Here is a 57,671-nt window from a genome sequence, read left to right on the forward strand (position 1 = left end):
AATAGAGAAAGGTGAAATTGAGCGTAATCAATTTCACCTTTCTCGTTATTTGAAGCTAGTTATGTCCCAGCCTCTTTTTGTACTTTGTTTTTAACATAAATACAACTCTTGTAATCAAATAGCAAAGAAACTGAAAAGGTTGATTGTTACAATGAAAAGAAACGATTTTTTGTTAAAGCACAATGTTGATTTTGACTACATGTTGATTGCAGTGGAAGGCACGAAGACTCCTGCGGTCGCCCGCGGAAAGCGAAGTGCCTGGAACGAAAATCAACAGCCATGTTTATAGAACCTAAATAAATAAATCAATATGGGGGAAGAGGAATGACGACGATGGAGACTCATGTGAAAGATGCGTTAGAAGAATGGAAAAAAGAAATAAATAGCCGCTTACAGGAAATTGATGAGGAATACGAGAAAACGAAAAATGAGCTTCAGCTATATTCATATAAATTCAGCATTACGAAGCAGGTTGTACAGTCAACTGTCAATGAGGATATCATCCGCAGTATTCGTGAAATGTATCATAAGCCATTTGAACAAAGATTTAACCAGCTAAAGGAGGTTATTAAGGATTTAGAGGAAAGAAAAAAGGTATTTCAAATGTTTGTTGATAAAATTGATAAAGTAATCGAAAAGGATAACTGAAATAAGGTGTCAGGCACCACAAAAGGACAAATGTGACACATTTGTCCTTTTGTGGTGCCTGACACCGTTGTCTACCATAAAGCAGGCTTTACAACCATAAACCAAAGCATGATCATAAGCAGGGTAATATACATCCAAAGAGTACGGGTCAGCTGGTTGACTAATAGTCCTTTATCAGCCTGATCCTCGTTGAATTTTCGTAGCTTTGGCGTGAAGGCCCTGGCCAGAAAAAACAATGATGAAAACATAATCACAAGCGTCAGGATAATCCAGGGTGTTTTCCACGTCCAGGGTCCTAACCAAATCAATAGGATACCTGAAATAATCAGAACATGTCCGGCATGCTTTGTCAGTCTAACTACCATCTGGAACGTATGTAAATAGGCTGCTAATTCTGCATCCTTTGCCTGACGAAGCTTTGCTAATACCGGGATGAGAATAAAGAATGGACCAATTGAAACAATCGTACTGCTAACATGAAGATAGATTAAAGTGCGATATAGTACGTCCACGTTTCAAACACATTATTCATTAACGGGTCTGAATTCATGTACCCATACCCGCATTTGCGGAAGCCATGGCATTCCCGGATGAAACGATAAGATCGATTCTTTATATTCTTCAACGGTTTCAAAGCCCTCTTGAAGGGCATGTTCATCTGTTAATTCACCTAGTGCCTGTGAATAAACCTTTTCCACTACAAACTTTTTACCCTTTAACTCCATGATTTCTCCAACATCAGCATATCTACCATTTCTGCGAGTTGCTGTTTTCTTTCCTTCAAGAACCTTCTGTACATCTGCCTCAACTGTTACAAGACGTTCAATCGAACATGTCTTTGGCGGTAATGCATTATTTTCTTCGTGATTCATTTTCTTCATCCTTTCATTATATGGTTTTATATAATTTACCACATTTCTTGCCAGACTACTAATAACTACCATTGAAAAATGATACACTTTAAAGGAATGTAATGGAACCTAACTTGGAGTGTGAAGGATGAAAACAGTTTTGGTCATTGGCGGGGGCATTACCGGCCTATCAGCTTTGTTTGAATTACAAAAGTGGAAAAAGGAGCATCAATCAGATGTGCGTCTTGTTCTAGCAGAAGCTTCGGACGAGCTTGGAGGGAAGATTCGTACAATTAAAAACGGCGAATTTATTATGGAATCCGGTGCAGATTCAATAGTAGCTAGAAAAGCGAAGACCATGTCCTTTATTCAAGACCTCGGCTTGGAGAGTGAAGTAGTCTATAATGATACAGGACGCTCCTTTATTTTTACTGATGGAGAATTAAAGCCTATTCCGGAAGAATCTGTATTTGGAATTCCAGCCAGTATTGAGTCGTTAGCCAAAACCACGCTTGTTTCAGCAGAAGGAAAAGTGGAGGCATTAAAGGATTTCTATACGAAAAATGAGACCTTTACGAAAAATGATTCAGTCGGAGCATTTCTTGAGTATTGCTTTGGCAAGGAGCTGGTTGAAAAACAAATTGCTCCCGTGCTGTCGGGGGTATATTCAGGGAATCTAAGCGACTTAACCATTGCCTCAACATTACCGTATCTATTGGATTATAAGGTGGAATATGGCAGCATCATCAAAGGCTTTGCAGCGAATAAAGAAAAATTTCAAAGCGGAGAAAGGAAATTTCTTTCCTTTAAAAATGGATTAAGTTCCCTTATTGATGCATATGCACATAGGCTTGAGGATGTTGAGATTTTAAAAAATACCAAAGCGGTCAGCATTGAAAAAGTAAATGGTCGTTACCTTGTTTCTTTTTCAAATCATGATGGATTAGAAGTGGACCATGTGATGCTATGTGTTCCGCATTCAGAGGCGGAAAAATTACTGGAGGACCATGAGCTGAAGCAGGAGTTCAATCGATTAAAAAATAGCTCGATGATCAGTGTCTATGTTGGTTTTGATATTCCTGATCATGTACTTCCATTAGAAGGAACAGGTTTTATCACAGCAGATAGTGATTCTATTTCCTGTAATGCCTGCACATGGACCAGCCGGAAATGGAAGCATACTTCGAAGACCGGGAACCTCTTGGTAAGAGTCTTTTATAAGAGCAGTAATCCTAAGTATTCACAATTACTGCAAATGACAGAGTCTGAGCTGCTTCAATTTGCATTGTCCGACCTGCAAAAAAGTCTGGGCATACAGGCTGAACCGGTTGTAAGTGTAATAACTGATTGGACAGGTACGATGCCGAATTATTCCATCTCGCATCCGAAAACAGTGAAAGAGATTGAAGATAAATTAGCTATAAGCTACCCAGGCATTTACATTGCCGGCTGCTCTTACTATGGCGTTGGAATTCCTGATTGTATAGAAAATGGACAAAGAACAGCAGATAAAATCATTTCAACATTATAATAAAAAACAGGACAGCCGGTGAGCTGTCCTGTTTTTTTATTGTTTCTCTATAGTTATGAAGGTATTGATAAGTGCACAGGGGAGTAGTCACGATAAATACATAATTCTAAAAATATGAAACATTTCATTAGTAAAAATATATTGACGAAACGAAAAATCATCGTTATGATAAGAATGTAGAAAGAAATTACGAACGGCATTCGATAATGCCGAACAAACTAAGGAGGCAGTCGTGACAGAACGTTTAATACAATCAGTTGAAAGAGCTGCGGATATCCTTGAGTTGTTTTTGGTTTCTAAACCAGAATTAAGTGTGAAAGAAATCAGCGAACAACTAGGCTTGTCTAAAAGCACTGTTCACGGGCTGATCAAAACCTTAGAGCATAGAGGATACCTTCAGCAAAATTCAGAGGATTTAAAGTATAGGCTTGGCTTGAAGCTTTTTGAACTAGGGTTTTTTATCGGAAACCATCTGGATATTGTGAAAATTGCACAGCCAATCATTAAAGAAACGGTTGAGAAATTGAAAGAAACCGTTCACCTTGTTATCAGACAGCAGGATGAATTAATTTATGTTGAGAAAGTAGAAGGCCCGCACCAGTTAAGAATTTCCTCCCATGTGGGAAAAACAGCACCTATTCATTGTACGGGGGTTGGAAAGGCGATTCTTGCTTATCAAGATGAAAAAGAAGTGGACCGAATACTATCTACAGGTAAATTGGAATCGTTTACGGAATTTACTGTAACCGATATCAATGAGATTAAAAAGCAATTGGACTTCACAAGAGAACATGGTTATTCCATGGATGATGAAGAAATTGAACTAGGTCTTAAATGTATTGCTGCCCCCATTTTTGATCACAACGGAAATGCAATCGCTTCAATTAGCTGTGCTTCACCAAAAATGAGGCTCACAGAAGACCGGCTTCCAGTGGTAATAGAGGGGATTAAAAACGCTGCATTCGAGATTTCAAGATGTCTTGGCTACAAAGATGTTTCTCATTTAAAATGATGAGAACAGATTAATAAATAAATATGACTTTTAAACATAGGAGGAGAATTATTTTGGCAAAATTAAAAGCAGCTATCATTGGCTCAGGTAATATTGGTACGGACCTTATGGTCAAATTAGGAAGATCAGAATACTTAGAATTAACAGCAGTAATCGGTATTGATCCGCAATCAGACGGTTTACGCCGTGCAAGAGAAGCAGGTTATGCAGGTGTTGACACTGGAATCGACGGTTTCTTTGAACAAGGTTTAGAAGCAGACATTATGTTTGACGCAACAAGTGCAAAAGCACATATTTACAACGATAAATTATGTCAAGAACGCGGCATTAAAATGCTTGACTTAACACCTGCTGCAATTGGACCTTACGTATCACCAGCAGTAAACGTTGACGAACATTTAGATAAAAGCAATATCAATATGATTACTTGCGGCGGACAAGCTACTATTCCAATGGTTGCTGCTATTAACCGCGTATCTAACGTTGTATACGGCGAAATCGTTGCTACTATTTCAAGTAAATCTGCAGGCCCTGGTACACGTGCGAATATCGATGAATTTACTGAAACAACTTCAAAAGCAATCGAAGTAGTTGGCGGAGCTGACAAAGGAAAAGCGATTATCATCTTAAACCCTGCTGAACCTCCAATCATGATGCGTAATACTGTATACGCACTTGTTGAAGAAGGCACAATGAACGAAGAAGGTATCCGTGAATCAATTAAACAAATGGAAAAAACTGTTCAATCTTACGTTCCTGGTTACCACTTACGTGCGGAACCAATTTTTGAAGGCAATAAAGTAACTGTTCTTCTCGAAGTTAAAGGTGCTGGAGACTACTTACCGGAATATTCTGGTAACTTGGATATCATGACATCTGCAGCTGTTCGTATTGCTGAAGAGTTTGCGAAAAAAGAATTAAAGGAAACAGTTTGAGCTGAAGAAAGGGGAAAATAATAACATGACAATCGAAAGAGATATTCAAATCACAGAAGTTGCATTACGTGACGGAAGCCATGCTGTTCGACACCAATATACAGTAGAACAAGTACAAGATGTAACAAAAGGATTAGCTGACGCTGGGGTACCATATATCGAAGTAACACATGGTGACGGTTTAGCGGGTTCTTCTTTACAATACGGTCTATCTAAAGTAGACGATATAAAGTTAATCGAAGCAGCAGTAGATGTTGCTGGTGATTCAAAAATTGCTGTTCTTTTACTGCCTGGTATCGGAACAATTGAAGATCTGAAAGAAGCAGCTAGCGTAGGTGCAAAAATGGTTCGTGTTGCTACACACGTAACTGAAGCAGACGTTGCTCCACAACATATCGCAATGGGTAAAGAATTAGGAATGGAAGCAGTTGGATTCCTTATGATGGCACATATGGCTCCTATTGAGAAATTAGTTGAGCAGGCTAAATTAATGGAAAGCTATGGAGCAGATATTGTCTATATGACTGACTCTGCAGGTTATTTACTTCCTGAGCAAGTAACTGAGCGTATCAGTGCACTAAGACAAGAACTTCAATGTGAAATTGGTTTCCACGGCCACAACAACCTTTCTATGGCAATGGCAAACTCTGTTGCAGCTATTAAAGCTGGGGCAACTCGTATCGACGGTAGTGTTCGCTGCTTTGGTGCAGGTGCTGGTAATACACAAACAGAAGCACTTGTAGCTGTTTGTGAGCGTATGGGAATTAAAACTGGTATTGATTTATACAAAATTGAAGATGTTGCGGAAGAAATCGTTGCACCTCTTCTTCCAGTAACACCAACTATTACAAGAGAAGCAATCACACTTGGCTATGCAGGTGTATACTCAACATTCGCATACCATGCACAACGTGCAGGTAAACAATTTGGAATCGACGCTCGTGATATCCTAATCGAATTAGCAAAACGCCAAGTAGTCGGTGGACAAGAAGATATGATCATTGACGTTGCTGCAGAAATGGCTAGAGCTAAAGCAGTAGCTTCTAAATAATTACATTACTAACAAAAGGAGATTCTTCTATATTAATAGAGGGATCTCCTTTTTTGATTTGGATTTATTTTGTTTTCAATCCTAAGTTACGATATACTCTTTATATGAGAGAAAATGGTATCCTAAAATACCTAACATAGAAAGGAGATAATAATCATCAAAACGATTATCAACATAGTCTTCATACTAGCAGGATTTTTATCTCTTGGATTAGGAATTATTGGAATCATTTTACCTATCGTGCCGACAACGCCGTTATTACTTCTAGCGGCCTTTTGTTTTGTAAAGGGGTCCAAGAAATTTGACCGCTGGTTTAAAGGAACGGAAATTTATAAGAAATATTTAGCTGATTTTGTTAGAGACAAATCCATGACACGAAAGCAAAAATGGAGTATTCTGCTGTTTGCTGATGCCATGATTCTGATTGCTTTTTTCCTTACTGACAAAATCATCGTAAAAGTCATCCTGCTGCTTGTTATCGCTTATAAATATTATTATTTTATTACTAAAATTAAAACAGTCGATTAGTTAAAACACTATCATTAAACGAGGGAACAGGGCCGCCAAGGTAAAACTTGGCGGTCTTTTTGTTTTAAAAGATGAAATCAGACGTTTAGTATGAATCATACACAAAAAATAAACGTAAATGTATGAAATACAACACAATTGACCGTATATTCAGAATATATAGCAAATTATAATGAATCTATAAATACCACTAAAGCTTACTAACATAAAATGAAGGAGTGTTGGAAATGGGTATTATGCGAATTGGCAGAGCTGAATTAAGAGTGTTAGATCTTGAAGAATCTGTAAACTACTATACAAATATTATTGGGTTAGAAGAAGTTGGAAGAAGCGCAGGGAGAGTCTATCTGAAGGCTTGGGACGAATATGATCATCATAGCTTAGTACTTCAAGAGGCAGATTCACCAGGACTTGATCACTTTGCTTTTAAAGTTCGAAATGAATCAGACCTTGAGTATTATGAAAGAAAAATTGAACAGTTTGGTTGTACGTTAAAGCGAGTTTCAAGGGGCACTCGACTTGCAGAAGGTGAAGCGATTCGTTTTACACTACCAACTGGTCATCAAATGGAGCTATATCACGAAATTGAGCACGTAGGCAAGAAAACAAGTACCTTAAACCCGCATCCATGGCCGGATGAAATGAAAGGGATCGCTCCACATCGTTTTGACCACGTTTTATTAATTGGTGAAGATGTCAAAACGGTTACGAGATTCTTTACAGAGACACTTGAAATGTTCCAAAGCGAAAAAATCATGACATTGGACGGGGAAGATATGGTAGGCAGCTTCATGCATGCGCAAAATGGAAAAGCGCATGATATTGCGTTTATTAAAGGCCCAGACAATAAATTACACCATGCAGCCTTTAAGGTTGAAACTTGGTTTGATGTCTTGCAAGCCGCAGACCGACTTGCCAGATATGATGTGCCAATTGAAGTAACACCTACACGTCATGCGATGACAAGAGCAGAAACAGTCTATTTCTTTGACCCATCTGGAAACCGGAACGAAGCATATTCAGGCGGATATATCACTTATCCAGATTCACCAACCATTACCTGGACAGAGGATAAAATTGCTCATGGAATTTTCTATCATAGAAGAGAAATGATTGATTCATTCGTTAATGCACTTACTTAATAGAAAAGAGGTTAGGATATGCCAATCATTGAAGTCAAGTTATTTGGTGAACTTACACCAAGTCATAAAGAACAGCTGATTAAAGAAACATCTAATACCGTTTCATCCGTTTTAAATCTGCCATTAAGTACTGTGCGTGTGCTGCTTCACGAGCTGCCAACCGAAAACTGGGGAATTGAAGGAGAATCGGTAAAAAAGAGACTGGAAAAGGCAGAAAAATAGAAGAATCTTTTCTTCGTTAAAACTTGTAAGCGGTGTCAGGCTTGAATGGACAGTCTGGATTGAACACTCGCTACTAAATAATAAGGAGGAACAAGCAATATGTCCACTGATAACGTTTTGTTAAAAGGAAAAATGGATAGAGAAACATTACTGGCAAATGCCGAGGCGATTGGTAAAATGGCTGAGGCAGAAGCAATGGAAGCCGACAAAAATGGACATCTTTCTGATAAAGTATCCCAAGCTATGAAGGAAGCAGAGTTCCATAAATTGATGAAACCTAAGAAATACGGCGGTCATTCAGTCAATTTAACCTTGTATACGGAAATGATTCGTACGGTAGCCCGCCATAGTATGGCAGCAGCTTGGCTTGCTTATTTCTATTCTGCCCATGAAGTTTGGCCAGCGTATCTTCCTCCAAAAGGAAGGGATGTGGTTCTTGGAGGAGACACGCTGCTTGCTGATGTTGTGGCTCCTGTCGGTAAGGTAGAAAAGGATGGAGAGGGCTTCCGCCTATACGGACAATGGAATTTCTGCAGTGGTGTTCTTTCAAGTGACTGGGTTGGTCTTGGAGCAATGGCAGAACTAACTGAAGGAGAAGGACCTGAATATTGTTTATTTGTACTTCCAACGTCTGAAGTTGAAATCGTCCGTAACTGGGACACGATTGGTATGCGTGGGACAGGCAGTAACGGTGTTCTTGTTGAAGGGATTTATGTTCCACCGCATATGATCGTACCTGCTAAAAATCTATTTGCAACAGGAGTTCCTGTTGGAGAGGATTATGACAAGAACGATCCTGTCTATCGGATGCCGTTTATGCCACTGTTCTTACTGGGATTCCCAGCGGTTTCAATCGGCGGTATTGAAAGACTCATTTCAATATTCCAGGAGCGTACCGAAAAGCGTGTTCGTGTCTTTAAAGGCGGATCGAATGAAAGTAAATCCGGGGGCAGCCAGCGTCTTCTTGCTGAACTAAAAATAGAATTGGCAGCATGCTTGGGGCTTTTAGATCGCTATGTTCAAATTCTTGATAAGTGGCAGGAAGAAGGAAAAAATGTTGTTTCAGATGAGGAGCGCGAAGAGGTATTCGCCATAAGAGGACATATTGCAGCTAAAACAAGAGATATGGCTGTCAAAATCTTGACCACACTCGGAGGAACCGCTATTTATAAAGGAGATCCTGCTGAACTATTTACAAGGGATATTTTAGCAGTAAGCTCACATCCAAATAGTTTATGGGAAGATTCAATGGCTGCCTATGGCAGAACATTATTTGGATTACCGGGTGATCCAGTCTGGTAATCGTGTAATGAATTTACCTTTTTCTTTCATGGTTATAGCTGGTTCCGGATTGAAGATCTGTTCATGATCTTCAATCCGGAAATATAAAAGTCTACGTACATGGAACATGAACAAACCTATTAATTAAAACAAAGAAGGGAGGAGAGGGCATTTGGAAATTGAGTATGTAGGGCATTCCGAAGATGTTTCTTTCCTGAACCCTGAACCTTGTATTATGGCATTAGGTTTTTTCGATGGCGTCCATCTTGGTCATCGGAAGGTCATCGCTGAAGCGAAGGAAATTGCTAAAAAGAAAAACCTTAAGCTGGCAGTCATGACCTTTTTTCCACATCCGAGAGAAGTGTTTAGCTGTGAAAACACAAAGGTAAATTACTTAATGCCAATCGATGTCAAGGTTGAAACCTTTGGTGACCTTGGTGTTGACAAGGTATACGTGATTGAATTTACGAAGGGTTTTGCTGCCCTTTCGCCAAAGGCTTTTGTTCGCAACTATTTGATTGAACTTGGAGCACTTCACGTTGTAGCTGGATTTGACTTTACATACGGCTATAAAGGGTTGGGTAATATGCAAACCCTTCATCGTGATAGCGATTACTCTCTTCAAGTAACAACGGTTGCAAAGCTGGGGGAGGACGGCAGAAAGGTTAGCTCAACAGTCATTAGAGAAATGATTGCAGCAGGAGAGGTCTTAAAGGTGTCTAGTTACTTAGGAGATATCTATGAAACCAGGGGTGAGATTCTTCCCTTTTCTTTTGTAATGAAACAGGGTGCACTCCATGCTGAGGTCAAGAACACCCCCTACTACACACTGCCCAAAACCGGATTATACGAAATAGCAGCACAAATGGGAGAACGCACCTATTATGGTACAGCTTATGTACGTCTTACTAGTGCAGAAACCTCTATCTTTGAAATCCAGCTAGAATTGCCGCTTAAAAAATGGAAGGATTTGATGATAAAACTCAAATGGCTTAATCGGGTATCAGATACGAAACGAATCAAACCTGCAGCACGTACATCATATATGTTCTGATTTTTCAAAAATAAAAAGGAATTTTTACATTTTTATAGAATAATAATTATTATCTATCATCGGCATCTCTGTTGATAATAATGGTAAAAATTCCCTTGATTCATTATATAACAATACTTTACAAAAAGATTTGTTAATAAAGAAGGGGAGAAGAAGAATGTTAAACATTAAAGTAATCGATCAAAATGGTCCTATCATTACTTGTGGCGAGAATGAAACTCTACTGGATGCTGCGAACAGACATGGAGTCAAAATCCCATATGGCTGCAAGGGTGGAGGCTGTGGAATGTGCAAAGTTAAAATAGAAGAAGGAGAATACTTTAGCAAGAAAATGTCTATGGCAGCATTGCCTGAAAGTGAAAGAGAGTTACATTACACACTGGCATGTAAAACATATCCGAGAAGTAATGTTTCGATGTTGACAGATCTATCAAAGGTTACAAATTTTCAATAGGTGGTGAATACATGGTAGCTAGTGGACTTCATTTAGAGCAGCTGTATAACGTTCCGGGTAAAAGCATCAAAAATGTTTCACTAGATCGCATGTTAACAATTCCTGCATCAGCACTTGGCACACTTCGCAAGGAACTGACAGAAACCATTGGTATAGAACGGGCGAAAGGGTTCTTGCTACGATACGGGTGGCATTGTGGAATAAGTGACGCGGAAAAAATCAAGAAAATGGATTGGGATAATCAAAAGGAGCTCTTGCGTGCAGGCCCTAAACTACATATACTCCATGGCTATTTGGAAGAAACCCAAGAAGTCACCGTTGAGGTGGATTTTTCAGCACAGACAATCAATCATGAGGCAATTTGGAAAAGTTCATATGAGGCTGAAGAATATCTCAAAGTGTTTGGAAAAAGTGACCATCCCGTTTGTCATACACTTGTTGGGTATGCAAGCGGATATTTAACAACCATTCTTGGTAAAAAGGTTATTGCTAAAGAAGTTGAATGTATGGCAATGGGTCATAAACACTGCCACGCTGTTTGTCATACCATTGAGGAATGGGATGGGGAATTAGATGAAGAGCTTAAATATTATGAATCGAATAGTATCATAGATGAATTGGACAACACATTCAAAAAATTAAAGGCTGAACGGGATAATCTTAGTAAGTTTTATGAGGCCCATCATATTTTAACGAAGGAAGTACTTCGGGAAAGTAATTTAAGTTCCATTGCAAAAGCGCTTTATAAGATTAGTGAGTTACCGGTTTTTATTGTAAATGAAGAAATGAATCCGCTTGCATACGCAGGTGCTGCAGAGCAGGATAGGATCTGTTTTACAGACAACTTGAAAAAGATGCAGAGCTCTTTACGTGGTGTAGGCGAAATTCATAAATCAACTAATTTAGAATTGTCCCATGACATGCACACACTCATTACCCCTATCTATTTGAATAAAAAAATAGTAGGTTATTGTTGTTTTCTTTATCGTGATCAAGTGCCGCAAGAGGTTGATCAATTATTTTTGGAACAGGGATCCATGGCATGTTCACTTTATTTAATGAATGAACGAACACGTATTATGACAGAGCAGCGAATCCAAGGCAACCTATTAGATGATCTGTTAGCCAATAGAATCTCTGAAGAGGAAATAAGGAAAAAAGCTTTTTATATTGAATTCCAATTAGAAGGCCCCTACTTTATGATTGGGCTTTCCAAACCTAAAGAAAGCTTAGAGGGTACGGATGACTATGGTGCTTTGCATGAGCTGACAAGTGATATTTCTCTATTCCTTAATGATCGAAAAATCAATGCGTTACTTGGGGAAAAACGGGGGCATATCGTCATTTTACTGACGGAAGGACTGCAGTTAACTAGTACAAAAAACAAGGAAGCTTTTTGTCAATCTCTTATTAATTTTTGCGCCAGGAAATACCCCGATTATCAATTAAAAGCAGGCATTAGCTCTAGTACTGAACGAATTGAAGAAGCAGCTCAGCTATTCGATGAAGGCCTATCCGCTTTAAAGGCTGCAAACGAAAGAAGAAAAGTTGTATTTTATGACTCTCTAGGCATTGAAGGAGTCATGTATCACATGAAAAATGTAAAGCCAATTGAAAAGTTTATCAAAAAAAAATTGGGGAATTTAATAAAAGAAGATAGATTAAAAGACATGGAATTAACGAGAACGTTATATTGTTATCTTAGTAATGGAAGTAACCTTTATAAAACAGCCAGAACGATGAGCCTTTCTATCAGCGGGTTACGATATCGATTACGGAAAATAAATGAAATTCTAGAAACAGACATTAATAATCCAAAGGTCGGATACCAAATCTTTCTAGCTCTTCAATTTTTCATTTATTGGGGAGGGATTGATTTAGAGGTCGATGTGGATTTGAATATAGATGGATATTAATAGACTAGTAATGACGGAGGTAATGGTTATGCAAAGTCCATATGAATACAGTGTTCACTTACCATCAAATTTGGAGGCAGGTAAAAAGTATCCTGTTATTTTCGGGTTACATGGAATCGGTTATAACGAAGAGGACATGGTCTCATTAGTTAACGATTTAAAGGAAGAGTTTATTTTAATTGGGATACGTGGAAATCTTACATATGAACAAGGATATGCCTATTATTATTTAAAAAGCTATGGTAATCCCGAACGTGAGTTATTCGATTCCAGCATCGAAAATCTGAAAGATCTGATTGAAAGTTCATATAAACAGTATCCGATTGATGAGGAACGGAAATATTTGATTGGTTTTAGCCAAGGTGCGATCCTAAGTATGAGTCTTGCCTTAATTCTAGGGGACTCCATTAAGGGTATTGTTGCTATGAATGGGTATATTCCAGAATTTGTGAAGGAGGAATTCCCTCTTAAATCCATTCAGCAGACTGCATTTTTCGTCATGCAGGGCGAAAAGGATGAGATATTCCCGATCAAAATTGGATTAGAAAATTATGAGTATCTTCAGCAGCATGCAGGTTCTGTCAAATATACCATCTATCCTTCTGGACATGTAGTGACAGAAGAAATGAAAAATGATCTCGTTTCCTGGATTGCAAAGGATGCTGTTGAAGCGAAGGTTGGGAAATAATATACGCTTAGTATAACAATGAAAAATTGCGTTCCGATAAAAGGGACGCCTTTTTTATGGAAGTATTTGATTCTTAACTGTAAAATAGCCCTATAATAGACTAGACATTGAATTAGTAGGAGTGACGATGAAAGTGTATTTAACACTAAAAGAGGCAGCGGAGTATTTGTCCTTATCTGAGCCTGTAGTTGAAAAGCTTATTCAGCAAAGACGAATTCGTGCGATTCATGACGGGGAACAATATTTAATCAGCAAGGAGCAATTCTCAACACATTTTAAACAGCTTGAAAGGTATAAAGAGCTCGTAGAAGAGTATTTAAGTGAGCCGATTCCGGAGGACAGGGATATAAAGGATGAGGATTAATAGAAAAAGGCTTAGACATTATGCTGTCTAAGCCTTTTTTGTCCGCAAATAGCTTACCTTTTCGTTTTTCTCCCATGGTCTGCTATTCCAACGCTTCAATGCAAGAAGACCTCTTATCCATTCGTCCATTCCTTGTGCTATCCAAATGCCGAGTAAGCCTAATCCAGCATGAATACCCAGTATATAGCTAAACACAACGGCAATTCCCCACATGAAAATAATGCCTGTGATCAGTGGGAAACGGGCATCACCCGTTGATTTTAAAGAGTTCATCAATACGATGTTCATCGCTCTTCCGGGTTCAATAAAAACAATCGCCCATAGAACAGGCAAGCCAATGGTTAAGATATTCATATCATCTGTAAATACACGTAAAACAGGGGAACCAATAAAGGCAAATATTAATGATACGCCGAGCGAGGCCGCCATCGCAATTTTTAATGTTCGAATTCCACGCCGGAAGGCAAGCTCATATTTTTTACCGCCGATGTATCGTGCAACTAAAAGCTGTGTACCCATGGCAATGGCCATCGTAAATAAAAAACAAAGCATGGAAATATTAACAATATACACACGGGCCGCAAGAGAAGAAGCACCAAGAGAAACAACGAACCCTGTTATGATTAATTGTGAAAACTGATAGGATACACTTTCACCAGCCGATGGGAGGCCAATCGAAAGAAGTCCTCTAAAATCCTCTTGATTGATCTTAATAATGTCTTGTATTTGTATCGAGAATGAAAGTCTTCGAACGATCAAATAAAGCAGCATGATAACGGAAATGGCACGTGCAGTAACAATCGCCCATGAAACACCCGTGACACCTGTTATTGGTAAACCGAATGCTCCTGAAAGGGCAATGATATTACCTCCAATGCTTATGAGGTTCATCAGTACTGTGACAAACATGGATTCTTTTGTGAAGCCGTAGCTCCTGAGGACGGCACTGAGTGCAAGTGAGAGGGATTCGAAAAACAGTGATAGCCCGCAAATCTTGATGAAAATAAGTCCAAACTCAAATATCTTTCCTTCAACATGAAAGAGTTGTAGTAAATGTTCTCCAAAAAAGAAGACGATGAGAGCGACAATAACACCAAACCAAAAGTTCATGCCAAAGGCAGAGCGTGCCATCTTTCTCGCTTCCTGAAGCTTTCCTGCTCCTAATTTTTGGCCTATTAATATCGTTGCACCAACGGATGTTACGTTGAAAACTAAAATAAATATATTTAGCACCTGGTTAGCGACACCAACTCCTGCAGCGGCAGAGTCAGAATAATGGCTAAGCATAAAGGTTGCGATAATCCCCATACTCATGTGCAAGGCAATTTCAATAAAGAGAGGCCATGTTATTTGAAAGAGTGTCTGTTCTTGATAGTTGTCCTGTTGTTCATTCAAATGATGTAATCGCTCCTTTATTTTTCTATAACAATACCAATTTATTTTAATGTTATTTTATAAAAAGTAAAGGGAAGAGTTTATCGTGGCATGGAAAAGGCTGTTCCTCAACAAAAAAAGCTTAGATGAGTGGTCATCTAAGCGTTATATAACAAATGATTAAACATATGGACAGACGTTTAACTTACAAGCATCAACAAGCATGGCATTTGCTTCATCCATCTTGCCTTTGTCAAGCTCTTCTAAAGCAATGGCAATATTTATAAAGGCATTATATTGAAGATTGACTCCGTCTAGACAGCTGTTATGAATCTTTTGTAAAGCAGGTGATTGTACCTCGATGTAGTTTAATTTTGTTAGAAATTCATAATATACAGGTATGACGTCATATATCAACGTATTGTAGAGTTCTTGGTCCGTTGTATAATTGTCCCCTGTAACGTGTTCAAAGGCAGCAATTGCCTTATTCTCCAAATGGGAAATGCCCGCAAGCTTATCATGTAAATAAAAGTTGATTTCCTTTAGGACAGGGTCCCGATAACAACTGGACAAAATCGAGGTTAAAAATAAACCCGGAGTCAATAAAAATCTCTTCAATCAAGTTCCACCCCCATGAGTTCAATGTATGAAGATTGAAAAATAAATATACATTGATTACTAGAGGTTTGATTTTTAAAAAAGCCTTGTTTTCCCAACAAAAAGACCTGATTCTCAAGGAATCAGGCCTCTGTAAATTATAATTTAAACGAACTCTTCAGAGACACAATCATATTAAAGACTGATTTTTCCGGTGTGGAATGCTTAGGATCTACATTGAAGTAGCCATGACGGAAAAACTGGAATTTGTCCTGCGGCTTAACGTCCTTCATATTGGGCTCGATAAAGCCGTTGATAATTTGCAGTGAATTCTTGTTTACATGGTCAAGGAATGTGGTTTCTTCTCCTGATTCGGCTGCTTCGTTCAATTCATCATCAAGAATTAATGGCTCATATAAACGGAATTCAGCTGGAATCGCTTGAGTCGCCTCAACCCAATGAAGGGTTCCCTTTACCTTTCGGCCGGTAAATCCGGTTCCGCTCTTTGTTTCAGGATCATACGTACAACGAAGTTCAATGACATTTCCTTGTTCATCCTTTATTACTTCTTCACATTTAATGAAGTACGCGTGCTTTAAACGGACCTCATTACCAGGGAAGAGACGGAAATATTTCTTCGGCGGATTCTCCATGAAATCATCCTGTTCAATATAAATTTCACGGGAGAATGGAATTTGTCTAACACCCATTTCTGGATTTTCCGGATTGATTTCCGCTTCCAGCATTTCAACCTGTCCTTCAGGATAGTTGGTTATAACGACCTTTAATGGACGCAGGATCCCCATTGTACGAGGTGCCTTTAGCTTTAAATCTTCTCTAACAAAATGCTCAAGCATGGCTGAATCGGCCGTACCGGCATTTTTCGAAACACCGGTTTCTTTTACAAACTCACGAATCGCTTCAGGAGTGTAGCCTCTTCTACGCAGCCCTGAGACTGTCGGCATACGAGGATCGTCCCAGCCATCTACAAACCCTTCTTCTACCAGCTGCTTTAGCTTGCGTTTACTCATTACCGTATTCGTAATATTTAAGCGACCGAATTCATATTGCTGTGGCTTGCTTTCCATTTCACATTCTTCCACAACCCAATTATAAAGCGGACGGTGGTCCTCAAATTCAGTTGTACAAATGGAATGGGTTACACCCTCAATGGCATCCTCAAGCGGGTGAGCAAAATCATACATAGGATAAATGCACCATTTATCACCTGTGTTATGGTGTGTAGCATGTGCCACGCGATAAAGAACAGGATCACGCATATTTAAGTTTGGTGAGGTCATATCAATTTTTGCTCTTAGAACCTTTGTACCATTTTCAAATTCGCCATTTTTCATTCGATCAAATAGGTCAAGATTTTCCTCAATTGAACGATCGCGATAGGGACTTTCCTTTCCCGGCTCAGTTAATGTTCCACGGTACTCGCGAATTTGCTCTGCTGTTAAATCATCAACATAGGCTTTGCCTTTTTTTATTAGCAGTACAGCACGCTCATACATTTCATCAAAATAGTTTGAAGCGTAGAAAAGTCCGTCCCATTCAAATCCAAGCCATGATACGTCTTCTTTAATCGAATCTACAAATTCTTGGTCTTCCTTCGCAGGATTGGTGTCATCGAATCGTAAATTTGTTTTGCCATTAAATTCATCAGCAAGTCCAAAGTTAATTACGATTGATTTAGCATGTCCAATATGTAGATAGCCGTTTGGCTCAGGAGGGAAACGAGTAATAATTTCCTTGTGTTTTCCTGACTCAATATCTTCCTTTATAATACTCTTAATAAAATTAGATGAGTTATTTTCCAACCTAAATCAGCCTTTCCTAGGTTTATATTTACACCATTATAGCAAATAAAAAAGCAACCCTTAAACGAATTTGCGATATTTTCTTATTATAACCATATTTTTTCGACAACAACCGATTGTTTGCTTTAATGCAGTACCGCGGCGGGGGACTGTCCCCCAGCATGGTACTGTGTTAAAATGTTACAAAGATTTAAGCTAAAAGTCATTATTTTTACAGGCTGATGTTTGGTAGAATACAAGGATAGGGTATTGTTGTGGTAGACAGAGTAATATTTACATATAGATAGTGAGTGAATTTTACTTGGGGGGCGAGAAGTAGTGACAACAGAAAAACAATTAATTGATAAAATGTATTATGAAACCTTTCTGAATGGAAATCCGAAGCTGGCTCCAATCCAAGTTCTCGGAGAAGCATATATGGAAGAGCTGACAAAGGATATACCTGATTTATCAGCTGTCCGTTTTGCTCAGGGAGAAGTGTATTTTCATAGCAAGGATTACGAAGCAGCGATTTTTAAATGGGAAAATATTCAAAATGAATGGGAACCGTGGGCCAAGAAAAATATGGCCGATGCCTATTTCCAGCTGGGGCACCTGCCTACTGCTGAAGAAATCTACAAAGCCATTGAAACAGAAGATATGACTTTGATGACGGAAGTGGCACTGCAATTATTTTCCTTATATATAAAACAGAAAAAGACGGAATCAGCCAGTCAGGTGATTAAGGAAACCGTCGCCCGAAATCCGGATTATGAACATGTAACAGCGCTGGCACGTTCCTTTTTTGAGGAACACCAGGATTGGTCAAGTGCAATTGAGCTTGCCTGGGATGAAGCCCAAAGGCTTGAATCCGTTGAGTGGTATGATGCTCTAATCGGATATGCAACAAAAGGCGTAACGCAAATAAAGGAGCCAGCTTTCTTTGAAGAAGGGTTGTTTGTCTTAGCAAAGGTTGATAGTGAACGCTTTGAAAGGCTTGCGGCGGCACTTTGGAACAACTTTAAGAAGAGTGATGCACACTTGGCCTGGGTGATGGTTATGGACCGGGTAATTGTAAGAATCACTCCTGAAAACATTGGTACCTGGAACACTCTTTCAAGCCTATATGAAGAGTCCTATTTAAGCTTAATCAATGGGACACATCTAATTAGTGAGGTTGGGGCAACCATTCCAAGCCTGTTAACGAATTGGATGAAGATTTGTGTCTCAAGCCATGCATTGGCTGCAGCGGCAGCTGTTATTTCCTGGAATGAAATGTTCCCACGAACGTTAGACGCCTCAACGATCTATGAGGCTGAAAATAGATTGCTAGAATTGGAAAAACAAAATAATGGTTATGAGGAAGCAGTAAGGCTTTCAAATGAGGTCCTGCATTGGGCAACAAAGCATGACCTACATGTCACGAAATCATTGACATGGATTATGAGCTCCATCAAAAATCTTGAGTCGTATAAGCTTTTAGTAGTTGGATCGGATGAAAGCGGAAAGTCCTCTGCCATCAATGCGATGGTCGGATATCCAATCCTTCCTGAAGACAACAAAGCACTAGTGTTGCTTGATTACGATGAACAATCTGGGATTAGAGAAATTGCTGATTCTGAAATTATTGAGGTGGAACGAATTGAAGAGCAGCCTTCCTTCCGGTATCAGCGTTCCTATCATGCAAAGCTGGAGAGTCCATTTCTGCAGAAGCATCGTATTTCACTTATGGATACACCTAGTATCAATGACAGCAATGAGGTACTATCCTGTTTACATGCAGCAGACGGCGTCTTATTTGTATTGAATGCGAACAATCCTTTTACTGAAAAAGAACAGCAGGTACTTCAGCAAATTAGAGAGAAAATGCCGAATATCGATATTCATTTCCTCTTAAATAAAATGGATGCAGTCTATGATGAACGTGATCAGACAATTGTCGAAGCGAAGACAAAGGTAAAGAGCACCCTGTCAAATGCCGGTGTATTTGCGTTTTCTCCTCATTACGAAGAGAATAGCCAGGGAAGTGATTTTGGAAAATTCTTTGCCACTCATTATAAACAGAAGAATCTTATTGTCGGACGCACAACAAATCTGCTTTATTTTATAAGAAGATTAATTGTATATCTATTAAATAAACGCATCGAAAAAGAGAATTCTCTTGTTGATTCTATTAAATGGAATGAAGAAATGGTTTCTAAATTAAACGGAGCCATCCATCAAATTGGTGATAAAGAAGCCGAAAAGGTACGGGTGCTAGCGAGGGGCTATCAGTCCATTAAGGATAAAATGAAAATGGAATTGCTGGAAAGGATTCCACAAATATTAAGAGGCTGCTCAGAATATATCCAAGAAGACAGCGATTTTGGGCATCTGCACCTTGAACTAAATGAAGAAATGAATAAACGAGTAGAAAACTATTTAGTTGAAACAGCCTTGCCTGATTACTACAACCATATTCAAACCTGGATCCAAGACTGCACTGCTGAATTTAATGATGTACAATTTTCAATTAATGAGATGTGCGACAGCTTTAATGCTTTATATGATGAGGACAAACTGCAGCTTGATTGTGACTTCAAGGTCCTTGATGACTGGCGCCGTGATGCGGACCGTTTGACGACAGCGATTAATTGGGAAAAAATGAATATCTTACTGCGCTTTACACCATCCCAATTTTTATTGAAAAGTGCAGGGAAATTGCTTGGAAGTATTTCGCAAAACAAATCGATGCTGTATAACAAATATAAGCAATTTGTAGAAACAGAGGATTATCAGGAAGCAGCTTCCCAGATTGCCAACAGATTCTTGCAGCCTTTCGAACTGTTTGAAAAGTCGATTGAACGTGATATTAGGATCTTCTTCAGAAATCCATTGGCCGTCCTAAATCAAACCGTTGAGGAGTCACGATTGGAGATTTCCAGCAATAAGGATGAATTATCTAAAATGCGCGAAAATCCTGAATGGTACCAGGATCCGCTTACTTTCTTTGAGTTAAAACTTCGTCAAAACGAATGGCTCGATCAAAAGGAAAGTAAAATACCGGTATAATGAAAAACAGAGGGTTTAGGATTTTAGGCGTTACAGCTTGAAATCCTAGACCCTTCTTTTAAAAAGGAGTGGGGACGAATGGGAACGGCTATGCAAAACAGAGTTATACATACAAGGAAAATGCTGCGTCAGCACATGATTGAAACTATTTTAAATGAATTTGATGAACAGTGTATGGGGCTTACTCGTGAGCAGCGTAAGGAAAAATATAAAAAAATGCTGGAAAGTCCTTTTCGCTTTTTTCGCGGAAGCGCCTACTTATTTTACTATGACATGTCAAATATCCCGTTCTCGTTTCATACACCGAAGGATAAGTCAGCATGGATTCAAGGCGATTTACATATGGAGAATTTTGGAGTATTTCAAAATGAACAAGGTGAGATTGTCTATGATGTAAATGATTTTGATGAGGGATACATCGGCTCCTATTTATACGATGTTTTGCGGATGGCTACCAGCATTGCCTTATTTTGCGACGCACAATCCTTAAATGAAGAGGAACAAAAGGAAAGAATTGTTCATTACCTAGAGGCTTATTATAAGCAATTAAAACGCTTTAAGAAGAAAAAGGATGACCCACACACACTAACTTTTACTAAAGAAAATACAACAGGTCCTGTGAATAAGGTTCTAAAAAAGCTTGTTAAAAGACAGACGAATCATTTATTAAGGGATATCACTTATATTAATGAAGAAAACAGGCGGGTATTTGCCTGGTCAAATGAAATTCAGTCTGTAACTGAAGAAGAACGACAAACACTTATGGGTTTATGGGATACCTATATTCATTCGATAGACCCTGAGGATAAACGGGAACGCTCTCATTATTCGATTAAGGATATGGCTCGTAAGCATGGGTCAGGTACAGCCTCCATTGGGCTTGAGCGTTACTATATTCTAGTTGAGGGCGGAAAAGAGGCCCTTGGACAGGATGATTTAGTATTAGAGGTAAAAGAGGTCCGCACGCCGGTGCCTGCTTATTTCCTGCCTTACAGGGAGTTATTCTGGCAAAAATACCAGCATCAGGGCCATCGTGTCATTACTACACAAAAAGCCATGCATCATTTAGAGGACCCTTATTTAGGGTATTTAACAATTGATGATCGTCATTTCTTCGTTCGGGAACGGTCTCCCTATAAAAAGAAAGTTAAGGCAAAATGGATGCAGACTACAGCAGACATTGATTCAACGTTAAATATAATGGGAAGAGTTACGGCGAAAATTCATGCCCGTGCAGATGTGGACGTACACGATGAACTTTTTTCACATCATAGTGAAGAGGAGATATTATCGGCCATAGGAGAGCAATTTGAATCATTCTGTTCTCAAATTGTCTTTTCCTCTATTACGTATAAAGAACAGGTGAAACGAGATTATGAGCTATTCTGTGAATGGGTGCAGAAGGAATTTCTTGAAACGGAGGAGCCGATCGTTCAATCATGATAGACGACTGACGTCTAAATCAACAGGCAGGAAATTATTTGGAAAAGAGTCTCAAAAACTTGAGATTCTTTTTGCTTTACACGAATAAACATTACTATGACTCATTCTTTTACTATCGAGTTCGTCGGGAGGGTTTTTCGTGAGTATTGGCTATATTAATGGCAAATACATTCCGTTGAATGAAAGGGCCATTCCTCTTGAGGAAAGGGGATACCAATTTGGGGACGGAATTTATGAGGTTATTCGTGTATACAATGGTAAGCCCTTCATGCTAAATGAGCACTTGGAAAGGCTAATAAAAAGCGGTAATGGTATTAAACTAAAGATACAACAGAGCATCGAGGAATTTAGAAGCCTGGTGAATGAAGCAATCGCTAAATCAGGGCTTGCGGATTGCTGTGTTTATTTGCAAATTACACGGGGAATATCCGCAAGAAATCATCTTTTTCCCGATGTTCCTATCTCCATTTCTATGACGGTTAAACCTGTTGTTCCGTTACAAAAGTCAATCAGAGAAAAGGGAGCAGCTGCGATTATTCACGAAGATGAACGCTGGGCCAATTGTTATATTAAATCGTTAAATTTACTGCCAAATGTTTTGGCCAGACAAACTGCATTCGAGAAGGGCTGCTTCGAGGCTATTCTGGTAAGAGGCGCCATGGTAACAGAAGGAACAAGTTCTAATGTTTTTATTGTGAAGCAGGGAAAGGTATATACTACCCCATTATCAAGAAATATCCTCGCTGGAATAACAAGAATGGCTGTTAAGAAGTCATGTAAAGAGGTGAGCGTTGAGATCATCGAGCAAGCCTTTTCAAAGGAAGAGCTCTTCCAGGCAGATGAGGTATTTATCACAAATACAACTTCAGAAATAGTACCTATTGTGAAAGTGGATGGACAGATAATCGGGAACGGACTACCTGGTGAGTACACATTGAAACTTTATCATAAACTGCAGCAGTTTGTTGCAGACTTAAAGGAGTAGCTATGCATATTATTGATCTTCATTGTGATGCGCTAATGAAGCTAAGGGATGCAAGAGGAACGTTATCTTTTGCTGATGGCGCTGATTTAAATACAAATAAAGAAAGGTTAAGAAAGGGAAATGTCAAGGTACAATGCTTTGCTATTTTTATCGAGCCTGATATCCCTTCAGACCAGCAATTTCAAGCCGCACTTGAACAGATTGACTATTTTTACCGTGAAGTGTTGGCGAAGAATCCGGAAATGAAGCAGATTACGAAATGGTCTGATTTTGACCAACTAATGGAGGATGAGATCGGAGCCATGCTTACTCTGGAAGGGGTTGAGGCTATTGGTAATGACATCACGAAGCTTCAGATCCTTTATCAGCTTGGTGTACGCTCGATAGGCTTAACGTGGAACCATGCGAATCTTGCAGCTGATGGTGCATTAGAACCCCGAGGAGGAGGGTTGACTGCATTCGGGAAAGAGATTGTCAGATGGAATAATGATCATCGTATATTAACAGATGTATCACATCTTTGTGAACGCTCTTTTTGGGATGTAATTGAGCTTGCCAACTATCCGATTGCAAGTCATTCTAATTCCCGCAAGCTTTGTAATCATCCTCGAAATTTAACAGATGAGCAGGCAAGGGCCATGTTTAAAAGCGGAGGTATGATCCATGTTGTCTATTATCCCGATTTTATTAAAGAAGAGGGAGCACCGGCATCAATTGATGATTTGATTGCTCACATTGATCATTTTTGCTCTCTTGGAGGAAAAATGCAAATCGGACTAGGATCTGATTTTGATGGGATTTCTACTTTTGTTCAGGATTTAGAAAATGCTTCAATGCATCCAAATCTAATTAATAAGCTTCTTCGCTATTTTAAAGAAGAGGATGTCAAAGGGTTTGCATTCCAAAACTTTCTTAATAACCGGCCGCAGGATATGTAGCTTTTTGGAGAATAATGAAAGGGCTTTTATAGGGTTTTTTCTTTTAATTAAGAAAAAAATGTCGATTGTCTATAATAGGAGTACAAATGTCCTTTCCGGGAAGAAAAAACTATTGCAATTTTTTAGAAAAGGGAGGATAATAATGAAATATAAATTTGACTGAAAATTAGGATATAGGAGATGACGAAATGAAGGTAGTAAAATTTGGCGGAAGCTCTTTAGCATCAGGAACACAGGTTGAAAAAGTATTTAATATCGTTTTGTCTGATCCTCAAAGAAAAATTGTTGTCGTATCAGCACCCGGTAAACGGTATAGTGATGATATAAAAGTGACAGATCAATTAATTTCCTTAGGTGAGGCATGTTTAGCAGGTAAAGCGGTTGAAGAGGAATTAAAGGCCGTTCTAAAAAGATATTCTCTTATCGCAGAGGAATTGCAGATTTCTTCGGCGATTATTGATGAAATTGAACAAAACCTCTTGTCCATTATGAATCAGGATAAAAGTAAGCCTGAATTGTTTATTGAGGCCATGAAAGCAAGCGGAGAAGACAATAATGCAAAGCTTGTTGCAGCTTATTTTCAATCAAAAAATGTAGAAGCACATTATGTCAGCCCAAAAGAGGCTGGACTTTATGTGACAAATGAACCTGGAAATGCCCAGGTACTGCCGGAATCCTATGATAACTTGTACCGGTTACGTGAGCGTTCAGGTATTTTAATTGTTCCCGGATTCTTTGGCTACAGCAAAGAGGGGGATGTATTAACGTTCTCACGCAGCGGCTCTGATATTACAGGTTCAATCTTAGCAAATGGTGTGAAGGCTGATTTGTATGAAAACTTTACTGACGTTGATGCTGTTTACACTGTTAATCCTTCAATTGTCAATAATCCGAAAGAAATTCGCGAATTAACCTATCGTGAAATGCGTGAACTTTCCTATGCAGGATTTTCTGTATTCCATGATGAGGCCTTAATTCCTGCTTTCCGTGCAGGTATTCCTGTACAGGTAAAGAACACAAATAATCCTTCTGCACCTGGGACTAAAATTGTGAATAAACGTGCAAATACGAATGGTCCTGTGATTGGAATTGCAAGCGACGATGGTTTTTGCTCCATTTACGTTGGAAAGTATTTAATGAATAGAGAAATTGGGTTCGGACGCAAGCTTTTGCAAATTCTTGAGGAATTCAACTTAAGCTATGAGCATGTTCCATCTGGAATTGATGATATTACTGTCATTCTTCGCGAGGATCAAATGGATGAAGCGACAGAAAGGGAAGTAATTAAGCGAATCCAAATCGAGCTTCATGCAGATGAAGTAGAGATTGAGCACCATCTTGCCTTAATTATGGTTGTAGGAGAAGGAATGCGTCATAATGTCGGAACAACATCTAGAGCAGCAAAGGCACTAGCCGATGCAGGAATCAATATTGATATGATTAACCAAGGATCATCAGAGGTTAGTATGATGTTTGGAGTAAAGGCTCACGATGAGAAAAGAGCCGTGCAAGCATTATACAACGAATTTTTTGCATCAGTATTAGCATAATTAAATCTGGTGTCAGGCACCCCAAAAAGACAAAAGACTGTATTTGTCCATCTGTGGTGCCTGACACCTTTTTTGTAATAAAAAGGCCGGTGAGATGCTTCATACATCTCGCCGGCCTTTGGTGGTTGTGGTCATTTATTAGTGTTTAATATTATTTATTACACGCCTTTGTATGCTTTGCGATAGATTTCAGCCAGCTCAGTTACAAGAGGCATCTTAGGGTTGGCAGTTGTACACTGGTCTTCGAATGCGCGGTCAGATAATAGATCTAATCTGCTTTCGAATTCCTTCTTGTCAATTCCCTGTGATTCAATGCTCATAGGAACATTCATGCTCTTAGCTAGGTTAATGATAGCTTGAACTAGGCTTTCGACACCTTCTTCTGTCGTGCGAGCAGGAAGTCCTAGAATTCTAGCAATCTCAGCATAGCGCTGATCTGCAATAAAGTGCTCATATTTAGGGAATGCAGCAAGTTTCGTTGGTCTTGTTGCATTGAAACGAATAACATGTGGCATAAGAATCGCATTGGCACGTCCGTGTGGAACATGGAACTCAGCTCCAAGCTTATGAGCTAAAGAGTGGTTAATTCCAAGGAATGCGTTTGTAAACGCCATACCTGCGATTGCTGATGCATTATGCATTTTTTCACGGGCTTCTTCATCACTTGGATTTGCATATGCTTTTGGCAGATATTCGAACACTAACTGAATGGCTTTGATTGCAAGACCATCAGTGTAATCATTTGCCATAATGGATACATATGCTTCAATCGCATGTGTTAAAACGTCCATACCTGTATCTGCTGTAACTCCTTTAGGCAGAGTCATAACAAACTGTGGATCAATGATCGCTACATCTGGTGTTAACTCATAGTCTGCTAATGGATACTTCATATTATTAGCTTTATCGGTAATAACAGCAAATGATGTCATTTCTGAACCAGTACCGGAAGTAGTTGGAATGGCAACCATCTTAGCCTTTTTACCAAGGGATGGGTACTTAACAATACGCTTTCTGATATCCAAGAATTTTTGCTTTAAGCCAAAGAAGTCAACATCATCATGCTCATAGAACAGCCACATACCTTTAGCAGCGTCCATTGCAGAGCCTCCGCCCAATGCGATAATTACATCCGGCTCGAAGTTTCTCATCATTTGAGTACCCTTCATTACTGTATCAAGAGAAGGATCTGGTTCAACTTCAGAGAAGATTTGATAGTGAACATTATTTGGATGCTGATCTAAATAATGAGTCACCCTATCTACATATCCAAACTTAACCATCGCTGGGTCAGTTACAATGGCAACCTTTTTAATGCCTTCCATAACAGCTAAATATTGGACTGAGTTTTTATAGAAATAGATCTTTGGCGGAATCTTGAACCATTGCATATTTTTGTTTCTCCTTGCCATGCGCTTGACGTTAATTAAGTGTGTAGTCGTTACGTTAGCTGAAACAGAGTTGCCTCCAAAGGATCCGCATCCAAGTGTTAATGATGGTACCAATGAATTATAAAGGTCACCGATTGCACCCTGTGAAGATGGAGAGTTAAGAACTAGACGACCTGCCTTCATTCTTCTGCCGAACTCATCTTTAACCTCTTGACTATTAGAATGAAGCACTGCAGTATGGCCAAGTCCGCCGAATTCGAGCATTTCTTCAGCGCGTTTTAAGCCTTCTTCAGTAGAGTTTACCTTGATGCATGCCAATACAGGACTTAATTTTTCACGTGAAAGCGGATGGTCAGCACCAACACCTGTTAATTCTGCAATCAGTATCTTTGTGCCTTCAGCTACTTTCACACCAGCCATTTTGGCAATATCAACGGCGGATTGTCCAACAATAAATGGATTTACTGCACATGTATTTTCGTTAATAACCAATTTCTCAACCTTAGCTTTTTCTTCAGCATTTAAGAAATGACAGTTATGAGAAATTAATTCTTGCTTTACAGCATCATAGATTTCTTTATCAACAATAATTCCTTGTTCAGACGCACAGATCATTCCATTGTCAAAAGTCTTGGAAAGAACGACGTCATTTACAGCGCGTTTAATATTGGCTGTTTTCTCAATATAGGCAGGAACGTTACCTGGTCCTACTCCAAGTGCCGGCTTTCCGGAACTATAAGCAGATTTAACCATTCCGCCTCCTCCTGTTGCAAGAATTAAAGAAACCCCAGGGTGATGCATTAACTGTGTTGTTGCTTCTAAAGATGGGTTTTCAATCCATTGAATACAGTTTTCTGGTGCTCCAGCCTTAACAGCTGCATCTCTTAAAATTCTCGCAGCTTCGCTAGAGCATTTTTGTGCAGATGGGTGGAAGGCAAAAATAATTGGGTTACGTGCTTTAATAGAGATTAATGATTTAAACATGGTTGTAGAAGTTGGGTTTGTTACAGGTGTCATAGCGCAAATAACACCAACCGGCTCAGCGATTTCTACCACGCCAGCAAGTTCATCCTCATTGATAACTCCTACAGTCTTGTAATTTTTAATTGTATTCCATATGTACTCTGTACCAAAAATATTTTTAATAATCTTATCTTCATAAACACCACGCTTCGTTTCTTCAACTGCTAGTTTAGCTAATGGCATATGCTGGTCAATACCTGCAAGGGCCATTTCATGAACGATGTTATCAACTTGTTCTTGGTTGAAATTCTTAAATTGTTTTAAAGCTTCTTGGGCGTTTGATACTAGAGTGTCAATCATTTTAGTGACAGCCATTTCTTTAGTTAACTCTTTTTCTTTGATAGCCATGACAAAACCCCCTGATTAATAGATGCTTTTATGAAGATTATAAATATTTGGTACAGTTTTCATTATAAATGAAAGGGCTTACATTGTGTTTGTCTAATTATAGAATAATATTGTATAGAAAGTAATATATGTCACAGTTTCAATAATTTTACAAATTCCCATAGAAAAAAGAGACTGATGATTTTATCAGTCTCATACTCTATCTATTTACTTAACTCGCTCTAAAAGAAGGTTTAACTGCTTTTATCTGTCTGCGGACAGCGGCTAATAAAATGAATCCACATATCAGCAGTAAAACACTTGTTGTGATAAAAACAGAACCAAAACCAAAGTATCCTGAAATAATACCACCAATTGAAGGACCAATCATATTTCCAAGGAATTGGAGGCTTGTGTTATATCCTAATACTTCACCCTGCATGGCAATAGGTGCTTCTCGGCGTATATAGGCAACCCTTAACGGAATCAACCCGCCCATCGCAGCTCCAAGCACGAACCGAATAACAAGAAGATGCCAATACTCTGTAATAAAGGCCCCAGGAAGATAAATGATTCCTGTTACAAACAAGAGGATAACGAGCAGTTTAATATGTCCAAAACTATCTCCAAGGCTTCCCCATTTTCGTGCCATCAGTAAATTTCCCAGGCCTGTTAAGGAAAAGGCTAAACCAGAGAAAAAGGCTAAATTTGCAGCACCGTGTAATTCACTGACAAACAAGGATAGAATGGGCTGGATGCTAAAATTAGCAACCTGGATAAGCGTTGATAAAAGCAAAACAGTAATCATAACAGGGTTATGGATAATATGACTTAAGACCTCTTTGCTGGAATAGCTCTTCTTTTCATTGGCCTTTGCTTTTAATCTAAATTCCTTCGTTGTTAATACTAGAATGACTGAAATAACGATGCTGAAGGAGGTTGTTTGGAAGGTAGCAGCAAAGCCGACAGAATCCGCGAGCAAACCACCTAGAAGCGGCCCCATCAAACTCCCGGTAATATTTCCAGTTTGTAAGGTTCCGAGTACCCTCCCTGCTTTTTCCTTAGATGTCTGTGTTGAAATATAGGCCTGTGACATCGGAATAAAGCCGGTAAAAATGCCTGTGAAAAATCGAAGGATAAACAACTCAAAAACAGATGAAACAAATCCCATTAGAAAGAGTGATGTGGCTAATCCGAGACCAGAGAAAATAAGGATTTTCTTTCGTCCGTAATGATCTCCGACTTTTCCCCAAATAGGTGCAAAAATAAATGCCGTTACAAACGTAACAGCAAAGGTCCATCCTGCCCAATGCTGTACATATGTTGAAGAGTAATCCCCAAAGGTTTCAATTAATAGTGAAATAAAGGGGAGAACCATTGTCATACTTGCACCGACAAAAAAGTTTGCAAACCACATAATCCGTAGATTACGACGAGCTTGCTTTTGTTCTAGCATTCTATAAACACTTCTTTCCTCGAATATTTCGTGAAACTAAATATATATTTAATATCATAGTCCATTTACTAGAAAAAATGAAGGAATTAACCTTACCAGTTGAAATCCTCTAAGGTTAATGGTTGGGTGAAATGGATCATTTTAGTAGGATGAAATATTTTAATAATATTCAGAAAACATGTATGATTTAATTAACTACATTCCTTTCATTCAAAGGATGCAAGGCAGTAAAAGCTTATCAACTGGAGGAGGCTTCACATGGCAAGTGTTTTTTCATTTTTAAAACCCTATCGATTTCCAGCATTATTTGCTCTAGTCCTAATGCTAATTGAGTTAGCTGTCGAACTCATACAGCCGTACCTAATGGCAAAGGTAATAGATGAAGGGATCTTAAAGGAGCAGCTTTCCACAGTATTGCTTTGGGGTGGCGTAATGACAGGTATTTCTCTTCTATCGTTTCTGTCAGGCGTGACAAACTCCTTCTATGCGGCGCATGTAAGCCAAAGCTACGGCAATGATATCAGAAGAGTACTATATGAAAAGATACAGCGCTTCTCATTTGCCAATTTAAATCAATATCCTACTGCTTCTCTCATCACACGGCTGACAAATGATGTCACACAGCTTCAAAATACGATCTTTATGGGATTACGAATCATGATGAGGGCGCCATTACTCATTATTGGTGCCATGATTATGGCGTTTGTTGTTAATAGTAAGCTGGCTCTTATTCTTATCGTAACGGTTCCATTTGTGTTCCTTTTTCTTGTGTATGTATTGCAAAAAGGTAGAAAGCAGTTCGGAGAAGTTCAGAAAAGGCTTGATAAGGTAAATAGCGTGATGCGGGAGAACCTAACCGCCATGAGATTGATTAAGGCATTTCTACGGCAAAAGCATGAATCAAACCGCTTCAATCAGGAAAGCTCACAGCTGATGGAAAAAACATCAGATGCATTAAGATTCATGGAAACGATTATGCCGATATTGCTATTTGTTATGAACGTCAGTATTCTGGGCCTGCTATGGTTTGGCCGTGCTGAAATCAATCAAGGCGGTGTCAAGATAGGAGAGGTTGTTGCGATCATCAATTATGCACTGCGGATTACCTCGTCATTATCAGTTCTGTCCTTTATTATTTCTGCCTTTTCACGTTTCAGGGCCTCGGCGGACAGGGTTTCAGAGGTATTAACCGAGAAGGTTGACCAACATGATCATGATGGAGGAACAGAACAGTATGCTTCTTTGACAGGTAAGATTGAATTTAAACAGGTTTCTTTTCGTTACCCTGGAACAGCCGTAACCGTCATTGAGGATCTATCCTTCGTGATCAGACATAAGCAGACCGTTGCTGTACTTGGGGCAACCGGTTCTGGAAAAACATCATTATTTCAGCTTATTCCTCGGTTATACGATGCTGATCAAGGGGAGGTTTTAATTGATGATCAGAATGTAAATCGGTTTAACATGCAGCAGCTTCGAATGCAGATTGGCTATGTCCCGCAGGAATCCTTGCTGTTTACGGGATCGGTAAAAGAAAATATTTTGTGGGGGAAAACGGATGCCAGCATGGAAGAGGTCATCACTGCTGCTAAAGATGCCCAAATTCATGAGACGATTTGTAAATTTCCGGATCAATACGAGACAAAACTTGGACAAAAAGGAGTGAATTTGTCCGGCGGACAGAAGCAGCGTCTTTCGATTGCCAGAGCACTCATCAGAAAGCCGCAAATATTACTGCTTGATGACAGCACAAGCGCATTAGACCTTCAAACAGAAAGGAAGCTGCTGGAGGCTGTTAAGACATATGATTGTACCACGTTGATCGTCACTCAAAAGATTAGTACAGCTATCCATGCAGATTTAGTATTACTTCTAGAGGATGGAAGACTGCTTGCGAAGGGAAATCATGATTCATTACTAGCATTTTCTCCTCTCTATCAGCGAATTTATCAATCACAATTAGAAGAAGGGAGGATTGAAAATGCTCAAGGAGCTAAGTAAACCATTTCAATATAAGAGGATCGAATTAAACCCTGAAGCTAGTAAGAAAACAAAGCAGAAGGTTTCAATCAATGATTGGAAAGGTACGATAAAGAAACTATGGAACTATCTAATCGTTCATAAGAGAAAATTACTGTTCGTTTTTATTATGGTGATACTAAGCTCAGGACTTGGACTGCTTGGCCCCTTTTTATTAGGGAGAGCGATTGATGAGTATATTGTCTCGAAAAATCCAACGGGGCTTATTATGGTATTATCCAGCCTGCTGTTCATATTCATACTGCATTCACTATCACTATGGCTGCAGAATTACTCGATGATTGGGATTGCCCAAAAAACTGTAAGGACAATGAGGAGGGAGCTTTTTCAACATCTCCATAAGCTTCCTATTTCCTTTTTCGATAAAAAAAAGCATGGTGAATTAATGAGCAGGGTCACGAATGATATTGAAAATGTCAGTTCGACATTAAACAGTTCGTTTATTCAAATCATTTCAAGTATCCTAACCTTAGCAGGCACCATTCTTGTTATGCTTTTCTTAAGCCCTTTGTTAACAATGGTTACACTGATTATTGTGCCATTAATGTACATGGGGATGAAGTGGATTACGAACCGGACGAGCAGGCTTTTTAAGGAGCAGCAGCGAAACCTTGGGGAACTGAATGGCTTTATTGAGGAAACCATTTCCGGACAAAGAATTGTTAAAGCCTTTTCCCAGGAACAGAAGGTTCTTGCGGATTTTGATGACAAAAGTGAAAAGCTAAAGATAGCAGGCTTCTGGTCACAATCCTATTCGGGATTAATTCCCAAGCTAATGAACGTCTTAAATAATCTGAGCTTTGCTATCGTCGCTGCGGCTGGTGGAGTGTTAGCCTTAAAAGGGGCTGTCACGATCGGGACGATTGTTATTTTTACCGAATATGCCAGACAATTTACAAGACCGCTTAATGATTTGGCTAATCAGTTTAATACATTATTATCTGCAGTAGCAGGTGCTGAACGTGTCTTTGAGATTCTTGAACTGGATGAGGAAACAAATGATGAAGAGAATGCAGTGTCACTTTCAAATATGAAGGGAGAAATTGAGTTCCGTAATGTTTACTTTTCGTATGAAGAGGATTCTCAAACCATCCAGAATGTTAGTTTTACTGCTTCAAAAGGGGAAATGATTGCGCTTGTCGGTCCGACTGGAGCGGGTAAGTCAACCATTATCAATCTTCTATCGCGATTTTACGATGCAGGGAGTGGCAGTATATGGATTGATGGTCATGAAATTAAAACGATTACAAGAGAAAGCCTGAGGAAATCAATGGCGTTTGTTCTTCAGGATTCCTATCTTTTTGAAGGGACGATTCGGGAGAATATTCGCTTTGGAAGGCTAAATGCATCTGATGAAGAGGTGATAGAAGCAGCTAAGGCAGCGAATGCTCATTCCTTTATCATGAAGCTGCCCAACCAGTATGATACAATACTGAAACAGGATGGCGGCGGAATCAGTCAGGGTCAAAAACAGCTTTTGTCCATCGCAAGGGCAGTATTAGCCGATCCGGTTATCTTAATATTAGATGAGGCCACAAGCAGTATTGATACTGTAACAGAGCTGCGAATTCAAGAAGCACTTGGTCGCCTGATGAAGGGAAGAACGAGCTTTGTTGTTGCTCATCGTCTAAATACGATTCGAAGGGCCGATCAAATCCTTGTTTTGTCGGAAGGGAAAATCCTGGAAAGTGGCACGCATGATGAACTGATAGGTAGTAAAGGGTACTACTATGAACTTAGTGGTCAATGACTAGAAATAATGTAAAGGGGGCACTCAACGAGGGGCCTCTTCTTACCTTTTGACTGACTGGTCATATTATACTATACTAATCTAGAAGACATTTCATGAGGGATGGCGGACAAGGTTGAAAACGATTGATCAAATCATAGAAGTATTGAGGAAGCTTGGCATTAACGCTGAAAAAGTGTATAGGAAACCAAAGGAGACTTTTTAACCCTAATGATACCAACAGAAGAATTGAAAAAAAAGGTTCTTGAAACTGAAAATCTGCAATCAAACCTAAATGAATGGAAAGAACAATTATTTGTCTATAAATTTGCCCTAGAAGAAATCAATACAAAACTAAAAATACTAAATGAAGAATATCAATATATTCATAATCACAATCCGATTGAACATATGAAATCCAGAATTAAAAGCCCGGCAAGTATTGTGAAGAAGCTTCAGCGAAAAGGAATAGATATTACCATTGAAAATGCGCTGGAACATATTCATGATATCGCTGGAGTTCGAATTACATGTTCTTTTATATCAGATATTTATACGATGTATGAAGCAATCAGCAGACAGGATGACATTGAAGTCATAAGAGTCAAGGATTATATCAAACATCCAAAAGCAAACGGCTATAAAAGCCTGCATTTAATCGTGAAAATACCTGTTTTCCTTTCAAATCATGTGGAAAAGGTAAAGGTTGAAATACAGATACGAACCATTGCTATGGACTTCTGGGCAAGTCTGGAGCATAAAATCTACTACAAGTTTGACAAAGAAATCCCTCATGAGCTGCAAATGGAATTAAAGAATGCTGCAGAGGCTGCTCATTTTTTAGATGAAAAGATGAAAAAAATCAGTGACGAAGTGGATCTTTATAAATTAGAAGCAATGAAAATTTAATCGTGTATAGAGTAGGAAAACGAGTGGTGGGAATTACACATTCGTTTTCCTTTTTTTATTTTCTATTATTTTTTAGTCTGTTGTATAACAAAAGTGCTGATTTTTAAATAAATTTATTGTTATTAATAGAAAACTTCAATATAATTGGAATAGATTTAATTTTCAAAATATGGAAAGGCTGGTGTTAGAATGTCAGAGTTTTTAACCATGGTAAGCGATTTTGTTTGGGGTCCTCCGACACTTATCCTCATTGTTGGAACAGGGTTGTTTCTCACATTCCGGATTGGTTTTTACCAGTTTAGCAGTTTACCGTATGCGTTAAAGCTTGCCTTTACAAAAAATCAAGACCAGACCTCTGAAGGCGATATTTCTCACTTCCAATCCTTAATGACAGCTTTGGCTGCTACAATTGGTACCGGAAATATAGCCGGAGTTGCAACGGCGGTTGTTTTGGGGGGGCCTGGAGCTGTATTCTGGATGTGGGTAACAGCACTCGTTGGGATGGCGACAAAATATTCCGAAGCCATTCTAGCAGTTAAATATCGTGTTGTTGGTAAAAACGGCCAGATGGCTGGCGGACCTATGTATTTTATTGAAAAAGGCTTGGGCTGGAAATGGCTTGCTGTTCTATTTGCCCTGTTTGGTTCCATTGCAGCCTTTGGTATCGGAAGCTCAGTTCAATCAAACTCTGTTGCTGCTGCTGTAGAATCAAGCTTTGGCTTGAATCCATGGATTACTGGAATTATTTTAACGATTTTTACGGCCCTTGTAATATTAGGCGGAATAAAAAGCATTGGAAGAGTAACGTCATACTTTGTTCCAATCATGGCTGTTTTTTATGTAGCAGGCGGTCTTGTAATCATTTTAATGAATATTGATATTTTGCCCTCTGCTTTAGGACTTATTTTTACAGATGCATTTACGGGGCAGGCAGTTGCAGGTGGAGCGATTGGCGCTGTTATTCGGTGGGGAGTTGCGCGCGGTGTATTTTCCAATGAAGCAGGTATGGGTTCCGCACCGATAGCTGCAGCAGCTGCAAAGACAGACCATCCAGGTCGTCAAGCACTTATCTCGATGACAGGAACGTTTTTAGATACAATTGTTGTTTGTTCGATTACAGGTATTACCTTAGTAATGGGCGGCATGTATATTGGAAACGGTGACCTAACAGGGGCGGCATTAACAACCGAAACGTTTGATGCGCTGCTTCCAGGCGGGGGCTGGATTGTTACAATTGGAATTATTTTATTCGCGTATTCCACTGTTCTAGGATGGGCTTATTATGGAGAAAAATGCTTTGAATATCTTTTTGGGGATAAATCAATTACAGCCTATCGAGTGGTTTATACTTTAACCGTTTTACTTGGAGCAGGTATGAATCTCGGTTTGGTATGGACAATCGCTGATATCTTTAATGCATTAATGGCCATCCCGAACTTAATCGGACTTATTGCTTTATCGGGAGTAGTCGTAGCTTCAACGAAGGAGTTTAAAAAGCTGAGAGCTCAAGAGAAATTAGAAGCGCAAAAAGGGACCAATGTCACGGCCTAATCTTAAAACAAAAAAGCCTGTAATGATAGTAGTTTACTATCATTACAGGCTTTTTGCATTTGCTTTGAATTATCCTATTTCAGATTGAATAACAGTGTGTTTCTCCGCTTTTGGAACGCTTTTTTCTTCTTCTGTCTCTGCAACACCTGGGTGGAATTCATTTTCCATTTTCGAAACAACAACTGTAGCAACACCGTTACCGATTAGGTTTGTGATGGCTCTTGCTTCAGACATAAAGCGGTCAACACCTAATAGTAAAGCAATACCTTCAACAGGAATCATCGGGAAAGCAGCTAAGGTTGCTGCAAGTGTGATAAAGCCTGATCCTGTAACACCGGCAGCGCCTTTTGATGTTAGCATCAAGATTCCTAATAAAGTGATTTCCTGCCAGATTGAAAGGTCCACTCCATAGGCCTGTGCAATAAAGATGGCAGCCATTGATAAGTAAATTGCCGTACCATCTAGGTTAAAAGAGTAACCTGTTGGAACAACTAAACCGACTACAGATTTCGAACAGCCGTACTTCTCTAAACGTTCCATCATTTTTGGAAGCGCTGATTCTGAAGAAGATGTTCCTAAAACAAGGAGGATCTCTTCTTTGATATAGGAAATAAACTTAAAAATATTAAATTTATAAAATTTAGCAACTGCACCTAAAATTAAGACAACAAATAGGAACATCGTAATATAAACGGAACCCATCAGCTTTCCAAGTGATACAAGTGAGCCAAGACCGAAATTACCAATTGTGTATGCCATGGCACCAAATGCCGCGATTGGTGAAAACTTCATGATAATATTTACAATACCGAAGAAAATCTCAGAAATCTTTTCGAACAAAGACACAACGGGCGCTGCTTTTTCACCCATTGCAGCCATAGAAATTCCAAATAGAACGGCAAAGAATAAAATTGGCAGTAACTCGCCGCCAGCTAATGCTGCGACAGCGTTTTCTGGAATGATACCCATAATAAATGACATGAATCCATGTTCAGATTCTGCAGCTTGTGTAGTGTATTGAGAGATATCGCCGCCCTCTACTGCACCGATGTTAAAGCCTTTCCCCGGCTGAAGGAGATTAACGATAATAAGACCAATTGCAAGGGCAAAGGTGCTGATGATTTCAAAATAGAGAAGGGCTTTGCCGCCAATTCTCCCTACCTTTTTTAAATCTCCCATACTTCCAATACCGATAACAACTGTAAAAAAGATAATCGGTGCAATGACCATTTTAATTAACCTAATGAAAATGTCAGCAAGCACTTTAAGCTTTGCCCCGAATTCAGGGAACATAAAACCAATTGCAATCCCTAATAAAATACCAATAACTACCCGAACAGTTAAGTTGTTCAACAGCTTTTTCAACTACATATCCCCCTTTTTGTTTTTATTCCCCTTATTTATATCCTTTATTTGTGAACGTTTTGTAACTGTTTTCTATATTATCAGACTATTGGAATAAACTATTATTATGGTATTATTGTTCTTTTTGTTCTTTTTGGTCTCTCTTTGTTATATAACATTAAAAACCGTTTGTTTATCGATATTTAAAAACGATACTTTTTGAAATAAATAATTGAAAGCGGTTTAATTTCCATATTGTTATACAACAAAAAAACGATCCATATTGGACCGTTTTAAGCGAAAAATTATTTACTGTTTTTTTGAAATATTATTGATTGTGTCATTTGTCACCTGTTTTTCTATTTCTTGATAAAGCGGGTTAAACTTATCCATCCATCGTTCTTTTGCTTCATCAGGCAGTTCATAGATCGAAACGTCCGTTTGCTTTTTTAGCTCTTCCAGCTGACTTTCGTTCATTTTCTTAGATTCATCCATGTTCCAGTAGGTGGTTTCTAGCATTGCTTCATTGATTTGCTGTTGGATATCAGAAGGAATACGGCTCCAGAAATTTTTGTTTATGATAACGCTGTAACCCAAGTAACCGTGGTTGCTTAGGGTTAAATAGGGCTGAAATTTATACAGTCCCTTTGAATAGATATTTGAAATCGTATTTTCCTGGCCGTCAAATTGACGCTTTTCAAGTGAACTGTATACGTCTGTGAAAGAAGCGGTAACCGGCTTAGCGCCAAGTAATTGAAACTGTTTTTTCAGTACATCACCTGACATTACTCGGAAGGTAAGATCCTGAAAATCGTCTGGTTCAAGTAATGGATGAGCACTGCTTGTCATTTGTTTGAAGCCATTACTCCAAAATGCCAAGCCCTTCATATTTTCGTTATCAAGAAACTGTAGAAGCTCTTTACTGGTTTTTCCCGTAAAAACAGCTTTAGCGTGCTCGTAATCACGAAAAAGGAACGGCAAATCTAAAACCTTCCATTCTGGTACAAGCTCTGTCATGTTGGTATAGCTGGGTGCAATCATTTGGATGTCTCCACGTTTTAGTGCCTTAATCTCCTCATTATCTGAATACAGTATTCCATTTGGGTAAACCTCTACCTTGACCCGGCCATTTGTTTTTTCGTAGACTAGTTCAGCGAATTTCTGAGCAGCAAGCCCTTTAGGGGTATTTTCGGCCACAACATGACTAAACACAATGGTTATTTGATTTTCTAAACCTTGCTGTTCTTCATCAATAGTCATTTTCTCTTGTGGGAAGATTGTTTCGGTATCAATTAGTATAAAGAGAACTAATCCAAAAATCGTAAGCAGGCTGGCAACCACAAAGTGCTTCATTGTATATTCCTCTTTTTTGCATTTTTCGTGTGAGTCCCATTAGAGGGACTGCCAATAATCTAATGATATCATTTTTCTTTCTGTCTGGATGCTATTGCATGATATTATAAAAATATAAAGTTTAACTTCATTCATCTTTCGTTTCCCATGGTATTAGTGGTAGAGGAATGAAGTTATGCCTCCGGCGGATCCCTCGGATTTTTTAAAGGTAATTTATCGAGCGAGGTCGATAAAAATCCGAGCGCAAATTCGACGGAGCGAATTTGATTTGAAGGGGATACCCTATGAAGATTCGTTCATCTATCCAGTGGAAAATGACAAGTCTTATTATTTATATTGTTTGGTTTTCATTAGTTCTCTTGGGCGTTATTTTGATTGGACAGTTTTTACGAGAGCAGGAGTATGAGGTAAAGGAACGCGCGCTGCTGACAGCTAGAACCGTTGCTGAACTGCCAATCATGAATGAAAATATGGGAGAAAAGCCGGAAGCCGATTCAACGCTATCTAAGATTGTAGAGAGACTAAGGATGATTAATGATGCTGATTATATTGTCATTCTTAATATGGATCGCATCCGTCTTACGCACCCGAATGCTGAGCTTATCGGAACGCCTTCTACAAGTGCTGATGAGGGTGCATCCTTTACTGAGCATAGCTATACCTCCAAAGCCAAAGGAGAAGTTGGAACTGTGATTCGGGCCTTTGTCCCAATTATGAACAGTGCTCATAAGCAAATTGGGGTGGTCATCGTTGGATATAAGCTGCCGGGAATTCTTGCGATGGTGTCTTCTCTAAAGGTCCAATTATTTCTAACAGCCGGTATTACGTTAGGCTTCAGCGCATGGGGAGCATGGATTTTAGCTAGACATATCAAAAGACAAATGTTTAAGCTTGAGCCGGAGGAAATTGCCCGTATTCTTGTAGAGCGAACAGAAACCTTTAATGCGATGCAGGAAGGAATTATCGCGATAGATAATGATGAAGTGATTACGATCTTTAATGATAGAGCAAAGAAAATGCTTGGGGTGGAAGGAGAAGTTATTGGCAGGAAGGTGAAATCCGTCTTGCCTGATTCCTATCTGCCGGAAATATTGGAGGTTAATAAGCCAATTTATAATAAGGATTTGCATATTCGTAATCTTGCTATTGTGAGTAATCGAATACCGATTAAAGTAAATGGGAACACAGTCGGGGCCATTGCTGTCTTTCAAGATCGCACCGAGGTGAAAAAACTTGCTGAGGAGCTGACGGGTGTAAAGGCATTTGTGGGCGCCCTTAGAGCGCAAAACCATGAACATATGAATAAGCTTCATACGATAGCCGGATTAATTCAGCTGGGGAAAAACGATAAGGCTTTGGAGTATGTATTCGAGGCATCCGAGGAGCAGGGAGAACTGACGCGATTTTTGAGCCGTAATATCGGGGATGATAGTCTGGTAGGTTTGCTGATTGGTAAAGTCAGCCGCGCGAAGGAGCTTGGGATTCATATTGAAATGGATCGCCGCAGTATTTTAACAGGATTTCCAAAGCTGATGGACCATCATGATTTTGTTCTGATTATTGGAAATTTAATTGAGAATGCCTTTGATTCCTTTAAAAATAGATCGGGAAACGATAAGGAAATTTATGTAAGTATTCAACAAACGGATAAAATATTAAATATCTTAGTAGAGGATAATGGCTGCGGTATTCCAAATGATAGGCTGCCATTGATTTTTGAAGAGGGGTATACCTCGAAAACCTCTGCGACGGGAAGAGGAATCGGTCTTTATCTTGTCAAACAAATCGTTGATAAGGGGAACGGCAGGATCCATGTCGAATCAACGGTTGATCAAGGAACGACTTTTTCAATTACATTTGAAATGGGTGAGGGAGAATGATTAAAGTCGTCTTAATAGAGGATGACCTCATGGTACAGGAGGTAAACCGACAGTTTGTTGATCAAGTGAACGGCTTTCAGGTGGTTGGAGTTGCTAATAATGGGGTACAGGGGTTGGAGCTGATAAGAGAATTAAAACCGGACCTGGCTTTAGTGGATGTGTACATGCCTGATTTGGATGGTCTCGAGACCCTATTGAAAATTCGAACAGAGGCACATACGGTGGATATTATCGCCATAACGGCAGCGAGTGATATGGAAACGGTTCGGTCCTTTATTCAGAATGGGGCATTTGATTATATTGTTAAACCATTTAAATTTGAACGAATAAAAAAATCTCTTGAAAACTATCGGGCATTCTACCTTCGGTTATTAGAAAAGGAAAGTATATCACAAAAGGAATTAGATGAGATTTTCTTCAAGACAGAGGAAATAGAATCGGAAATAAAAGAGGATTATGGTGTTCTTCCAAAAGGGCTAAACCAACTGACATTGGATAAAATCATTGATTTTTTATCTCAGTGTAAGGAGTCTCTTTCAGCTGAAAGTGTTGCAGAAGGTGTAGGGCTTGCAAGGGTCACCGTTAGAAGATACCTGGACTTTTTGGAGAAGTGCGGGAAAGTAGAGCTGGATATTTATTATGGTGGGATTGGCCGACCAATTAATAAGTACCTGTTAAAAAGAGGTTGAATAGCCTAAATAGATTTACAATTCTGTAAAGAACTATACAAATATTTAGAATCTCTTAAAATGACCTTACCATCTTCTTAACAAATATTTATTACTATTTTAATTATAGAAAAGGTAATAAATAATTGAAAAGAGGGTACTAACGTGACTGAAATTAATCGCCGTAAATTTTTAACATATGTAGGAACAGGGGCTGCTGCCTTAACTGTTGCATCAACCGGTCTTGGTGGACTAGCTCCAAAGGTAGAAGCAAAGGGCAGAGATGCAGCAAACAATCTATTTGGCTTTAATAAAAAAGTATCCGGCTTAAACTTCAAGCCAATCGCACCATCTGATGCAGATGATGTTATCCTGCCAAAAGGATATAAATATGAAGTAATTGCAGCTTACGGGGATACAATTAATAAAGCAGGAGATACATTTGGTTTTAATAATGACTTTACACAATATTTCCCTATCAATGGTTCAAGCAGCCATGGATTACTTTGGGTAAACCATGAGTATTCTAGTGATCTTTTCGTTCAGGGTGCACCCGGTGCAAATGGTAAATACTCAGCAGCACAAATTGAAAAAATGCTTTATGTACAAGGCGGCTCTATTATCGAAGTAAAAGGAGACAAAAAAGGCGGCTGGAAGCTGGTTTCAGATTCAACAATTGCTCGCCGAGTTTCTGGTTTAACTCCTTTTATCTTAACCGGCCCAGCCTCAAGCCTAGCTAAAGAAGTAAAAGGTACTTTTGCAAACTGTTCTGGCGGTAAAACATTATGGAATACAGTTCTTTCTGCTGAAGAAAACTATGAAGATACTTGCGAAGCTGCAGGCCTAGATGAAAAACACTATGGCTGGATTGTTGAAGTGGATCCGTTTGATCCTAAATTCCAAGTTCGTAAGCATACATCATTAGGGCGCTTCCACCATGAAAATGCTGCAATGGGTCTGACAAATGATGGCCGCGTGGCTGTTTACATGGGTGATGACGTTAAAGACGCATGTGTTTATAAGTTTATTAGTAAAGATAAATATGTTGAATCAGCTGGTAGAGCTAATTCTAAGCTTTTAGAAGAAGGTACACTTTATGTTGCGAACATGAAAAAAGGCGTATGGGAACCTATGACAATTGAAAATGTTCGTGGAAAAATTAATGGTAAAGCAGATCTTGAGGCTAAATACCAAACTCAAGCAGATGTTCTCGTATATGCTGATGAAGCTTCACTTTTAGTTGGTGGAACACCAACAGACCGACCAGAAGACGTGGAAATCTCTCCATTTGATAAAACTGTTTTCATTGCACATACAAATAACGATAAACATGGTAACTTCCATGGCCATATTACAAGATTTATCGAGGATAACAATGATCTTGGTTCATTAACATTTGATTTTGAAATTTTTGCTGCTGGCGGTAAGCAGAGCGGCTTTAGTGCACCTGATAACTTAACATTTGATAGCAATGCAAATCTTTGGACAGTTACAGATATTTCTTCAAGCAGCTTAAATAAAGGAATTCATAAGCATTTCAAAAATAACGGATTATTTGTCATTCCAACTGTAGCTTACAAGAATGTAAAAGAAGATGAAGTAGGAGAAGCCTATCAATTTGCTTCAGGCCCAGTAGAGGCTGAAATGACAGGACCATGCTTTACACAGGATGAAACAACCTTATTCTTAGCTGTACAACATCCAGGTGAAAATTCAAAGGATGTCAAAAATCCAACAAGTATGTGGCCGCACCGTAAAGGCGACACAATGCCTAGACCAGCTGTAATTGCAATTACTGGATTTTAATTACTCGGTGCCGGACACCATAAATGGACAAGTGTCTTTCTTTGGTGCCTGACACCAAACTTATGAGGAGGAATCATATGCTTACCAATATTGGGATTCCTGGATTAATTCTATTATTAGTACTTGCGCTGATTATTTTTGGGCCATCAAAGCTCCCTGAATTAGGACGAGCTGTGGGGTCGACGTTAAAGGAATTTAAAAAATCAGCTAAGGATTTAGTTGCGGATGATGAGGAATCAGATGGGAAAGAAATAAAAAGAATTAAATAATGTATTTTTTGTAACAAAGTAAAAGGGCCTGTTTAAAAAAACGGGCCCTTTTTTATTTTATTAGATTTTAAAGATATAAAAATATGATATAAATAGTAAATCATCATGTGAAACAATTCACTTACAACAGTTGGACCTGAAACCGCATTCAAAAATATAAACGTAACTGATACACTTAAGTCAGTAAGGGGGAATCAATTTATGTACTTAGATGAAAGGAGCAACCAGTTATTAAAGGAGGTTCTTGGTAACCCCGAAATTTCTAATGCTAAATTAGAAGAGAAATTCCAGCTATCACGAAGACAAGTTAATTATAGCTTCCATAAATTAAATGATTGGTTAGAAGCAAATAACTATCCAAAAATAAAAAGAACAAATTCAGGTAAGTTTATTGTTAGTCCAGTAATCATCGACATATTTTCAGAGAATATCAATCATTCATCAAGAAAAAGCAGCTATATACCATCTGAAAAGGAACGAGCAAAGTTTATTCTTTTGATGCTGGTTAGCAGTTCTGAAGAATTATCGTTAGTACACTTCTCAAGTGCACTCGACGTCAGTAAAAATACAATCCTTAGAGATTTAAAATGCGCTCAAGTAATTGTTGAAGAATATCAATTGGAAATTATTTATTCTAGATTGTATGGATATGATTTATCGGGAAGTGAATGGAATAAAAGAAAACTGCTTGTTGATTTGTTGCAGGAAGCATTTAGATCTTATGATAGTGAATGGTATCTTGGAAAATTGTTGGAAATCCATACTGATGAAATTGAACATCTCAAACGATTAATGGAAAAGGTCGAAACTCGCCTCTATTTAAAATTTAGTGATGAGAGAATGAAACTCTTACAATATGTCATCGCTATATTATACAGACGAATAAAAAGAGGGAAACTAGTCGACGATTTTTATCATATTGATTATCAAAAATTATCAGATACAAAGGAATATGAAGCAGCAGAGATATTGGTGCAAGATTTAGGGCATGTACCACAAGCGGAACGTTTGTTTATTACCTTGCAGCTTCTAGCATCAAATGTCTTATCTTCAGAATTTTTAACCGATAGAGAAGTTCCTCAGTTGAAGAACGCATTACGAGAAAGCTTAGAAACCTTTGAAAGAAAGGCAGTAGTGCAATTGAAAGATAAAGAGGGCTTTTTAGATAAATTATTATTGCATATGATGCCTGCTTACTATCGGATAAAGTATCAGCTAACAACGAATTATTCAATGGTCGAAAAGGTTAGTGAAGAATTTGAGGCTATTCACTATATGGTCAAAGATTCTTTAAAGCCACTTGAAGATTATATAAATTGTAAAATACCAGAAAATGAAATTGGATTCCTTACGATTTTAATCGGTGGTCATTTAATTAAGAGTGGTGAAACGATTCACACAAAGAAGAAAGCATTGGTTGTTTGCCCGAATGGTGTATCGATCTCAAAGTTAATGGAAAATTCATTGCGGGATTTATTTCCGGAGTTCTATTTCTATGATGCATTTTCAATTCGAGAGTTTCAAGAAATGAACTTAGAAACAGATATCGTTTTCTCTCCGGTTCCAATTCAAACAGATAAGAAATTATTTATGGTAAATGGTGTAATGACGGAATATGAAAAATTACAATTGCGTCAACGAGTAATGAAGGAAATATTCGGCTTAAACTCAAATGTTATTAATGTCCATCAAATACTCAATATTATTGAAAAACACGCCAAAGTAGTGGAAAAGCAAGCCTTGAAAAATGAGCTGCAAGAATATTTCACTTCCCAATCCTCAAATGGCCAGGAACAAAAAGTAACCATTCAACTTTCAGATTTAATTCATTTAGATAACATTATTTTAAAGGATTATGTTGAGAGTTGGCATGAAGCAATTGAAATTGCAGCAAAGCCTCTTTTAGAAAAGGGAGTCATAACAGGGTCATATGTTGAAGAGATGAAAAAACAATATCCAGCAGCTTCACCACATATCGTCCTTGGAAGAAATATTGCCATTCCACATGCTAGCCCAGAGGATGGAGTTAATAAAGTTGGTATGAGCTTATTGAAGATTGAAAATGGTCTTACTCTAGAGGATGGGAAAAAACTCCATTTTATCGCCGTTATTGCGGCAGTCGATAAAAATCAACATTTAACTGCATTATTGCAATTAATGAAATTAGCCAGTTCAGATGAATCAATTGCAATCATGCAAGACTACAAAAGCGTAAAAGAAATATACGACATGATCAAATTTTATTCAAAATAGTAAATTTTATAACAGAATGGAGAGGGCCAGTTTGTCTTTAGAAAAATTCTTAAAGGATGAGTTGATCAAACTTAACCTATCGTGTGAAGATCAAGATCAACTCTTTGAAATTTTTTATAATGAAGCCTTAGCAAACGACTATGTTGATGAAATGTTTTTGAAAAAGATTAAGGAACGCGAGTCTGTTTTTCCAACGGGATTAAAGATTAATGATTATAGTGTTGCAATCCCACATACAGATCCAGAATATGTGAAAGAACAATTTATTGCTGTGGCTACATTAGAAAATCCAGTTAAGTTTCATTTAATGGATGATGCTAGTCAGAAAACAGATGTAAGCGTTGTAATCATGCTGGGTTTAAACCAGCCACATAGTCAAATTGAAGCATTGCAAGAACTTATGAGGATTATTCAGGATAAGGGTAATGTAGATTACTTGTTAGCTGCAAAAAATAAAGAAAGTGTCAGAACAGTATTTAAGCAATTAGTTTAAAACTGATAAATGATTATCTCATTCTTATAATGAATATACAAAAAAATTATTTTACTACACAGTAAATATATTGGAGGAATAAATCATGGCAAAAACAGTATTAGTAGCATGTGGAGCAGGTATCGCAACTTCAACAGTGGTGTGTAACCGCGTAGAAAATTTAATTAAGGACAATAAAATTGATGCGAATGTTGTTCAATGTAAAATTGCTGAAGTGGCATCTCGTCAAGATGGGGCAGATTTAATCGTTTCGACAACCATTCTTCCCACAACCTACAAAATTCCTGCTTTAAGTGCTACTGCATATATCACAGGTATTGGCATGGAAGCATTGGATAAAAAGATACTTGACCATCTAAAGTAAGAAGCTATGGGTCTGCATTCAGTGAGATGCAGATTCATATTCCGACTAAACATATTATTTTTATCTAAATAATCTTAAATGTGAGGGTTTAATATGGACAGTTTATTAGCAGGCGTACAATACGTATTAAATTTAGGTCCAACAGTTATTTTGCCGATTGCTATATTATTCATTGGTTTATTATTCGGTACTGGATTCAAAAATTCATTTAAATCAGGGATTATCATCGGAATTGGTTTCGTTGGTATTAACTTAGTTATCGGTGTTTTAGTTGACAATTTAGGTCCTGCAGCACAACAAATGGTTGATCGGTTTGGGTTAAGTCTTACTGTTGTGGATGCTGGTTGGCCTTCTGCAGCAGCAGCATCCTGGGCTTCACCGGTTGCAGCTATTTTGATTCCAATCTGTTTAGTGGTCAATATCATTTTGCTAGTTCTTAAAGGAACAAAAACGTTAGACATTGATATTTGGAATTACTGGCACTTTATTGCTGCGGGTGCAACTGGATATGTTGTGACTGGCAGCTGGTGGTTTGCTATCCTATGTGCAGTTCTTTATGAAATTGTCGTTTTAAAAGTGGCTGACTGGACAGCTCCATTGATTCAAAAATATTTTGGGCTCGAAGGAATTTCCCTTCCAACCGGTTCAACTGCTGCATTTGGTCCGATTGGTATATTAGTAGGCTGGCTGATTACAAAAATCCCTGGTCTTAATAAACTACATGCAGATCCTGAATCAATTCAAAAACGTTTTGGTATCTTCGGGGAACCGATGATGATGGGATTAATCCTAGGTTTAGTTATTGGAATATTAGCGGGTTATGATGTTGGAGGCGTAACAAAAATCGGTATTTCCATGGCAGCAGTCATGCTATTAATGCCTCGTATGGTGAAAATTCTAATGGAAGGCTTAATTCCAATTTCAGAAGCAGCACGTAATTTCTTACACAAGCGCTATGGTGATCGCGATATCTATATTGGCTTGGATGCAGCATTATCTGTTGGACATCCATCTGTCATGGCAACTGCTCTAATTTTAGTTCCAATTACATTATTCATAGCAGTTATTTTACCTGGAAATAGAGTATTGCCATTTGGTGATTTAGCAACCATTCCTTTCTATATTGCATTCGTAGTTGCATATTTAAGAGGAAACATTGTTCACTCAGTACTTGCAGGGACTGTAATGGTCACCTTATCGCTTTGGATGGCAACGAACTTTGCACCGGTTCATACACTTATGATGGAAGGTGCCCAATTTACTGCACCAGGTGGTGCAACGGAAATTTCAAGTTTAGACCTTGGAGGTAACTTATTTAACTGGGCTATTTTGAAATTCTCACAAATGTGGCATGCAATGTTTTAATCATTGAACAGCATAGGGATTGTCTTATAGCTGGATCGGTTCTTTCAAATACCCACCCATAAGACAAAATTCATTCTGACATTTTGTCTTATGGTGTCTTTAAGGAAATAGGACGGAGGAGGTCAATCATGAAAGCAGCAGTATTGTATTCGGAGAATAAGATTGTCTATGAAGATATTGAGATAGAAGCTTGTAAAGCAGATGAAGTGAAGATAAAAGTAATGGCAGCGGGGATATGCGGCTCTGATACACATAAAATGACAAGTAAATGGAAATATTCTTTACCAGCTATCATGGGTCATGAATTTTCAGGTTATATTGTCGAGAAAGGCGAGAATGTCACTAATTATGAAATTGGTGATCGTGTTCTAGGTGTTCCTTTTGAACCGTGCCATAAATGCGAGTATTGCTTGAGAGGTCAGTTTTCTCTCTGTGAAGACTATGGCATGATTGGAGCAAAATCATTTGGAGCCTTTGCCGAATACGTAAATGTTAAAGCCTCAAATGTACTTCCAATTGGTGAGATGGATTTTGAAGAAGCAGCTATGGTTGAACCACTTTCCGTTGCACTTCATGGAATTTTAGGGCTTGAACCACGGATCGGCGATGTGGTGGCTGTTTTCGGAGCAGGTACAATCGGGATGTTAGCTATCGAATGGTTAAAAATTGCAGGAGCAAAGGAAATAATCGCGATTGATATTTCTGAGGAAAAGCTAAAAGAAGCGAAGGATAGAGGCTGTGATAAAGTAATCAATCCACTAAAAGAAGACTTACAGTCAAAAATTAATGAATATACAAATAATCTTGGAGTGGACATAGCAATAGAATGTGCTGGATCTAAAATAACTCAAGAACAGTGCCTGTTAATTACTAGAAAGAAAGGGAAAGTGGGCTATTTAGGCATTGCATATTCGGATGTCCATTTGTCAGAGAAGGCATTTGAGAATATTTTTAGAAGAGAACTAACATTGAAAGGCTTCTGGAACTCTTATTCAGCACCATTCCCTGGAGAAGAATGGAGAACGAGCATCGATTTTATTAATAAGGGAAAAATCAATGTCAAAGAATTAATATCTCATCGATTCTCATTAGAAGATACGCAGAAAGCATTTAATTTGATGATTAATCGTGAAGAGTCTTATGGAAAAGTTATGATTAAACCTAATGTTGAGTAAAAAGAGAGGGATAATAAGATATGAAAGCAGTAGTGAAGCATGAAGTTGGCTATGATAATATGTCACTTGTTGAAATTTCTGAACCAGTAGCAATTGATGATAAGGTGAAAATAAAAGTCTCGTATACTGGTATTTGCGGCTCAGATATTCACACATTTAAAGGAGAATACAGTAACCCTACACTTCCTGTTGTGTTGGGACATGAATTTTCAGGTGTTGTTGTAGAGGTTGGACAAGACGTAAGAAATGTAAAGGTTGGAGACCGGGTAACGAGCCAAACTACGTTTACCACTTGTGGGGAATGTGAGTACTGTTTAGAAAAAGATTATAATTTATGTTCTAATCGAAAAGGTTTAGGGACCCAAGTAAATGGAAGCTTTGCGGAATATGTTATTTCTCGTGAAGAAAGTGTTCATGTGTTACCGGAAGAAATAAGTTTGATGGCAGCTTCATTAACAGAACCACTAGCATGCTGTGTTCATGCTGCATTAGAAAAAACTACGGTAACAAAAAATGATAAGGTACTTATTTTTGGCCCTGGTCCAATTGGATTACTCTTAGCTCAGGTGGTAAAAGCTCAAGGTGCATTTGTTATTCTTTCTGGTATTACAAAGGATATGCCGCGATTAGAATTAGCTAAATCAATGGGAATTGACGTTATTGTTGATAGTTTACAAGAAAATCTAGGAGAAGTTGTTTTACAGCATACCAATGGGTATGGAGTTGACAAAGTGTTTGAATGCTCAGGAGCTGTGCCTGCTCTTAATCAAGGATTACCACTTGTAAAGAAAAAAGGAACGTTTGTTCAAGTGGGTCTCTTTGCGGAAAAATTAAACTCACAAAACCAGGATGCGATAATCCAAAGAGAGATTACTTATATCGGTTCTCGTTCACAAAAGCCAAGCTCTTGGTTAATTGCATTGGACCTTCTAAAAAATAACAAGATCGACGTCGATAAAATGGTGACGAAGGTAGTTTCATTAGAAGAGTGGCGGACCGGATTTGAAGCGGTTATGGCAGGAAATGAAATCAAAGTAGTGGTAGAATCTTAATTTAGTAGAATAATTGAGAAAATGAGGGTATGACTTTAAACTCGCTGGTCTATTGGCAGCGAGTTTTTATTTGTTTAAAAAAGTAATGGTTTAAATTAATAAGGTGTTTTGATCATTCATTCTTCATCACAGTAAAATACAATCAATCCGACATTTTATGGGATGAAACCGCAACCAATATTGGCGATAGGGATGTTACTATTGAAATGTGGAAGTTGGAATGTCCTGCATAAATGGATTCTCTTATTTTAATGTGATGAGGTTTTACATCTTTTTATCTTGCATCACCTATAACTTGTTATGTATTTAGAAAGGGTGGTAGAAATGAAAATAGCAATTGGGTGCGATCATGGTGGTTTTCAATTGAAGGAAGCAATCATAAAACATCTAGAGGATAATAATTTTGAAATAGAAGATGTAGGTTCCTATGATTGTAAAAGTGTTGATTATCCTGCCTATGCTGTAAAAGTTGGAAATAGGGTTAGTTCTGGAAGCTGTGATTTAGGAATATTATGCTGCGGAACTGGAATTGGAATGTCCATTGCAGCAAATAAAATCAATGGTGTCAGGGCGGCCGTTGTAAGTGATTGTTTTTCTGCTTCGGCTACAAGAGAGCACAATGATACGAATGTTCTTTGCTTAGGACAGCGTGTGATCGGAGAGGGACTCGCACTATTAATTGTTGATACTTGGGTTAATGCTAGTTTCCAAGGCGGGCGTCACCAAGAAAGAATCAATCAGGTTACTCAAGTAGAAAATGGGGAATTCTTTGTACGAGATTAAAACTCTCTGAAACTCTAGCAACTGGAGGAAAGATGATGTTTATAGATTCAGCCAATCTAGATGAAATTAGAGAAGGTTTTTCCCTTGGATTGTTAAAGGGTGTTACAACAAATCCTTCGATTTTGCTAAAAGAAGGCAAAAGAAGAGGAGTTATCGTTAAAGAGATTTTAGATAATAGTGAGGGTATTGTATTTGTTCAGGCAACTGGAAGCAGTTATGAAGAAATATATGCTGATTGTCAAGAAATCTTGGCATATGGTAATAAAAGAATAGCGCTTAAAATACCAGCTAATATCCCTGGTTTTCAAGTGATTAATAGATTGAAAAACCAAAATAATGCACCTATAATCCTTGCTACAGCAATATTCTCAGTTGATCAAAGCCTCCTATGTGGTCTTGCAGGCTGTGATTATATTGCGCCATACGTGAATCGAATGGCAAATAATAATATTAATCCATACGAAGTGGTCAATAAGACAAGAAAAATTTATGATGATCGTGGATTCTCAACAAAAATTCTTGCAGCCAGCTTTAAGAATACTAATCAAGTAGTGGATATATTCACTGCGGGGGCGCATACTGCCACTGTTTCCTCTGATGTATTACGATCAATGGCTTCGAAGGAATTAGCATCGGCAAGTATTAGTGGATTTAATCGAGATTGGTATGAATTACAATCAAGACTTGAATTCGTGAAGGAGTGATATTTTGCATGTAATTGCAGCTTCTATCATGTGTGCAGATCAACTGAATCTTGATGAGGAACTAAAGAGATTAGAAGAAGCAAAAGTAGAATTACTTCATTGCGATGTAATGGACGGAGTATTTGTAAATAATTTAGCAATGGGACCCTATGTCTTAGAGCAAATAAAAGAGCGCACGATGATCCCGCTGGATATTCACTTAGCCACTGAACAACCATCAAAATATATCGATATGTTTGCCTCAATCAAGCCTAAATATATTTCCTTTCATGTTGAGGCAAGTGACGATATTGTAAGGGATATTAACAAAATCAAGGATTACGGAGTTCAACCAGTGTTGGCTTTGAGCCCAAATAGTCCAATTGAGTTGATTAAACCTTATTTAACTATGGTCCCAATGGTATTGATTATGACTGTTAATCCTGGATTTGCAGGACAAAAATTTAACTATCAAGTGTTAGAGAAATTAGAGGAACTAAATAATATACTCCAAAAAATGGAGAGTCGGCCTTTAATTGAGGTTGATGGCAATATAAACAATTTGACTATCCCTTTGTTGCTTGATAAGGGTGTAAATGTATTTGTTTTAGGAACTTCTGCCCTTTTTAATCAAGATGAAGGATCTTATATAGATAAAATTAATAGACTTAAACATTTATTTATTCAGTGATTAATGAAATGTAGAAACAATTAGCTGTAGATGAACATATTTAAGGATAAAGGAGTGTCAGTACATGGCATTATTACAAACAAAACAAGGTATTGATCAATTAGCTATAAATACAATTAGAACATTATCGATTGATTCGATCGAAAAAGCAAACTCAGGTCATCCTGGTATTACAATGGGAGCGGCACCAATGGCTTATACATTGTGGTCAAAAGAAATGAATCACAATCCTGCTAATCCAAATTGGCTTAACCGTGATCGATTTGTTTTATCAGCAGGTCATGGGTCAGCGCTCCTTTATAGCCTTTTACACCTATTTGGTTATAATGTATCATTGGAAGATTTAAAGAATTTCCGACAATGGGGAAGTAAAACACCAGGACATCCTGAATATGGTCATACACCAGGAGTCGATGCTACAACAGGTCCGCTTGGTCAAGGAATTGCAATGGCTGTTGGGATGGCAATGGCTGAACGTCATCTCGCTGAAACATATAATAAAGATGAATTTAAAGTAATTGATCATTACACTTACAGTATTTGTGGTGACGGAGACCTAATGGAAGGTGTATCGGCAGAGGCTGCTTCCCTTGCAGGACACTTAAAGCTTGGCCGCCTTATTGTGATGTATGATTCCAATGATATTTCATTGGATGGTGATTTGCATCTATCATTCTCTGAAAGTGTTGAAGATCGCTTTAAAGCATATGGCTGGCAAGTTATTCGGGTTGAAGATGGTAATGATATTCATGCCATTCAAAAAGCCATTAAAGAGGCAAAACAAGATCTGGAAAGACCAACCCTTATTGAAATTAAGACAACAATCGGATTCGGTTCTCCTAATAAATCAGGTTCTGCTGCAAGTCATGGTGCACCCCTTGGAGCAGAAGAAACAAAATTAACAAAAGCTACATACGAATGGGAGTATGAAGAAGCGTTCTATGTACCTGATGAAGTAATCAAGCATTATCATGGATTTACTGAAGCAGGTCAAGAAAAAGAAAATGCTTGGAATGAGCTTATCACGGAATATAAAGCAGCGTATCCGGAACTTGCCATGCAATTGGAAAGTGCTCTTAATGGTGAACTGCTTGAAAATTGGAAAGAAGCTCTTCCTAACTTTCCTGCAGGTGAAAAAATGGCAACAAGAGCATCATCTGGGAAAACACTTAATGCCATAGCAAAGGTTCTTCCACAGTTTATTGGTGGTTCTGCAGATCTTGCTGGTTCAAATAAAACATTTATCTCAAATGATAAGAATTTCGCTCTTGATGGTTATTCAGCACGTAATATTTGGTTTGGTGTTCGCGAATTTGCAATGGGTGCAGCTTTAAACGGAATGGCTCTCCATGGTGGTTTGAAAGTATTTGGAGCTACCTTCTTTGTATTCTCTGACTATCTCCGCCCTGCAATTCGTCTTGCTGCATTAATGAAATTACCGGTAACGTATGTTTTTACACATGACAGTATTGCTGTTGGAGAAGATGGGCCTACCCATCAGCCAATCGAACAGTTAGCAGCTTTACGTGCAATGCCAAATGTATCGGTAATCAGACCAGCAGATGCAAAGGAAACAGCGGCTGCATGGCGTTTAGCAATTGAGAGTCAAGATCAACCAACAGCATTAGTATTAACTCGTCAGGACTTACCTACGCTTGAAGAAGATCAAGAAAAAGTATATGAAGGTGTAAAGAGAGGCGCCTATGTGATTTCAGAGGCGAAAGGTGAACATGCAGGAATCCTGCTTGCAACTGGTTCAGAAGTATCCCTTGCTATTGAAGCACAGCAGGTTTTAGAAAAAGAAGGGATTTATGTTTCAGTAGTAAGTATGCCAAGCTGGGATCGCTTTGAAAAGCAATCAATCGAATACAAGGAAAGCGTCATTCCAGATAATGTCACATCTCGTCTTGCAATTGAATTGGGTTCTTCATTTGGATGGAGAGAATATGTCGGTAGAAACGGAGCTTTATTAACAATAGATCATTTTGGAGCATCTGGCCCAGCAAATACATTACAAGAGGTATATGGTTTCACTGTCGAAAATGTCGTGACTACATTTAAACAACTTGTGGAGAGAAATAACTAATTTTAAAAAGGGGGAAATATCATGGCTGAAAAATTCTATACAATTATTGATGAGGCGGGTATTCATGCACGTCCTGCAACAATATTAGTGAATACTGCAAATAAATTTAATTCTGATGTAACTCTTGATTATCATGGTAAAAGTGTTAATCTGAAATCAATAATGGGTGTAATGTCATTGGGTGTAGCAAAAGGAGCAGAAGTAAAAGTAACTGCTACAGGTACAGATGAAAATGAAGTACTATCAACATTAACGGAAATAATGATAACAAATAACTTAATTAATGAGTGACTATAATGTGCTTTGAGATCCTTCAATAAGGATCTCTTTTTTGTTATATTGCTAGAATCTATTCGAAAATTGACTTTTCAACGTCATCACGTGAAACAATTCACAAACAAAACATGGTAATGAAAGCGTATTCAAATACAGGCCGTTAATTGGTAAACTTATAAATGTAAGGAGGAATTAAATTATTAATTAAGATAAAAGAAATTCCTAATAGTAATTGAGGTCCTATACTAAATAATATATTGGAGGAATAAATCATGACAAAAACAGTATTAGTAGCATGTGGAGCAGGTATCGCAACTTCAACAGTGGTGTGTAACCGCGTAGAAAATTTAATTAAAGACAACAAGGTAGATGCAACTGTTATTCAATGTAAGATTGCTGAAGTGGCTTCTCGCCAAGAAAGTGCAGATTTAATCGTTTCTACAACCATTCTTCCAACAACTTACAAGATTCCAGCTTTAATAGCAACTTCCTATATCACGGGTATCGGTATGGAAGCATTAGATAAAAAAATTCTTGATCACCTTAAGTAAGTAATGTAGGATCTGCATCCTCAGTGATGCAGATTCTAATTCCGATTAGTTTTATTTTACTTATTATAAATATCTGAAATGTGAGGGTTCCAGATGGACAGTTTATTATCAGGAGTTCAATACGTATTAAATTTGGGTCCAACCGTTATTTTGCCTATTGCTATTTTATTTATTGGTTTATTATTTGGTACTGGATTCAAAAATTCATTTAAATCAGGGATTATCATCGGAATTGGTTTCGTTGGTATTAACTTAGTTATTGGTGTTTTAGTTGACAATTTAGGTCCTGCGGCCCAACAAATGGTTGAACGATTTGGGTTAAGTTTAACAGTTGTAGATGCTGGGTGGCCTTCCGCAGCAGCGGCATCTTGGGCTTCTCCTGTTGCAGCTGTTTTGATTCCAATCTGTTTAGTTGTCAACATTATATTGCTTGTGCTTAAAGGAACAAAAACATTAGACATTGATATTTGGAATTATTGGCACTTTATTGCTGCGGGTGCAACTGGATATGTTGTGACTGGCAGCTGGTGGTTTGCTATCCTATGTGCAGTTCTTTATGAAATTGTTGTATTAAAAGTGGCTGACTGGACAGCCCCATTGATTCAAAAGTATTTTGGGCTCGAGGGAATTTCCCTTCCAACCGGTTCTACTGCTGCGTTTGGTCCAATTGGTATTTTAATAGGCTGGCTGATTACAAAAATTCCTGGTCTTAATAAATTACATGCAGATCCTGAATCAATTCAAAAACGTTTTGGTATCTTCGGGGAACCGATGATGATGGGCTTAATTTTAGGTTTAGTTATTGGGTTACTTGCTGGATATGATGTCGGCGGTGTAACAAAAATGGGTATTTCTATGGCAGCAGTCATGCTATTAATGCCTCGAATGGTTAAAATCCTAATGGAAGGGTTAATTCCTATTTCGGAAGCAGCACGTAACTTCTTACACAAGCGTTATGGTGATCGTGATATTTATATTGGTTTAGATGCAGCTTTATCAGTTGGACATCCTTCAGTAATGGCGACAGCTTTAATTCTTGTTCCTATTACACTATTTATTGCAGTCATTTTACCGGGGAATAGAGTACTACCATTCGGTGACTTAGCAACCATTCCTTTCTATATTGCATTCGTTGTCGCATTCTTAAGAGGAAACATTATTCACTCCGTATTGGCAGGAACAGTAATGGTCACATTATCACTTTGGATGGCGACTGACTTTGCAGCAGTTCATACACTCATGATGGAAGGTGCTCAGTTTACTGCACCAGGCGGTGCGACTGAGATCTCAAGTTTAGACCTTGGAGGTAACTTATTTAACTGGGCAATCTTGAAATTCTCGCAAATGTGGAACGCTATTTTTTAAATAACTTTAAGAGTTAGTAAGTGAAGTGTACTCGCTGTTACTGTGACAGCGAGTATTTCTATTTACGATGGATATAGATGTGAATAGCAGTGTTTTCAAAACTGATTATTATCACAGTAAGGTACAACCAAACTAACATTTTATGGGATGAAATCGCATCCATAGTAGATAACGTGAATGATACTATTATATTGTGAACGTTGGAAATGAAACTCCAAAGTATTTTATTGTGGTCTAAAGATAAACGGCATAGGCTTATAGTTTGGTATTGGAAAGAATGGGGGATTCAACAAGATGAAAAAGATAGCCGTATTAACAAGTGGTGGAGATGCACCTGGAATGAATGCTGTCATTCGTGCTGTTGTTAGAAGAGGAATCTTTAAAGGAATTGATATGTACGGGGTAAGGAATGGATATAAGGGATTAATGTCCGGTGATTTTATAAAAATGGATCTTGGTAGTGTAGGAGATATTATTCATCGCGGCGGGACTATCCTGAGAACTGCAAGAAGTGAAAGGTTTAAGACAGAAGAAGGGCAACAGATGGCGATAGCTCAATTAAGGGAAGTTGGTATAGATGGTCTGATTGTTATAGGAGGGGATGGTTCATTTCAGGGAGCAGGAAAATTGACCAGCCAAGGGTTTCCAACAGTCGGTATCCCGGGAACAATTGACAATGACATTGCAGGAACGGATTACTCAATTGGGTTTGATACTGCTGTTAACACAGCAGTGGAGGCAATTGATAAGATTCGCGATACTGCCTTCTCACATGAGCGGACTTCTATCATTGAGGTTATGGGTCGAAATGCGGGTGATATTGCTTTATGGGCAGGTATGTGTGCAGGTGCAGAATCAATCATTATTCCAGAAGCAGACTATGATGATGATGAAATAGTGAAGCGGATTCAGCAAGGACAAGAACGTGGAAAGATGCATAGCATCATCGTAGTAGCTGAAGGTGTATGTAAAGGATCTGACATAAGTGTAATGATAAAGGAAAAAACAGGACTTGAAACAAGAGTCATTGTACTTGGATACCTTCAACGTGGTGGTTCTCCAACTTCATATGACAGAATGATGGGCAGCCAGATGGGTGCTGAAGCGGTTGATTTATTAATAGAAGACAAAAAAGGAATAATGGTTGGACTAAAGAATAACCAACTGATTCATGTACCTTTTGAGGATGCATCAAAAGATAAACATACGATTGATATGTCCGTCTATAATCTGGCAAAAAGTCTATCTATTTAGCAGAAGAATTTTTATTTTGCTTGTTCAAGGGTTAATATCAGCCAGTTAAAGAGATCCGGAAATTTTAGCGGATCTCTTCTTTTGGAACCTTTTTTATTAACAGCCATTTAGTATTCA

At 38.4% G+C, this 57,671-nt stretch carries 51 protein-coding genes (1 of these 51 running past the window's edge); 41 read left to right on the forward strand and 10 right to left on the reverse strand.

Annotated elements, in window-relative coordinates:
* Nucleotides 1-333: 333 nt before the first annotated feature.
* Nucleotides 334-648: a hypothetical protein gene (locus ACHUFV_RS21185; protein WP_394237918.1), complete on the forward strand. Its 315-nt coding sequence runs from the start codon at nucleotides 334-336 to the stop codon at nucleotides 646-648.
* A 71-nt stretch (nucleotides 649-719) separates the two neighbouring features.
* On the opposite strand, the gene ACHUFV_RS21190 is transcribed toward ACHUFV_RS21185, so the two are convergent.
* Nucleotides 720-1,160: a hypothetical protein gene (locus tag ACHUFV_RS21190; RefSeq protein ID WP_394237627.1), complete on the reverse strand. Its 441-nt coding sequence runs from the start codon at nucleotides 1,158-1,160 to the stop codon at nucleotides 720-722.
* 12 nt (nucleotides 1,161-1,172) lie between these two features.
* Nucleotides 1,173-1,520 (reverse strand): ASCH domain-containing protein, encoded by a 348-nt coding sequence (locus tag ACHUFV_RS21195; RefSeq protein WP_394237629.1) that lies wholly within the window; start codon nucleotides 1,518-1,520, stop codon nucleotides 1,173-1,175.
* 127 nt (nucleotides 1,521-1,647) lie between these two features.
* On the opposite strand from ACHUFV_RS21195, the gene hemG reads away from it, so the two are divergent.
* The 13 genes from hemG (at nucleotide 1,648) to ACHUFV_RS21260 (ending at nucleotide 13,677) form a co-directional block, all read left to right on the forward strand.
* Nucleotides 1,648-3,030 (forward strand): protoporphyrinogen oxidase, encoded by a 1,383-nt coding sequence (gene hemG, locus ACHUFV_RS21200; protein WP_394237631.1) that lies wholly within the window; start codon nucleotides 1,648-1,650, stop codon nucleotides 3,028-3,030.
* A 232-nt stretch (nucleotides 3,031-3,262) separates the two neighbouring features.
* Nucleotides 3,263-4,042, forward strand: a complete 780-nt coding sequence (locus ACHUFV_RS21205) for an IclR family transcriptional regulator (RefSeq protein WP_394237633.1) — start codon at nucleotides 3,263-3,265, stop codon at nucleotides 4,040-4,042.
* Between the two features lie 53 nt (nucleotides 4,043-4,095).
* The gene (locus ACHUFV_RS21210; RefSeq protein WP_394237635.1) at nucleotides 4,096-4,977 is read left to right on the forward strand and encodes an acetaldehyde dehydrogenase (acetylating); all 882 of its coding nucleotides are present in this window, start codon (nucleotides 4,096-4,098) and stop codon (nucleotides 4,975-4,977) included.
* 25 nt (nucleotides 4,978-5,002) lie between these two features.
* Nucleotides 5,003-6,028: a 4-hydroxy-2-oxovalerate aldolase gene (gene dmpG, locus ACHUFV_RS21215; RefSeq protein ID WP_394237637.1), complete on the forward strand. Its 1,026-nt coding sequence runs from the start codon at nucleotides 5,003-5,005 to the stop codon at nucleotides 6,026-6,028.
* 183 nt (nucleotides 6,029-6,211) lie between these two features.
* On the forward strand, nucleotides 6,212-6,556 hold the full coding sequence (locus ACHUFV_RS21220) for a YbaN family protein (protein WP_394237920.1): 345 nt from the start codon (nucleotides 6,212-6,214) through the stop codon (nucleotides 6,554-6,556).
* 227 nt (nucleotides 6,557-6,783) lie between these two features.
* Nucleotides 6,784-7,698, forward strand: coding sequence for a catechol 2,3-dioxygenase (locus tag ACHUFV_RS21225; protein ID WP_394237639.1), 915 nt, complete (start codon nucleotides 6,784-6,786; stop codon nucleotides 7,696-7,698).
* An 18-nt stretch (nucleotides 7,699-7,716) separates the two neighbouring features.
* Nucleotides 7,717-7,920, forward strand: coding sequence for a tautomerase family protein (locus ACHUFV_RS21230; protein ID WP_394237640.1), 204 nt, complete (start codon nucleotides 7,717-7,719; stop codon nucleotides 7,918-7,920).
* 99 nt (nucleotides 7,921-8,019) lie between these two features.
* The gene (locus ACHUFV_RS21235; RefSeq protein ID WP_394237642.1) at nucleotides 8,020-9,222 is read left to right on the forward strand and encodes an acyl-CoA dehydrogenase family protein; all 1,203 of its coding nucleotides are present in this window, start codon (nucleotides 8,020-8,022) and stop codon (nucleotides 9,220-9,222) included.
* Between the two features lie 151 nt (nucleotides 9,223-9,373).
* Nucleotides 9,374-10,255: a hypothetical protein gene (locus tag ACHUFV_RS21240; RefSeq protein ID WP_394237644.1), complete on the forward strand. Its 882-nt coding sequence runs from the start codon at nucleotides 9,374-9,376 to the stop codon at nucleotides 10,253-10,255.
* 157 nt (nucleotides 10,256-10,412) lie between these two features.
* The gene (locus tag ACHUFV_RS21245) at nucleotides 10,413-10,709 is read left to right on the forward strand and encodes a 2Fe-2S iron-sulfur cluster-binding protein (protein ID WP_394237646.1); all 297 of its coding nucleotides are present in this window, start codon (nucleotides 10,413-10,415) and stop codon (nucleotides 10,707-10,709) included.
* An 11-nt stretch (nucleotides 10,710-10,720) separates the two neighbouring features.
* Nucleotides 10,721-12,625, forward strand: coding sequence for a XylR N-terminal domain-containing protein (locus ACHUFV_RS21250; RefSeq protein WP_394237647.1), 1,905 nt, complete (start codon nucleotides 10,721-10,723; stop codon nucleotides 12,623-12,625).
* On the forward strand, nucleotides 12,615-13,313 hold the full coding sequence (locus ACHUFV_RS21255; protein ID WP_394237649.1) for an alpha/beta hydrolase: 699 nt from the start codon (nucleotides 12,615-12,617) through the stop codon (nucleotides 13,311-13,313). Before ACHUFV_RS21250 ends, ACHUFV_RS21255 begins: the two co-directional genes overlap by 11 nt.
* Nucleotides 13,314-13,446: 133 nt before the next feature.
* Nucleotides 13,447-13,677 (forward strand): excisionase family DNA-binding protein, encoded by a 231-nt coding sequence (locus ACHUFV_RS21260; protein WP_394237921.1) that lies wholly within the window; start codon nucleotides 13,447-13,449, stop codon nucleotides 13,675-13,677.
* A 27-nt stretch (nucleotides 13,678-13,704) separates the two neighbouring features.
* On the opposite strand, the gene ACHUFV_RS21265 is transcribed toward ACHUFV_RS21260, so the two are convergent.
* The 3 genes from ACHUFV_RS21265 to ACHUFV_RS21275 all read right to left on the reverse strand — a co-directional run bounded on the left by ACHUFV_RS21265 (nucleotide 13,705) and on the right by ACHUFV_RS21275 (nucleotide 17,471).
* Entirely contained in the window at nucleotides 13,705-15,072 is a 1,368-nt protein-coding gene (locus ACHUFV_RS21265) for an MATE family efflux transporter (RefSeq protein WP_394237651.1), read from the reverse strand.
* A gap of 159 nt (nucleotides 15,073-15,231) precedes the next feature.
* On the reverse strand, nucleotides 15,232-15,669 hold the full coding sequence (locus ACHUFV_RS21270) for a hypothetical protein (protein ID WP_394237652.1): 438 nt from the start codon (nucleotides 15,667-15,669) through the stop codon (nucleotides 15,232-15,234).
* 137 nt (nucleotides 15,670-15,806) lie between these two features.
* Nucleotides 15,807-17,471 carry a glutamine--tRNA ligase/YqeY domain fusion protein gene (locus tag ACHUFV_RS21275; protein WP_394237654.1) on the reverse strand — a complete coding sequence of 555 codons (1,665 nt, stop codon included), beginning with the start codon at nucleotides 17,469-17,471 and terminating at the stop codon, nucleotides 15,807-15,809.
* A 318-nt stretch (nucleotides 17,472-17,789) separates the two neighbouring features.
* Between ACHUFV_RS21275 and ACHUFV_RS21280 the strand changes: the two genes are divergently transcribed.
* The 5 genes from ACHUFV_RS21280 (at nucleotide 17,790) to ACHUFV_RS21300 (ending at nucleotide 25,417) form a co-directional block, all read left to right on the forward strand.
* The gene (locus ACHUFV_RS21280) at nucleotides 17,790-20,501 is read left to right on the forward strand and encodes a dynamin family protein (RefSeq protein ID WP_394237656.1); all 2,712 of its coding nucleotides are present in this window, start codon (nucleotides 17,790-17,792) and stop codon (nucleotides 20,499-20,501) included.
* A 78-nt stretch (nucleotides 20,502-20,579) separates the two neighbouring features.
* Nucleotides 20,580-21,944 (forward strand): DUF2252 domain-containing protein, encoded by a 1,365-nt coding sequence (locus ACHUFV_RS21285; protein ID WP_394237658.1) that lies wholly within the window; start codon nucleotides 20,580-20,582, stop codon nucleotides 21,942-21,944.
* 139 nt (nucleotides 21,945-22,083) lie between these two features.
* Nucleotides 22,084-22,929 (forward strand): D-amino-acid transaminase, encoded by an 846-nt coding sequence (gene dat, locus ACHUFV_RS21290; RefSeq protein ID WP_394237659.1) that lies wholly within the window; start codon nucleotides 22,084-22,086, stop codon nucleotides 22,927-22,929.
* Between the two features lie 2 nt (nucleotides 22,930-22,931).
* Nucleotides 22,932-23,867: a dipeptidase gene (locus ACHUFV_RS21295; RefSeq protein WP_394237660.1), complete on the forward strand. Its 936-nt coding sequence runs from the start codon at nucleotides 22,932-22,934 to the stop codon at nucleotides 23,865-23,867.
* 188 nt (nucleotides 23,868-24,055) lie between these two features.
* The gene (locus tag ACHUFV_RS21300; RefSeq protein WP_394237661.1) at nucleotides 24,056-25,417 is read left to right on the forward strand and encodes an aspartate kinase; all 1,362 of its coding nucleotides are present in this window, start codon (nucleotides 24,056-24,058) and stop codon (nucleotides 25,415-25,417) included.
* Between the two features lie 158 nt (nucleotides 25,418-25,575).
* On the opposite strand, the gene adhE is transcribed toward ACHUFV_RS21300, so the two are convergent.
* Both adhE and ACHUFV_RS21310 read right to left on the reverse strand, forming a co-directional pair.
* A complete protein-coding gene (gene adhE / locus ACHUFV_RS21305; RefSeq protein ID WP_394237663.1) occupies nucleotides 25,576-28,179 on the reverse strand; it encodes a bifunctional acetaldehyde-CoA/alcohol dehydrogenase in 2,604 nt (867 codons plus the stop codon).
* Nucleotides 28,180-28,390: 211 nt separating this feature from the next.
* Entirely contained in the window at nucleotides 28,391-29,614 is a 1,224-nt protein-coding gene (locus ACHUFV_RS21310) for an MFS transporter (protein ID WP_394237665.1), read from the reverse strand.
* A gap of 258 nt (nucleotides 29,615-29,872) precedes the next feature.
* On the opposite strand from ACHUFV_RS21310, the gene ACHUFV_RS21315 reads away from it, so the two are divergent.
* The 4 genes from ACHUFV_RS21315 to ACHUFV_RS21330 all read left to right on the forward strand — a co-directional run bounded on the left by ACHUFV_RS21315 (nucleotide 29,873) and on the right by ACHUFV_RS21330 (nucleotide 35,843).
* Nucleotides 29,873-31,615: an ABC transporter ATP-binding protein gene (locus ACHUFV_RS21315; protein WP_394237667.1), complete on the forward strand. Its 1,743-nt coding sequence runs from the start codon at nucleotides 29,873-29,875 to the stop codon at nucleotides 31,613-31,615.
* The gene (locus tag ACHUFV_RS21320; protein ID WP_394237668.1) at nucleotides 31,596-33,404 is read left to right on the forward strand and encodes an ABC transporter ATP-binding protein; all 1,809 of its coding nucleotides are present in this window, start codon (nucleotides 31,596-31,598) and stop codon (nucleotides 33,402-33,404) included. Before ACHUFV_RS21315 ends, ACHUFV_RS21320 begins: the two co-directional genes overlap by 20 nt.
* Nucleotides 33,405-33,614: 210 nt before the next feature.
* On the forward strand, nucleotides 33,615-34,292 hold the full coding sequence (locus tag ACHUFV_RS21325) for a GTP pyrophosphokinase (RefSeq protein WP_394237670.1): 678 nt from the start codon (nucleotides 33,615-33,617) through the stop codon (nucleotides 34,290-34,292).
* A 189-nt stretch (nucleotides 34,293-34,481) separates the two neighbouring features.
* A complete protein-coding gene (locus tag ACHUFV_RS21330) occupies nucleotides 34,482-35,843 on the forward strand; it encodes an alanine/glycine:cation symporter family protein (RefSeq protein ID WP_394237672.1) in 1,362 nt (453 codons plus the stop codon).
* Between the two features lie 69 nt (nucleotides 35,844-35,912).
* On the opposite strand, the gene ACHUFV_RS21335 is transcribed toward ACHUFV_RS21330, so the two are convergent.
* Together ACHUFV_RS21335 and ACHUFV_RS21340 are read right to left on the reverse strand one after the other, a co-directional pair.
* Nucleotides 35,913-37,208: a dicarboxylate/amino acid:cation symporter gene (locus ACHUFV_RS21335; protein ID WP_394237673.1), complete on the reverse strand. Its 1,296-nt coding sequence runs from the start codon at nucleotides 37,206-37,208 to the stop codon at nucleotides 35,913-35,915.
* Between the two features lie 288 nt (nucleotides 37,209-37,496).
* A complete protein-coding gene (locus tag ACHUFV_RS21340) occupies nucleotides 37,497-38,540 on the reverse strand; it encodes a DctP family TRAP transporter solute-binding subunit (RefSeq protein WP_394237674.1) in 1,044 nt (347 codons plus the stop codon).
* Nucleotides 38,541-38,824: 284 nt separating this feature from the next.
* Between ACHUFV_RS21340 and ACHUFV_RS21345 the strand changes: the two genes are divergently transcribed.
* The 18 genes from ACHUFV_RS21345 to pfkA all read left to right on the forward strand — a co-directional run bounded on the left by ACHUFV_RS21345 (nucleotide 38,825) and on the right by pfkA (nucleotide 57,554).
* Complete coding sequence (locus tag ACHUFV_RS21345; protein WP_394237675.1) at nucleotides 38,825-40,420, forward strand: ATP-binding protein; 1,596 nt, start codon at nucleotides 38,825-38,827, stop codon at nucleotides 40,418-40,420.
* On the forward strand, nucleotides 40,417-41,109 hold the full coding sequence (locus tag ACHUFV_RS21350; RefSeq protein WP_394237676.1) for a response regulator transcription factor: 693 nt from the start codon (nucleotides 40,417-40,419) through the stop codon (nucleotides 41,107-41,109). The genes ACHUFV_RS21345 and ACHUFV_RS21350 overlap by 4 nt, the downstream gene beginning before the upstream one ends.
* Nucleotides 41,110-41,253: 144 nt before the next feature.
* Nucleotides 41,254-42,894, forward strand: a complete 1,641-nt coding sequence (locus tag ACHUFV_RS21355) for a PhoX family protein (protein ID WP_394237677.1) — start codon at nucleotides 41,254-41,256, stop codon at nucleotides 42,892-42,894.
* Between the two features lie 77 nt (nucleotides 42,895-42,971).
* The gene (gene tatA / locus ACHUFV_RS21360) at nucleotides 42,972-43,163 is read left to right on the forward strand and encodes a twin-arginine translocase TatA/TatE family subunit (protein WP_394237678.1); all 192 of its coding nucleotides are present in this window, start codon (nucleotides 42,972-42,974) and stop codon (nucleotides 43,161-43,163) included.
* A 201-nt stretch (nucleotides 43,164-43,364) separates the two neighbouring features.
* The gene (locus tag ACHUFV_RS21365) at nucleotides 43,365-45,416 is read left to right on the forward strand and encodes a BglG family transcription antiterminator (protein WP_394237679.1); all 2,052 of its coding nucleotides are present in this window, start codon (nucleotides 43,365-43,367) and stop codon (nucleotides 45,414-45,416) included.
* A gap of 31 nt (nucleotides 45,417-45,447) precedes the next feature.
* Nucleotides 45,448-45,909 carry a PTS sugar transporter subunit IIA gene (locus ACHUFV_RS21370; RefSeq protein ID WP_394237680.1) on the forward strand — a complete coding sequence of 154 codons (462 nt, stop codon included), beginning with the start codon at nucleotides 45,448-45,450 and terminating at the stop codon, nucleotides 45,907-45,909.
* Between the two features lie 85 nt (nucleotides 45,910-45,994).
* Nucleotides 45,995-46,273, forward strand: coding sequence for a PTS sugar transporter subunit IIB (locus ACHUFV_RS21375; RefSeq protein WP_394237681.1), 279 nt, complete (start codon nucleotides 45,995-45,997; stop codon nucleotides 46,271-46,273).
* Between the two features lie 93 nt (nucleotides 46,274-46,366).
* Nucleotides 46,367-47,638 carry a PTS galactitol transporter subunit IIC gene (locus ACHUFV_RS21380; protein WP_394237682.1) on the forward strand — a complete coding sequence of 424 codons (1,272 nt, stop codon included), beginning with the start codon at nucleotides 46,367-46,369 and terminating at the stop codon, nucleotides 47,636-47,638.
* Nucleotides 47,639-47,766: 128 nt separating this feature from the next.
* On the forward strand, nucleotides 47,767-48,813 hold the full coding sequence (locus ACHUFV_RS21385) for a galactitol-1-phosphate 5-dehydrogenase (protein WP_394237684.1): 1,047 nt from the start codon (nucleotides 47,767-47,769) through the stop codon (nucleotides 48,811-48,813).
* Between the two features lie 20 nt (nucleotides 48,814-48,833).
* The gene (locus tag ACHUFV_RS21390; RefSeq protein ID WP_394237685.1) at nucleotides 48,834-49,865 is read left to right on the forward strand and encodes a zinc-binding dehydrogenase; all 1,032 of its coding nucleotides are present in this window, start codon (nucleotides 48,834-48,836) and stop codon (nucleotides 49,863-49,865) included.
* Between the two features lie 324 nt (nucleotides 49,866-50,189).
* Nucleotides 50,190-50,648: a ribose 5-phosphate isomerase B gene (gene rpiB, locus ACHUFV_RS21395; RefSeq protein ID WP_394237686.1), complete on the forward strand. Its 459-nt coding sequence runs from the start codon at nucleotides 50,190-50,192 to the stop codon at nucleotides 50,646-50,648.
* Between the two features lie 35 nt (nucleotides 50,649-50,683).
* Nucleotides 50,684-51,352 (forward strand): transaldolase family protein, encoded by a 669-nt coding sequence (locus ACHUFV_RS21400; RefSeq protein ID WP_394237687.1) that lies wholly within the window; start codon nucleotides 50,684-50,686, stop codon nucleotides 51,350-51,352.
* Nucleotides 51,353-51,356: 4 nt separating this feature from the next.
* Nucleotides 51,357-52,022 (forward strand): ribulose-phosphate 3-epimerase, encoded by a 666-nt coding sequence (gene rpe / locus ACHUFV_RS21405; RefSeq protein ID WP_394237688.1) that lies wholly within the window; start codon nucleotides 51,357-51,359, stop codon nucleotides 52,020-52,022.
* 64 nt (nucleotides 52,023-52,086) lie between these two features.
* Nucleotides 52,087-54,108 (forward strand): transketolase, encoded by a 2,022-nt coding sequence (gene tkt, locus ACHUFV_RS21410; protein ID WP_394237690.1) that lies wholly within the window; start codon nucleotides 52,087-52,089, stop codon nucleotides 54,106-54,108.
* A 21-nt stretch (nucleotides 54,109-54,129) separates the two neighbouring features.
* Nucleotides 54,130-54,399, forward strand: coding sequence for a phosphocarrier protein HPr (locus ACHUFV_RS21415; protein WP_394237692.1), 270 nt, complete (start codon nucleotides 54,130-54,132; stop codon nucleotides 54,397-54,399).
* Between the two features lie 257 nt (nucleotides 54,400-54,656).
* The gene (locus tag ACHUFV_RS21420; protein ID WP_394237694.1) at nucleotides 54,657-54,935 is read left to right on the forward strand and encodes a PTS sugar transporter subunit IIB; all 279 of its coding nucleotides are present in this window, start codon (nucleotides 54,657-54,659) and stop codon (nucleotides 54,933-54,935) included.
* A 93-nt stretch (nucleotides 54,936-55,028) separates the two neighbouring features.
* On the forward strand, nucleotides 55,029-56,300 hold the full coding sequence (locus ACHUFV_RS21425; protein WP_394237696.1) for a PTS galactitol transporter subunit IIC: 1,272 nt from the start codon (nucleotides 55,029-55,031) through the stop codon (nucleotides 56,298-56,300).
* Nucleotides 56,301-56,594: 294 nt separating this feature from the next.
* Nucleotides 56,595-57,554, forward strand: a complete 960-nt coding sequence (gene pfkA, locus ACHUFV_RS21430) for a 6-phosphofructokinase (protein WP_394237698.1) — start codon at nucleotides 56,595-56,597, stop codon at nucleotides 57,552-57,554.
* Nucleotides 57,555-57,668: 114 nt separating this feature from the next.
* On the opposite strand, the gene ACHUFV_RS21435 is transcribed toward pfkA, so the two are convergent.
* Nucleotides 57,669-57,671, reverse strand: the final stretch of a protein-coding gene (locus tag ACHUFV_RS21435) for a cupin domain-containing protein (RefSeq protein WP_394237699.1). Its footprint extends 423 nt past the window's final position; the window shows 3 of its 426 coding nt (coding positions 424-426); its start codon lies off the right edge, out of view; its stop codon occupies nucleotides 57,669-57,671.

It is taken from the genome of Niallia oryzisoli, from assembly GCF_043641075.1.
GTDB lineage: Bacteria > Bacillota > Bacilli > Bacillales > Cytobacillaceae > Bacillus_BD > Bacillus_BD oryzisoli_A.

Excerpts from the sequence above, each read along its gene's own strand:
- ACHUFV_RS21185 (WP_394237918.1), top strand. The coding sequence starts at position 334 with ATGGAGACTCATGTGAAAGATGCGTTAGAAGAATGGAAAAAAGAAATA.
- ACHUFV_RS21195 (WP_394237629.1), bottom strand. The coding sequence starts at position 1,520 with ATGAATCACGAAGAAAATAATGCATTACCGCCAAAGACATGTTCGATT.
- hemG (WP_394237631.1), top strand. The coding sequence starts at position 1,648 with ATGAAAACAGTTTTGGTCATTGGCGGGGGCATTACCGGCCTATCAGCT.
- dmpG (WP_394237637.1), top strand. The coding sequence starts at position 5,003 with ATGACAATCGAAAGAGATATTCAAATCACAGAAGTTGCATTACGTGAC.
- ACHUFV_RS21225 (WP_394237639.1), top strand. The coding sequence starts at position 6,784 with ATGGGTATTATGCGAATTGGCAGAGCTGAATTAAGAGTGTTAGATCTT.
- ACHUFV_RS21230 (WP_394237640.1), top strand. The coding sequence starts at position 7,717 with ATGCCAATCATTGAAGTCAAGTTATTTGGTGAACTTACACCAAGTCAT.
- ACHUFV_RS21235 (WP_394237642.1), top strand. The coding sequence starts at position 8,020 with ATGTCCACTGATAACGTTTTGTTAAAAGGAAAAATGGATAGAGAAACA.
- ACHUFV_RS21245 (WP_394237646.1), top strand. The coding sequence starts at position 10,413 with ATGTTAAACATTAAAGTAATCGATCAAAATGGTCCTATCATTACTTGT.
- ACHUFV_RS21250 (WP_394237647.1), top strand. The coding sequence starts at position 10,721 with ATGGTAGCTAGTGGACTTCATTTAGAGCAGCTGTATAACGTTCCGGGT.
- ACHUFV_RS21255 (WP_394237649.1), top strand. The coding sequence starts at position 12,615 with ATGGATATTAATAGACTAGTAATGACGGAGGTAATGGTTATGCAAAGT.
- ACHUFV_RS21285 (WP_394237658.1), top strand. The coding sequence starts at position 20,580 with ATGGGAACGGCTATGCAAAACAGAGTTATACATACAAGGAAAATGCTG.
- ACHUFV_RS21295 (WP_394237660.1), top strand. The coding sequence starts at position 22,932 with ATGCATATTATTGATCTTCATTGTGATGCGCTAATGAAGCTAAGGGAT.
- ACHUFV_RS21300 (WP_394237661.1), top strand. The coding sequence starts at position 24,056 with ATGAAGGTAGTAAAATTTGGCGGAAGCTCTTTAGCATCAGGAACACAG.
- adhE (WP_394237663.1), bottom strand. The coding sequence starts at position 28,179 with ATGGCTATCAAAGAAAAAGAGTTAACTAAAGAAATGGCTGTCACTAAA.
- ACHUFV_RS21310 (WP_394237665.1), bottom strand. The coding sequence starts at position 29,614 with ATGCTAGAACAAAAGCAAGCTCGTCGTAATCTACGGATTATGTGGTTT.
- ACHUFV_RS21315 (WP_394237667.1), top strand. The coding sequence starts at position 29,873 with ATGGCAAGTGTTTTTTCATTTTTAAAACCCTATCGATTTCCAGCATTA.
- ACHUFV_RS21320 (WP_394237668.1), top strand. The coding sequence starts at position 31,596 with ATGCTCAAGGAGCTAAGTAAACCATTTCAATATAAGAGGATCGAATTA.
- ACHUFV_RS21325 (WP_394237670.1), top strand. The coding sequence starts at position 33,615 with ATGATACCAACAGAAGAATTGAAAAAAAAGGTTCTTGAAACTGAAAAT.
- ACHUFV_RS21330 (WP_394237672.1), top strand. The coding sequence starts at position 34,482 with ATGTCAGAGTTTTTAACCATGGTAAGCGATTTTGTTTGGGGTCCTCCG.
- ACHUFV_RS21340 (WP_394237674.1), bottom strand. The coding sequence starts at position 38,540 with ATGAAGCACTTTGTGGTTGCCAGCCTGCTTACGATTTTTGGATTAGTT.
- ACHUFV_RS21345 (WP_394237675.1), top strand. The coding sequence starts at position 38,825 with ATGAAGATTCGTTCATCTATCCAGTGGAAAATGACAAGTCTTATTATT.
- ACHUFV_RS21350 (WP_394237676.1), top strand. The coding sequence starts at position 40,417 with ATGATTAAAGTCGTCTTAATAGAGGATGACCTCATGGTACAGGAGGTA.
- tatA (WP_394237678.1), top strand. The coding sequence starts at position 42,972 with ATGCTTACCAATATTGGGATTCCTGGATTAATTCTATTATTAGTACTT.
- ACHUFV_RS21365 (WP_394237679.1), top strand. The coding sequence starts at position 43,365 with ATGTACTTAGATGAAAGGAGCAACCAGTTATTAAAGGAGGTTCTTGGT.
- ACHUFV_RS21375 (WP_394237681.1), top strand. The coding sequence starts at position 45,995 with ATGGCAAAAACAGTATTAGTAGCATGTGGAGCAGGTATCGCAACTTCA.
- ACHUFV_RS21380 (WP_394237682.1), top strand. The coding sequence starts at position 46,367 with ATGGACAGTTTATTAGCAGGCGTACAATACGTATTAAATTTAGGTCCA.
- ACHUFV_RS21385 (WP_394237684.1), top strand. The coding sequence starts at position 47,767 with ATGAAAGCAGCAGTATTGTATTCGGAGAATAAGATTGTCTATGAAGAT.
- ACHUFV_RS21390 (WP_394237685.1), top strand. The coding sequence starts at position 48,834 with ATGAAAGCAGTAGTGAAGCATGAAGTTGGCTATGATAATATGTCACTT.
- rpiB (WP_394237686.1), top strand. The coding sequence starts at position 50,190 with ATGAAAATAGCAATTGGGTGCGATCATGGTGGTTTTCAATTGAAGGAA.
- ACHUFV_RS21400 (WP_394237687.1), top strand. The coding sequence starts at position 50,684 with ATGTTTATAGATTCAGCCAATCTAGATGAAATTAGAGAAGGTTTTTCC.
- tkt (WP_394237690.1), top strand. The coding sequence starts at position 52,087 with ATGGCATTATTACAAACAAAACAAGGTATTGATCAATTAGCTATAAAT.
- ACHUFV_RS21415 (WP_394237692.1), top strand. The coding sequence starts at position 54,130 with ATGGCTGAAAAATTCTATACAATTATTGATGAGGCGGGTATTCATGCA.
- ACHUFV_RS21420 (WP_394237694.1), top strand. The coding sequence starts at position 54,657 with ATGACAAAAACAGTATTAGTAGCATGTGGAGCAGGTATCGCAACTTCA.
- ACHUFV_RS21425 (WP_394237696.1), top strand. The coding sequence starts at position 55,029 with ATGGACAGTTTATTATCAGGAGTTCAATACGTATTAAATTTGGGTCCA.
- pfkA (WP_394237698.1), top strand. The coding sequence starts at position 56,595 with ATGAAAAAGATAGCCGTATTAACAAGTGGTGGAGATGCACCTGGAATG.